The sequence below is a fragment of the Nonomuraea sp. NPDC049607 genome (genome assembly GCF_040675375.1).
Lineage (GTDB): Bacteria > Actinomycetota > Actinomycetes > Streptosporangiales > Streptosporangiaceae > Nonomuraea.
The window spans coordinates 1-55,437 of the sequence record NZ_JBFAOV010000011.1 but is presented as its reverse complement, the minus strand read 5'-3'; the positions used below and the strand labels follow the sequence as shown (position 1 = coordinate 55,437).

The 55,437-nt window shown below is 69.0% G+C and carries 53 protein-coding genes and 2 pseudogenes (1 of these 55 only partly in view); 25 read left to right on the top strand and 30 right to left on the bottom strand.

Annotated features, from left to right (window positions below):
• Both AB0J97_RS22550 and AB0J97_RS22545 read right to left on the bottom strand, forming a co-directional pair.
• Positions 1-937, bottom strand: partial view of an AAA family ATPase gene (locus AB0J97_RS22550; RefSeq protein WP_364091594.1) — the beginning only. Its footprint begins 1,823 nt before the window's first position; 937 of the gene's 2,760 nt are visible here — the first part of the coding sequence; the start codon lies at positions 935-937; the stop codon falls past the left edge of the window.
• Between the two features lie 188 nt (positions 938-1,125).
• The gene (locus tag AB0J97_RS22545) at positions 1,126-1,383 is read right to left on the bottom strand and encodes a hypothetical protein (RefSeq protein ID WP_364091592.1); all 258 of its coding nucleotides are present in this window, start codon (positions 1,381-1,383) and stop codon (positions 1,126-1,128) included.
• Between AB0J97_RS22545 and AB0J97_RS22540 the strand changes: the two genes are divergently transcribed.
• Positions 1,370-1,681, top strand: a complete 312-nt coding sequence (locus AB0J97_RS22540; protein WP_364091590.1) for a hypothetical protein — start codon at positions 1,370-1,372, stop codon at positions 1,679-1,681. The genes AB0J97_RS22545 and AB0J97_RS22540 overlap by 14 nt on opposite strands.
• Before the next feature lie 190 nt (positions 1,682-1,871).
• Positions 1,872-2,258 carry a hypothetical protein gene (locus tag AB0J97_RS22535; RefSeq protein WP_364091589.1) on the top strand — a complete coding sequence of 129 codons (387 nt, stop codon included), beginning with the start codon at positions 1,872-1,874 and terminating at the stop codon, positions 2,256-2,258.
• A 35-nt stretch (positions 2,259-2,293) separates the two neighbouring features.
• On the opposite strand, the gene AB0J97_RS22530 is transcribed toward AB0J97_RS22535, so the two are convergent.
• A complete protein-coding gene (locus AB0J97_RS22530; RefSeq protein WP_364091956.1) occupies positions 2,294-3,550 on the bottom strand; it encodes an FAD-dependent monooxygenase in 1,257 nt (418 codons plus the stop codon).
• A 37-nt stretch (positions 3,551-3,587) separates the two neighbouring features.
• On the opposite strand from AB0J97_RS22530, the gene AB0J97_RS22525 reads away from it, so the two are divergent.
• Together AB0J97_RS22525 and AB0J97_RS22520 are read left to right on the top strand one after the other, a co-directional pair.
• On the top strand, positions 3,588-4,118 hold the full coding sequence (locus tag AB0J97_RS22525; protein WP_364091587.1) for a DUF4158 domain-containing protein: 531 nt from the start codon (positions 3,588-3,590) through the stop codon (positions 4,116-4,118).
• On the top strand, positions 4,088-4,654 hold the full coding sequence (locus tag AB0J97_RS22520; RefSeq protein ID WP_364091585.1) for a hypothetical protein: 567 nt from the start codon (positions 4,088-4,090) through the stop codon (positions 4,652-4,654). Before AB0J97_RS22525 ends, AB0J97_RS22520 begins: the two co-directional genes overlap by 31 nt.
• 754 nt (positions 4,655-5,408) lie before the next feature.
• On the opposite strand, the gene AB0J97_RS22515 is transcribed toward AB0J97_RS22520, so the two are convergent.
• The 3 genes from AB0J97_RS22515 to AB0J97_RS22505 all read right to left on the bottom strand — a co-directional run bounded on the left by AB0J97_RS22515 (position 5,409) and on the right by AB0J97_RS22505 (position 7,280).
• Entirely contained in the window at positions 5,409-6,245 is an 837-nt protein-coding gene (locus AB0J97_RS22515) for a phage minor capsid protein (RefSeq protein WP_364091583.1), read from the bottom strand.
• A gap of 30 nt (positions 6,246-6,275) precedes the next feature.
• The gene (locus AB0J97_RS22510) at positions 6,276-6,782 is read right to left on the bottom strand and encodes a WGR domain-containing protein (protein ID WP_364091581.1); all 507 of its coding nucleotides are present in this window, start codon (positions 6,780-6,782) and stop codon (positions 6,276-6,278) included.
• 78 nt (positions 6,783-6,860) lie between these two features.
• Positions 6,861-7,280 carry a DUF1330 domain-containing protein gene (locus AB0J97_RS22505; RefSeq protein WP_364091579.1) on the bottom strand — a complete coding sequence of 140 codons (420 nt, stop codon included), beginning with the start codon at positions 7,278-7,280 and terminating at the stop codon, positions 6,861-6,863.
• Positions 7,281-7,452: 172 nt separating this feature from the next.
• On the opposite strand from AB0J97_RS22505, the gene AB0J97_RS22500 reads away from it, so the two are divergent.
• Positions 7,453-8,781 carry a serine/threonine-protein kinase gene (locus AB0J97_RS22500; RefSeq protein ID WP_364091577.1) on the top strand — a complete coding sequence of 443 codons (1,329 nt, stop codon included), beginning with the start codon at positions 7,453-7,455 and terminating at the stop codon, positions 8,779-8,781.
• A gap of 56 nt (positions 8,782-8,837) precedes the next feature.
• Here AB0J97_RS22500 and AB0J97_RS22495 read toward each other — a convergent pair whose 3' ends face one another.
• Positions 8,838-9,665 carry a hypothetical protein gene (locus AB0J97_RS22495; RefSeq protein WP_364091575.1) on the bottom strand — a complete coding sequence of 276 codons (828 nt, stop codon included), beginning with the start codon at positions 9,663-9,665 and terminating at the stop codon, positions 8,838-8,840.
• A 315-nt stretch (positions 9,666-9,980) separates the two neighbouring features.
• The gene (locus AB0J97_RS22490; protein WP_364091573.1) at positions 9,981-10,571 is read right to left on the bottom strand and encodes a hypothetical protein; all 591 of its coding nucleotides are present in this window, start codon (positions 10,569-10,571) and stop codon (positions 9,981-9,983) included.
• 391 nt (positions 10,572-10,962) lie between these two features.
• On the opposite strand from AB0J97_RS22490, the gene AB0J97_RS22485 reads away from it, so the two are divergent.
• The 3 genes from AB0J97_RS22485 to AB0J97_RS22475 all read left to right on the top strand — a co-directional run bounded on the left by AB0J97_RS22485 (position 10,963) and on the right by AB0J97_RS22475 (position 11,623).
• A complete protein-coding gene (locus AB0J97_RS22485; protein WP_364091571.1) occupies positions 10,963-11,091 on the top strand; it encodes a hypothetical protein in 129 nt (42 codons plus the stop codon).
• Between the two features lie 35 nt (positions 11,092-11,126).
• Positions 11,127-11,249 (top strand): hypothetical protein, encoded by a 123-nt coding sequence (locus AB0J97_RS22480; protein WP_364091568.1) that lies wholly within the window; start codon positions 11,127-11,129, stop codon positions 11,247-11,249.
• Positions 11,250-11,467: 218 nt separating this feature from the next.
• Positions 11,468-11,623 carry a hypothetical protein gene (locus AB0J97_RS22475; protein WP_364091566.1) on the top strand — a complete coding sequence of 52 codons (156 nt, stop codon included), beginning with the start codon at positions 11,468-11,470 and terminating at the stop codon, positions 11,621-11,623.
• Between the two features lie 96 nt (positions 11,624-11,719).
• Here AB0J97_RS22475 and AB0J97_RS22470 read toward each other — a convergent pair whose 3' ends face one another.
• From AB0J97_RS22470 to AB0J97_RS22440, 7 genes are all read right to left on the bottom strand, one after another.
• Positions 11,720-14,449 carry a S8 family serine peptidase gene (locus AB0J97_RS22470; protein ID WP_364091564.1) on the bottom strand — a complete coding sequence of 910 codons (2,730 nt, stop codon included), beginning with the start codon at positions 14,447-14,449 and terminating at the stop codon, positions 11,720-11,722.
• Between the two features lies 1 nt (position 14,450).
• Positions 14,451-15,641, bottom strand: coding sequence for a hypothetical protein (locus AB0J97_RS22465; RefSeq protein ID WP_364091562.1), 1,191 nt, complete (start codon positions 15,639-15,641; stop codon positions 14,451-14,453).
• A 9-nt stretch (positions 15,642-15,650) separates the two neighbouring features.
• Positions 15,651-16,778 carry a hypothetical protein gene (locus tag AB0J97_RS22460; RefSeq protein ID WP_357708358.1) on the bottom strand — a complete coding sequence of 376 codons (1,128 nt, stop codon included), beginning with the start codon at positions 16,776-16,778 and terminating at the stop codon, positions 15,651-15,653.
• Positions 16,775-19,027, bottom strand: a complete 2,253-nt coding sequence (locus AB0J97_RS22455; protein WP_364091559.1) for a hypothetical protein — start codon at positions 19,025-19,027, stop codon at positions 16,775-16,777. Before AB0J97_RS22455 ends, AB0J97_RS22460 begins: the two co-directional genes overlap by 4 nt.
• Positions 19,024-19,149 carry a hypothetical protein gene (locus AB0J97_RS22450; RefSeq protein WP_357708355.1) on the bottom strand — a complete coding sequence of 42 codons (126 nt, stop codon included), beginning with the start codon at positions 19,147-19,149 and terminating at the stop codon, positions 19,024-19,026. Before AB0J97_RS22450 ends, AB0J97_RS22455 begins: the two co-directional genes overlap by 4 nt.
• A gap of 49 nt (positions 19,150-19,198) precedes the next feature.
• Positions 19,199-22,006: an AAA family ATPase gene (locus AB0J97_RS22445; protein ID WP_364091556.1), complete on the bottom strand. Its 2,808-nt coding sequence runs from the start codon at positions 22,004-22,006 to the stop codon at positions 19,199-19,201.
• 508 nt (positions 22,007-22,514) lie between these two features.
• Positions 22,515-23,180, bottom strand: a complete 666-nt coding sequence (locus AB0J97_RS22440) for a recombinase family protein (protein WP_364091554.1) — start codon at positions 23,178-23,180, stop codon at positions 22,515-22,517.
• A 239-nt stretch (positions 23,181-23,419) separates the two neighbouring features.
• Between AB0J97_RS22440 and AB0J97_RS22435 the strand changes: the two genes are divergently transcribed.
• A complete protein-coding gene (locus AB0J97_RS22435; protein ID WP_364091552.1) occupies positions 23,420-23,791 on the top strand; it encodes a hypothetical protein in 372 nt (123 codons plus the stop codon).
• A 260-nt stretch (positions 23,792-24,051) separates the two neighbouring features.
• Here AB0J97_RS22435 and AB0J97_RS22430 read toward each other — a convergent pair whose 3' ends face one another.
• The gene (locus AB0J97_RS22430; protein WP_364091551.1) at positions 24,052-24,363 is read right to left on the bottom strand and encodes a hypothetical protein; all 312 of its coding nucleotides are present in this window, start codon (positions 24,361-24,363) and stop codon (positions 24,052-24,054) included.
• Between the two features lie 175 nt (positions 24,364-24,538).
• On the opposite strand from AB0J97_RS22430, the gene AB0J97_RS22425 reads away from it, so the two are divergent.
• Positions 24,539-24,913, top strand: coding sequence for a hypothetical protein (locus AB0J97_RS22425; protein ID WP_364091550.1), 375 nt, complete (start codon positions 24,539-24,541; stop codon positions 24,911-24,913).
• 27 nt (positions 24,914-24,940) lie between these two features.
• On the opposite strand, the gene AB0J97_RS22420 is transcribed toward AB0J97_RS22425, so the two are convergent.
• A complete protein-coding gene (locus AB0J97_RS22420) occupies positions 24,941-28,129 on the bottom strand; it encodes a Tn3 family transposase (RefSeq protein WP_364091548.1) in 3,189 nt (1,062 codons plus the stop codon).
• 91 nt (positions 28,130-28,220) lie between these two features.
• Between AB0J97_RS22420 and AB0J97_RS22415 the strand changes: the two genes are divergently transcribed.
• From AB0J97_RS22415 to AB0J97_RS22390, 6 genes are all read left to right on the top strand, one after another.
• Positions 28,221-29,486, top strand: coding sequence for a hypothetical protein (locus AB0J97_RS22415; RefSeq protein ID WP_364091546.1), 1,266 nt, complete (start codon positions 28,221-28,223; stop codon positions 29,484-29,486).
• Between the two features lie 369 nt (positions 29,487-29,855).
• Entirely contained in the window at positions 29,856-30,128 is a 273-nt protein-coding gene (locus AB0J97_RS22410; RefSeq protein WP_364091544.1) for a hypothetical protein, read from the top strand.
• A gap of 207 nt (positions 30,129-30,335) precedes the next feature.
• Positions 30,336-31,214, top strand: a complete 879-nt coding sequence (locus tag AB0J97_RS22405) for a TIGR03619 family F420-dependent LLM class oxidoreductase (protein WP_364091542.1) — start codon at positions 30,336-30,338, stop codon at positions 31,212-31,214.
• 169 nt (positions 31,215-31,383) lie between these two features.
• Positions 31,384-32,217, top strand: a complete 834-nt coding sequence (locus AB0J97_RS22400) for an SDR family NAD(P)-dependent oxidoreductase (protein ID WP_364091540.1) — start codon at positions 31,384-31,386, stop codon at positions 32,215-32,217.
• A 10-nt stretch (positions 32,218-32,227) separates the two neighbouring features.
• On the top strand, positions 32,228-33,547 hold the full coding sequence (locus AB0J97_RS22395; protein ID WP_364091538.1) for an MFS transporter: 1,320 nt from the start codon (positions 32,228-32,230) through the stop codon (positions 33,545-33,547).
• Between the two features lie 127 nt (positions 33,548-33,674).
• The gene (locus AB0J97_RS22390; RefSeq protein ID WP_364091535.1) at positions 33,675-34,289 is read left to right on the top strand and encodes a TetR/AcrR family transcriptional regulator; all 615 of its coding nucleotides are present in this window, start codon (positions 33,675-33,677) and stop codon (positions 34,287-34,289) included.
• 59 nt (positions 34,290-34,348) lie between these two features.
• Here the strand turns inward: AB0J97_RS22390 and AB0J97_RS22385 are convergent, their stop codons facing one another.
• Together AB0J97_RS22385 and AB0J97_RS22380 are read right to left on the bottom strand one after the other, a co-directional pair.
• Complete coding sequence (locus tag AB0J97_RS22385) at positions 34,349-36,511, bottom strand: MMPL family transporter (protein WP_364091533.1); 2,163 nt, start codon at positions 36,509-36,511, stop codon at positions 34,349-34,351.
• A 22-nt stretch (positions 36,512-36,533) separates the two neighbouring features.
• Positions 36,534-37,082, bottom strand: coding sequence for a TetR/AcrR family transcriptional regulator (locus AB0J97_RS22380; RefSeq protein WP_364091531.1), 549 nt, complete (start codon positions 37,080-37,082; stop codon positions 36,534-36,536).
• Between the two features lie 697 nt (positions 37,083-37,779).
• Here AB0J97_RS22380 and AB0J97_RS22375 point away from each other — a divergent pair.
• Entirely contained in the window at positions 37,780-40,389 is a 2,610-nt protein-coding gene (locus tag AB0J97_RS22375; protein WP_364091530.1) for a M12 family metallo-peptidase, read from the top strand.
• A 516-nt stretch (positions 40,390-40,905) separates the two neighbouring features.
• On the opposite strand, the gene AB0J97_RS22370 is transcribed toward AB0J97_RS22375, so the two are convergent.
• Both AB0J97_RS22370 and AB0J97_RS22365 read right to left on the bottom strand, forming a co-directional pair.
• Positions 40,906-41,451 carry an ATP-binding protein gene (locus tag AB0J97_RS22370; RefSeq protein ID WP_364091528.1) on the bottom strand — a complete coding sequence of 182 codons (546 nt, stop codon included), beginning with the start codon at positions 41,449-41,451 and terminating at the stop codon, positions 40,906-40,908.
• Between the two features lie 659 nt (positions 41,452-42,110).
• On the bottom strand, positions 42,111-42,749 hold the full coding sequence (locus AB0J97_RS22365) for a helix-turn-helix domain-containing protein (RefSeq protein ID WP_364091526.1): 639 nt from the start codon (positions 42,747-42,749) through the stop codon (positions 42,111-42,113).
• Between the two features lie 61 nt (positions 42,750-42,810).
• On the opposite strand from AB0J97_RS22365, the gene AB0J97_RS22360 reads away from it, so the two are divergent.
• Together AB0J97_RS22360 and AB0J97_RS22355 are read left to right on the top strand one after the other, a co-directional pair.
• A complete protein-coding gene (locus AB0J97_RS22360; RefSeq protein WP_364091525.1) occupies positions 42,811-43,479 on the top strand; it encodes a class I SAM-dependent methyltransferase in 669 nt (222 codons plus the stop codon).
• A gap of 123 nt (positions 43,480-43,602) precedes the next feature.
• Positions 43,603-43,782: pseudogene (locus tag AB0J97_RS22355) on the top strand (TrmO family methyltransferase); the annotation flags it as partial.
• Positions 43,783-44,099: 317 nt separating this feature from the next.
• Here AB0J97_RS22355 and AB0J97_RS22350 read toward each other — a convergent pair.
• Complete coding sequence (locus AB0J97_RS22350) at positions 44,100-44,336, bottom strand: hypothetical protein (protein WP_364091954.1); 237 nt, start codon at positions 44,334-44,336, stop codon at positions 44,100-44,102.
• Here AB0J97_RS22350 and AB0J97_RS22345 point away from each other — a divergent pair.
• The 3 genes from AB0J97_RS22345 to AB0J97_RS22335 all read left to right on the top strand — a co-directional run bounded on the left by AB0J97_RS22345 (position 44,238) and on the right by AB0J97_RS22335 (position 46,651).
• Entirely contained in the window at positions 44,238-45,323 is a 1,086-nt protein-coding gene (locus tag AB0J97_RS22345; protein ID WP_364091524.1) for an ABC transporter ATP-binding protein, read from the top strand. The genes AB0J97_RS22350 and AB0J97_RS22345 overlap by 99 nt on opposite strands.
• A gap of 99 nt (positions 45,324-45,422) precedes the next feature.
• A complete protein-coding gene (locus AB0J97_RS22340; protein WP_364091952.1) occupies positions 45,423-46,139 on the top strand; it encodes an ABC transporter transmembrane domain-containing protein in 717 nt (238 codons plus the stop codon).
• A complete protein-coding gene (locus AB0J97_RS22335) occupies positions 46,076-46,651 on the top strand; it encodes an ATP-binding cassette domain-containing protein (RefSeq protein ID WP_364091522.1) in 576 nt (191 codons plus the stop codon). The genes AB0J97_RS22340 and AB0J97_RS22335 overlap by 64 nt, the downstream gene beginning before the upstream one ends.
• Positions 46,652-46,855: 204 nt before the next feature.
• Here the strand turns inward: AB0J97_RS22335 and AB0J97_RS22330 are convergent, their stop codons facing one another.
• The 3 genes from AB0J97_RS22330 to AB0J97_RS22320 are packed head-to-tail and all read right to left on the bottom strand — an operon-like array spanning position 46,856 to position 49,805.
• Positions 46,856-48,331, bottom strand: coding sequence for a hypothetical protein (locus tag AB0J97_RS22330; RefSeq protein ID WP_364091520.1), 1,476 nt, complete (start codon positions 48,329-48,331; stop codon positions 46,856-46,858).
• Positions 48,328-48,660, bottom strand: a complete 333-nt coding sequence (locus AB0J97_RS22325; RefSeq protein ID WP_364091517.1) for a helix-turn-helix transcriptional regulator — start codon at positions 48,658-48,660, stop codon at positions 48,328-48,330. Before AB0J97_RS22325 ends, AB0J97_RS22330 begins: the two co-directional genes overlap by 4 nt.
• Entirely contained in the window at positions 48,657-49,805 is a 1,149-nt protein-coding gene (locus tag AB0J97_RS22320; protein WP_364091515.1) for a site-specific integrase, read from the bottom strand. The genes AB0J97_RS22325 and AB0J97_RS22320 overlap by 4 nt, the downstream gene beginning before the upstream one ends.
• A 92-nt stretch (positions 49,806-49,897) precedes the next feature.
• Between AB0J97_RS22320 and AB0J97_RS22315 the strand changes: the two genes are divergently transcribed.
• Entirely contained in the window at positions 49,898-50,254 is a 357-nt protein-coding gene (locus AB0J97_RS22315; protein WP_364091513.1) for a hypothetical protein, read from the top strand.
• Between the two features lie 151 nt (positions 50,255-50,405).
• Here AB0J97_RS22315 and AB0J97_RS22310 read toward each other — a convergent pair whose 3' ends face one another.
• Positions 50,406-51,317, bottom strand: coding sequence for a recombinase family protein (locus tag AB0J97_RS22310; RefSeq protein WP_364091511.1), 912 nt, complete (start codon positions 51,315-51,317; stop codon positions 50,406-50,408).
• On the opposite strand from AB0J97_RS22310, the gene AB0J97_RS22305 reads away from it, so the two are divergent.
• Both AB0J97_RS22305 and AB0J97_RS22300 read left to right on the top strand, forming a co-directional pair.
• Complete coding sequence (locus AB0J97_RS22305) at positions 51,300-51,575, top strand: hypothetical protein (RefSeq protein ID WP_364091509.1); 276 nt, start codon at positions 51,300-51,302, stop codon at positions 51,573-51,575. The genes AB0J97_RS22310 and AB0J97_RS22305 overlap by 18 nt on opposite strands.
• Positions 51,576-51,685: 110 nt before the next feature.
• On the top strand, positions 51,686-52,375 hold the full coding sequence (locus AB0J97_RS22300; RefSeq protein WP_364091507.1) for a hypothetical protein: 690 nt from the start codon (positions 51,686-51,688) through the stop codon (positions 52,373-52,375).
• A 91-nt stretch (positions 52,376-52,466) separates the two neighbouring features.
• Here the strand turns inward: AB0J97_RS22300 and AB0J97_RS22295 are convergent, their stop codons facing one another.
• The 4 genes and pseudogenes from AB0J97_RS22295 to AB0J97_RS22280 form a co-directional block, all read right to left on the bottom strand.
• Complete coding sequence (locus AB0J97_RS22295; RefSeq protein WP_364091505.1) at positions 52,467-52,793, bottom strand: helix-turn-helix transcriptional regulator; 327 nt, start codon at positions 52,791-52,793, stop codon at positions 52,467-52,469.
• A complete protein-coding gene (locus AB0J97_RS22290) occupies positions 52,790-53,836 on the bottom strand; it encodes a tyrosine-type recombinase/integrase (RefSeq protein ID WP_364091504.1) in 1,047 nt (348 codons plus the stop codon). The genes AB0J97_RS22295 and AB0J97_RS22290 overlap by 4 nt, the downstream gene beginning before the upstream one ends.
• Positions 53,837-54,421: 585 nt before the next feature.
• Positions 54,422-54,652, bottom strand: coding sequence for a hypothetical protein (locus tag AB0J97_RS22285; RefSeq protein WP_364091502.1), 231 nt, complete (start codon positions 54,650-54,652; stop codon positions 54,422-54,424).
• 500 nt (positions 54,653-55,152) lie between these two features.
• Positions 55,153-55,437: pseudogene (locus AB0J97_RS22280) on the bottom strand (hypothetical protein); the annotation flags it as partial.

The window sequence follows — 55,437 nt, the reverse complement described above, 5'->3', positions numbered from 1 at the left end:
GTCCTGTGGCATCGTCCACACGGACCAGTTGAGCCCGCTCAGCCGGGGCGAGGTCAGCCAATCCGGTCTCATCCGCTAAAGCCGCTCTGAGAACCCGGACGTCGCCCGTGCCTTCGAATGTGGCCAGCAAGAGCGTTCTGCGGGTCGATTCCGGCAGGTCGGCGAACCGTGCGGCGAACATCGCCTGGAGCCGGTCACTGAGCGGGACCACCTCGGGTTGCGGACCGGCATGGGGCACCGCGCCCAGCAAGGTGGACGGCAACTCCGTCAACGCCAGCGGATTGCCCTGCGCGAGATCGAGCAACCGTTCCCGGATCCGCACCGGCATCTCCGGGAAGTTGACGTCGACCAACTGTCCGGAAGCCGCTCGATCCAGCGGCTGAACGATCATCTCGGTCAACCCGCGCGGATCAAGAAAGCTCACCGTCCCCGTCCTGGCGGAGGCCAACAGGCCAGCACGTACGCCGTCCAGACGGCGCGCGAGGAATCCCAGCACTACGGCGCTGGCCCGGTCGATCCATTGCACATCGTCCACGAGAAGGGCGAGCGACGCCTCAGTGGCAACTGTCCTGACGAGTAGGAGCGCGGCGTTGCAGACCATGAGCGCGTCTGTGGGAGTGCCGACGCCGAACCCGAGCGCCACCAGCAATGCCTCGCGCAGGGCTGGTGGCAGGCGCTCGATGTCGGCGCTGACCGGAAGGAGCAACTGATTCAGGCAGGAGTAGCTGACGTGGGCTTCGAACTCCGACCCGGATGCCCGCAGCACCCGCATATCCGATGTGATGGCCAGCTCGGCTGCGGCGGCCATGAGCGCGGACTTACCCACACCAGGTTCGCCCCACATCAACCACGCGTCGCCACGCTGCCGAGCGCTGTCGAGAAAGCTGGACAACTGTTCAAGCTCGGCGCAGCGACCGAAGAGAGCAGTGCTGGCCACAGATACCTCACGGCGTCGGTCAGTGCATGCCTGAGTCGGATACAGCTGCCGCGAGCATAACCGTCACGTGATCACGCTCAAAGGCCGCTTCCGTCTCTCTCGGAGAGAGGGCAGAATTGGGCAAGAGATTGCGAACATCGAGCACGTCCGCCTCTTGCACCGCTGGTTTCGTGTAAGCATTCAGCAGCTCAAGATCGCGATGGCGTGAGCAGCTCGTCATACGACGGGCGGCGATCCAGGGTCTTCGGCACCCGAAGATCACTCCACCGCGCAGGCGCTACCCGCTGCGCGACCTGGCCGGCGACGCCGCCTACGTCTCCAGCGTCATCGACACCATTCCCGGCCCGGTCATCCTGATCGGCCACTCCTACGGCGGCGCGGCCATCATCAACGCCGCCCGCGGCCATCTCACTGCCGGCCACCATGGTGCTGGTGACGGCGAGCATGTACCTCGTCGGGACCTTCGGCCACGACGACAACTGGACCCATTTCCTGCCAGACATGATCATCGGTGGGGTCGGGCTCGGCTCACTCACAGCAGTCAACCAGGCCGCATCGCTGGCCTTCGCCTCGCAGGAGAACGCTGGCATGTCCAGTGCCACGTTCGGCACCCTGCGGCAGGTCGGCATGGCCACGGGCATCGCCGGGCTCGGTGCGGTGTTCAGCCACGTCGCTCAGAACAAGGCGGAATCCGGGCTCGCGGCGATCCCCGAGAGCGACGAGTCGGCCGCGTCAGCGCGCTGACCGGTCGGAACGCTCAATGCCCAAAGAGCAGGTGGCCGAAGCCCGCCCTCTTGACGTGCGCTGCGGTCAGGTGCCGTTTGGCGGATGCCGCGTGTGCGGTGCCGGACAACAGCGGGCAGGCGAGCGTCGTTGTGGCGCCGTGCCGAAGAGGCTTGCATTCGGTACCCAGGTACAGACCTACCGTCGAGGCATGACGCAAGACATCACCCTTGACCGGGGATGGGCTCCCTCCGCCTGCACCCTGCCCACCGCCGAGCAGCCGCTGCGCGTGGCCGAGTTCGACGCCTTGTTCGCCGACGCGGTGCAGGGCCTGACGCGGCCGGAGAGCACCCGGCTGCGCCTCGATCTCGTCTTCGGCCCAGGCACCGCCGCCCGGACCGCCGAACTGACGGCTCGCGAGAACGGCTGCTGCTCCTTCTTCACCTTCACCCTCACCATCGCCGACGGCGGCCTGACCCTGGACGTGTCGGTGCCGCCCGAGCACGTCGACGTGCTGGACGCGTTGCAGGCCCGCGCGGGCGCCGCAGCCACCCTGCGAGCTCCGGGGGACGATGGTGATGGACCGCATCAGCCGTGAGGACCTCTGCGGCGGCTGCTGACCTTCCTCCCAGCTCAGAGGGTGCTGATCGGCGCCGGGTTCCCGGGGAGCCGCCAGTTGCCGCCGCGGTCCTCCTTCGAAAGGCGTGCGACGAGATCGGGAAGGCGCAGGAAGCAGGCCAGTGCGGTGGCGGCCTCGAAGGCGTCGATCGCACGCTGGGTCATCGGCATGCCCAGGCGCAGGAGACGCGGATTCACCTCGCCCTGGATCTCGTCGACGAAGGGCCGAAGCACGCTGTCGTAGTTCGCCAGTGCGGTCGGCAGGTCGCCCGGATGCCGGTCGATCTCGCCGGCCAGGACATAGGCGCTCACCAGACCACCGGAGACGCCCATGCCGCTGTAAGGGGAGACGCAGTGGGCGGCGTCGCCGGCCAGGACCACGCGGCCCTCGGACCAGGTGCCGGTCCGGACCTGGACGATCTCCTGGGAGTAGAAGAACGGGCTCGTCCGCATGCCGTCGATGAAGCGCTCGGTCTGCCAGCCCGCGTCGCGGAACCTGCTCGCCCAGAACTTCTGCTGACGCTCGACGGGTTCCCGGTGGATCGCCGAGGCTTCCTCGGATTCCTCCCGCATCACGAAGTACACCTGCGTCTCGGTCGGGTTGTGGCTGCGGCGCATGATCTGACGGCCACCCGGGACCATGCAGGTGTCCCGGAGGTTGCCGTCGGACGCGATGCGCGGGACGAACCAGTAGGCCATGTGGATGCCGACCCGCCAGTACGGGTCGCAGCCCGCGGGGAGGATCGCCCGCCGGATGCGCGATCCCTGCCCGTCCGCGCCGACCAGGAGGTCGAACTCGCCGGAGGACCCGTCGGAGAAGTGCGCGACGACCTTCTGTTCGTCCTGGTCGAAGCCGTCCACGCGCACGCCGAAGACGTACTCGGTGTCGTCCTTCGAGGCGTCGTGCAGGATGCGTACCAGGTCGCCGCGCATGATCTCGTACTCGGAGGTGAGGGTCTGCCGGCCCTGGCCGGAGGTGTTGGCCATGATCGTCGCCTTGGTCCTGCCGCGGACGTCGACGAAGGCGACGCCCGCCTCGTCCACCAGCTTGCCGCGGACGGCGTCAAGAAGCCCCATCCGTTCGACGGCCTCGATGCCCTGTCCCCGGAGGTCGACCTGCGCCCCGGCGGCCCGCAGCACCGGGAAACGTTCGACGACGGTCCCCCTGTGGCCGCCCCGTGTGAGCCAGAAGGCCGGCGCCTGGCCCGCTATCCCGCCGCCGGCGACGAGGACCCGCAGGGGGGGTACGGCCGGAGTACGCCAGAAACACACCGCGGGCTGGCAACTGATCGTTAGGGTGAGTGCCGTCATGTTGGTGGTGGTCTGGGGGTTGTGGGTGACCTCGATAAACCGGACCGCATATCCGCGATTTCCGCGGGTGGTCACGGCGCGGGATCTGGCGGAGAACTTCACGCCGGTTGATGCCGAGGTGGCCTGGGCGCGCGGCCGCACGCAGGATGAGCATCATCTGCTGATGCTGGTGGTGTGGCTGAAGTCCCATCAACGGCTGGGGTACTTCCCGAAGATCGGCGAGGTGCCGACGGCCGTGGCCGGGCATGTGCGTGAAGCGCTGGGGCTGGCGGAGGAGGTGAAGTTGCGGCAGGCGGCTGCGATGACGGCCAGCCGGCGCAGCGAGTTCGATCGGCTGAAGGACGTAGCCAAGGCGGCGTCGTTGGGCAAGTTCAAGGAGCGCCTGGCTCTGCTGGGTGCCATCGACGCGCTGGGGCCGACCGGGACGTGGCTGCAGAGCGTGCCGCCGGGCAAGGTCGCCCATTTCGCGGGGAAGCGCGGGTCACCGACGCGGCCGACATGCGCAAGGTGGGCGAGGACAAGCGGCTGACGCTGCTGGCGAGCTTCGTCCACACGGTGGCCATCGGGATCCGCGATGACGTGGCGACCATGTTCTGCAAGCGTATGGCGGCCATCCACAAGAAAGGGCGCGATCAGCTGGAAGCGCTGCGCGAAGCTCATCGGGCCGAGTCTGAACGCCTGCTCGGGGTGTTCGGTGACGTACTGTCGGCCGTTCGCGACGCCCTGGTCCTGGAAGAGAGCAGCACGCCGGAGGGCGGCCAGATCTCACCGCAGCAGCCAAAGGGGACGGCGCACGGGGCGGGGCCCGAGGTCGCCGAACGGGCCGGGCACCTGGTGCTGAAGACGCTGGAGCGGGCCGGCGGCGTGGAGGCGCTGACCGGGGCCCATGAGGCGATCTCGGCGCATCACAGCAACAACTATCTGCCATTGCTGGAGCAGTACTACCAGAGGGCTGCTGGTCGGGCTGCGTGGCCTCGGCCGAGTCGGGAGCGCCGCCCTGTTGCGGCTCGCCCTGCGGCTGACCTTCGCCCCTTCCCTCTCCCTCGGGCGCTCCTCCGGCGATGAGCCGGATCGGCTGGCCGTTCTTGCGGTAGCCGATGATCGCGCCAGGCGTCGTCGGCAACATCGAGTGATCGAACATCGCAGGCCCTCCCGGAGCCGGACATGAGAAAGGGCCCGCGCCAGGCGGACCCGGAATAATTCGATCCTGCTAGAGGTGGCATGACACAGCGCCGCATCAAGCAGGCGAGGCCAAATTGGCAGCAAGCCGCGTAAATCGCCAGGTCGAACAGCACATCAGCCCTGGTCGCTTGCTTGTCCATGATGTCAAGTCGCCGTTTATGGGGACATTGGTTCGGGACACACCTGGAGAATTCACTCATCGGGTGTGGTGTATTCGGGGACTGACACACACGGGGACTTCCTCGTTTAATGAAGAACTGTCAGCAACTTTCTCTTGGAAAGGCAGGCCGGCGTGCGCATACCAACGCGAGCGCTCAAGCTCGCCCTCGCGGCAGCAACTATCGCCGCCCCCATCGCGCTCGTCGCCCCAACTCCAGCCTTGGCCGGGGAGCTTCCCTGGTGTACGGCCGGAGTAGACGGCGGCAGACGAGGAATGCTCAATTGCAGTGGAGCAGCCGGGCATGTCCGGCTGATCACACACTGTTCCTGGGCGCTCTGGGCCGACAGCGGGTGGCTGTGGAAGAACGAGGGTTCGTTCCACTACGAGAACGAATGCCTTGGCCACGCAGATGCGGCAGAGTGGTCAGCTTCTCCGTGATCACGGCATGGGTGCAGGGCCAGCGCCCGCACATGATCGCTAGATCCGCTCGCGATCACCTCTCCGAGGCATGCCAGCGTCGTGGCTGAGCTGAGTCAGCCGATTTTCCAGAGCGGCAACACGAGCACCGGCCTTGCGCCGGTGCTCCGTGTCGAGCGCTACCGCCGCCTGCCGTTTCGCGCCACGCAGCTCGGACTCCAGGCGGCGCATCTTCTGGGCCGCCTGGTAGTCGCCGCGGTGCCGGATCGGCGGCGGCGGCCCGGTCGCGCCCGGCAGGTAGCCGCTGAGCGTGTGCCCGCAGCCGGGATGCAGCAGGCCGGCGGCGCGGGCCTGGGCGACGGTGCCCTCCACGAGCACGTCCACCATGTCGTCGGACACGGCGGACTCAACCTGCCGGAAGCCGATCGGCCCGTCCTGCGACAGGATCTTCCCCTCCCAGAGGGCGCACCGCGGGCACGTGAACGGCAGCCGAGACACGATCACGAGGTCGATGCCGTTCTCGGCGAGCGTGGCCAGGTGGCCGTCCGTCGCGGCCTGCGCCATCGCGGCCCGCACCGCCGCTTCGGCGTACGCGGTCACCGAGCAGACGCGGCCGGAGGAGTCGGTGAACCCGGTGATGCCCCGGCGGGCCATCTTGTCCAGCGCGCGGGCCTGCGCCTCGCGGCGGGAGATCGCGCCGGTGAGCGCCTGCGCGGCCACCTCGTTGACGATCTGCCTGAAGATGAACTCCGGCACCGACCGCATGCCCGGCTGGGTGGAGGCGACCAGCCGCGTGGCGCGGCGGGCGATCTCTATGACGCCCTGCCCCTGCGGGATGCCCTTGCGGGAGCCGAGCCGTTCCGATCTTTGGTGGCGCGTTCCGCGCCGCGCCGCCACGCCGCGTTGCCCCCGGTCGTCACCAGCCGTTCAGACAAGCGTTCCAGCCGACCGGCCCGCGGGCAGCGACGCAGCCGTCGCCCCCGCCGATGCGAGCGCCGGATCCGGGCACGTCGCCACCATGTCGGCGAGCATCTTCCCGCGTTTGTCCAGCTCGGCGGCCAGCTTCTCCGGCGCGCTCGCATCCGGCCGCTTCACCGAGACCTTCGCTCCGCCCCGCCGGGGATGGAGAGCGCGCAACCAGGTGGGCGGCAACGTCAGCCGGTCCTCGTCCTCGACGCCGCCGGCGGCCGCGGGCGAAGCCTCCTGCGGTAAGGGGGCCGTTTCGTCCTCCGTGTAGCCCTTGCGTAACTTCTCCGCCACCAGCTTGTCCGCGGCAGCCGTGGCGGCGGCGGCCGAGCCGAACCACTTGACCTGCGTCTGACCGGCCGCGCCCATCCGTCCATACCGGATGTGCAGCTCCACGCCGTCCTGGCGCACCTCCCAGAACTTGGCCGAAGCCCCGCCGACGAACGCCAGCGTGCGCTCCACGCTCATGCCGATACCTCCCCCCTGCCTGCTCTTGATCGACAGCGGCGAGTATGGCGAGAACGACCGACAAAGTCGCGCGGAAGGTCAGACGGGGAGGCCCTCGGCGGCGGTGGTCTCGCGCTCGGCACGCAGGCCATGGTCGTTCCCGACGACCTGTTCGGACAGGGCCGCCGTCTCCCGTACGGCGGTGACGGCCGCCGTGGGGAGGTAGTCGTCGGGCAGACCGTCGACCATGATGATGTCGCCCTCGATGTGCCGCGAGCGCAGCGGCGCGATCTCCCGGTACGCGGGAGAGTCCCACCATGCCCGTGCCTCGGCGATGCCCGGGAACCCCAGCATCACGACATGGCCGGGCCAGGTGCCTTCCTTCACCTCGTGCTGGGTGGCATGGACGAGGTAGCGGCCGCCGTACGGCTCGAAGGTGGTGGGGAGCCGTTCCATGTACTCGGCGATCTCCGGATGCGGGGCCGCCTCCTGCAGGTGGGCGATGACGTAGGCGGGCATGGTGTCCTCCTGGTGCAGCCGTGTTCGGTGCTGCCGATCCTGACACGCACCTCGTAGGCTGGGCGATTACCTGACAGGTAGGCGATCAGGTGAAACAAACGGGCATGCACCGATGACGGTGGCTTGTACGCTGATCATCTGTTCGGGCCAGGGCGATGGCAGGAGACGGGGCATGACTTCGAGGCTGGCCGGTTACGTGGTCGGCGGGCGCTACCGGCTTGCGGACGAACTGGGGTCCGGTGGTTTCGGACGGGTCTGGCGGGCTCGCGACGAGACCCTCGACGTGGACGTCGCGATCAAGGAACTGCGGCTGCCGCCCTGGATTCCGGAAACCGAACGGGCCGAGCGGCTGGCGCGCGCCACACGCGAGGCACGCAACGCCGCCCGGTTGCGCCAGCACGACGGCATCGTCGCGATCCACGACGTCGTCATCGAGGACGGCCTTCCCTGGATCGTCATGGAACTGATCGAGGGTTGCTCGCTGAGCGAGTACGTCGAGGAGCACGGACCTCTTCCGCTGGACAGGGCCGTCGAAGTCGCCGCGGCACTGCTGACGTCGATCGGCGCGGCACACCGGGAAGGCGTCGTGCACCGCGACATCAAACCGGCCAACGTGATGCTCGCCGAGAACGGAAAGGTCCTGCTCACGGACTTCGGGACAGCGATCCACCACACCGATTCCGCACTGACCGCCACCGGGATGTTCATCGGCTCGGCGGAGTACATGGCGCCCGAGCGGTTGCGCGGCAGTGACGGCCTTCCCGCCGGGGATCTGTTCTCCCTCGGTGTGACCCTCTACCAGGCGGTGGAGGGCGTCTCACCGTTCCGCCGCGACACCCAGGAAGCGACCTTGGCCGCGGTACTGCTGGACGAGGCCCCGGCACCGCAACGCACCGGACCGCTCACGCGGCTCATCACCCGGCTGCTGGACAAGGACCCGGGCCGCAGGCCGACGGTCGACGAGGCGCTGGCCATGGCAGGTGCGCGGTCCGCGACCATGGTCCACGTGCGGCGCGACACCAAGATCCTCCCGGTCCGGACGAGGGAGGGGGGACGCTCAGGCGTCGCCGCGCTGATCGTGGCCATGACAGCGGTGGTGGGCCTGACGGCGCTCGGCGTCGCAGGACTCCCCGATGCCGGCGGCACGTGGGAGCACTTCGAGCGCTTCAGGGACGACACCGCACTGATCGTCGCCGTTGCCGATGTCGTCATCACCGGCTTGCTGTGCGCCAGTCTCGCGCGGTTCCTGCCGAAGAACGCCGGCAGGACCGTGACCGCTGTCGCCGGTGCCGCCGGGCTCGTCTTCGGCTGTGGCGCGACCGCTTTCGCCTTCCACGGCGCCGGCGAAACCCTCCGGAACATGATGGAGTTGCCCGGACGAGATGCCGCGACGATGTCGCTGACCCTGATCAGCATCGTCGTCCTCGTCGCTGCGGGGGCGGCCTGGACCTCGCAGCGCACCGATCGACGCGGAGGGATCAGAGGTCGAACACGATCCTGATCGCCCGCACTGCCGTACATCACGCCGTCGCGCCACTCGCCCGCATGGGCACTCGCTCAGTTGTCGAAGGCCCATGCCGCGGCGGCGATCGGCTGGAGCCCCACGGCCAGCTCGTCGAGCTCGTCCGCGCTGAGCACGTCGTACGCGGGGGCGGCCAGGTCGTCGGTGAGCGCCTCGATCCGCTGCTTGGTCTCCCGGCCGGCGGGGGTGAATCCGCCGGCGGCGTCCACGAGGCCGCGGTCGCGCAGCCCGTCGACCACGGCGGCCAGCTGAGCCTTGGGCAGGTGGTGGACGCGGCCGAACTCCTCCGCCCTCATCTCGAGGGAGAGGGCCATGAGGACGTGGGCCTCGGTGCCGCCGATGCCGTGGGCGAGAAGGGCGGCGTTGTGGCCGTCCCCTCGGTGTTCCCGCAGCAGCGTCGCCACGTGCCAGAGCCTGGCCACCGGCTCTTCGGGCACGTCGAGCGCGTGCAGCCCGGCGTACAGTGGCCGGCCCTCGGTCGGCGCGCTGAACGCTGCTCGGATGGCGAGGTCGGTGGCCCGCACCAGACCGGGCGAATCGGCCAGCTCCCCGATCATCTGCCGTAGGGCGGCGGCGCTGCCCCGTTCGCGCAGGGTGATCGCCTCCTGCGGGGTGATCTTTCCCCACACCCACGGGATGTGGCGTGCCACCTCGCCGTCGGCGAAGTTGTAGAAGACCGCGTGCACGACCTCGGACGGTGCCGTCCCCAGGGGCGCGGCCCGGCCCGCGAAGTATCCGTCCCAGTAGTTGCGCATGCCGACGGCCAGGAACGCCTCGTTCGCCACCTCGGAGAAGGTCGCGGTGGCGATCGGCTCGACGAGCTCGGCCATGTAGCGGATCTTGGCCTGTGGGTGCTGCTGCATCGGTCGGCATCTCTCTTCGTCGTGACGGCTGGTCGTGACAGCGCCCTTGTGGGGCGGCCGTTCACCTTGGCTACGAACGCCGCGGCCCAGATACGACAACCCCGGTCGAAAATTTTTGGGTCGATTCTGCCAGGCAGCGTCGGGATGCCACCCAAACTCGGTCACCGCTCGGTCATGGCGGTCATCCGTCCACGCATGGAGCCCACGTCCGCGGGCATCCAGGGATCTCCCGTCCTGGCGAGAGGGCTCCGCACGGAGAGGAGCCCCCGGCCCTCTCACAGTTCATGGGGACCGGGGGCTCGCGGGGGTGCCTGTTCAGGCGGTGGGGGTCTGCTTCACGTAGCTGACCTCGACGTTCAGGTAGGTCGCGACGCCGTAGTCATGGCCGCGGATGGCCAGGAGGTTGCAGCGCTCCAGGTGTCTGACGGGTATGACGACGTTGATCGCGCCCGCGGCGCAGCCGCCGCTCCTGACGGTCTGAACGAGGCGGCCGTTGAAGTAGACCCGCGCGTCGTTGTCGATCGTTCCTTGGATGCGGACCTGCTGTGCGTCGCGCGGGATGTGCACCCAATGGCGTACCAGGATGTCGGTGTTCACCGCCCAGGACGTCTTGACGTTGGTGGAGTTGTTCCAGGCGCAGGTGCCGTTGGTGGTGCCGAAGCCTTCTTGTCCGCTCGCCCAGTCACTGTCATCGAAATTCGGATCGTAGAAACGCGGGGCATTGGTCCCGGGCGGCACCTGGAGGTATTTCCAGTCGGTGCTGTTGTAGCCGAGTACGGTGACGACATTCTGTCGCATTCCGGTCAGGGAGGCTGACGCCGATGCCGGAGCGGGCAGGGCCACGGTGGCCAGCAGCGAGCCGACCGCGAGGCCGGCGGGAAGGAAACGCAGCAGTTTTTTGAACATGGCGATCTTCCTCCGTCGATTGTTCGAAATGTCGATCCTGTGGCCACCGAAAAGGACATGTCTATCCATGTCGCAATTCTGCCGCCTTACATCCCGGCCGGAATGGGTAAATCGAATCATAATCTCATCACGCGCGGACACGTTAGGCAATGGCCAAGAAAGGCCGACGAGAATGGGCGGGCGCAATTATGAGCAAAGAGGAAATTTTCCGATATGCCGATTATGAGTGCCGTCCTCTCGACCGGAGCCGAGAAACATCGACACAGCCGCCACCAAGGCGCTCTGGTACGAATCGCGCGTTCGCGCTACTGGCGAACAAGTCCGGGGCGACGCGGCTCGGCTTCGGTACGGTTCGGTCGAGCCGGGGATCCCCGCGGCGGGCAAGGAGTGGGTGGACAACCGGTTCAAGACCTACCAGCCGGAGGAGCTGGTGCGCTTCGCGATGTCCAGGCCGGCGCGGTTCGACCCGGGAAAGGGCTGGAGCTACTCCAACACCACTACACACTGGCCCAGCTGCTGATCGAGAAGGTCACCGGCCACTCGATCGCCGAGGAGATGAAGCGGCGGATCCTGCGGCCGCTCAAGCTGCGAGGCACCGTGGTGCCGGATCCACGGATCTCCCCCACCCGCACGCCCACGGCTCCTACCGCTACCAGGACGCCGGCCAGTGGAAGGTGATCGACGTCACCCGCCAGAACCCCTCCATGACGGCCGGCGCCGGTGACATGATCTCGACCACCGGCGTTCAACTCGTAATCATGTACGTGATACTGGGCTGATTTCACGTACATGAGCGATCACGTCCGCGCGGCGACCAGAAGAACCGTCCGCCGGGACGGTGCGCGACTCCGGCACGTTATCCGGTACATCGTCGCCGAGGTCGCGCGGCGGCCGGCATGAGCGCCGCGCCGAAGATCACCGCCCTGCGCGGTGAAGGCGTCAGCCTCGCCGTGGCCGCCGACGCTTTTCTCGCCACGCCGCGCACGGTCAACCCCGACACCCACCGCGCCTACGCCTCGGCCATCGACCGCGTCGCCGCCGCGGCTGGCTGACGGACGACGCCGGGCAGGCCCCCAGCACGGAGACCCTTGGAACGGGTGGCGCAGACGTGCCGCGCCCCCGGCAGAGGGCTGCCGGGGGCGCGGGGATCAGGATGACGCGAGCTTCACATCGAGCCCGGTGATCCGGTCGACGGCGACGGCGGCGGTGGCGGTCGTGGCGGCGTAGCCGCTCTTGGTGACCGTCACCTCCTGATCGCCGGTCTGGGCGGAGAACAGCCAGTAGGCGCCAAAGGCGTCGGTGGTGGCCGTGCGCCCGTCGGAGGCGACCGCCGCCCCCTGCACGGGCTTGCCGGTGGCGGCATCGGTGACCGTGCCGGTCACCAGGCCGCCATTGACCTTCTGGCAGGTGCGGTCACCGACGTAGACGTCGTCGATCGCCCACCAGCCCGAGCGGTTGCCCCGGTAGTGGAAGCGGACCTGGGCCTTGGTCTTGCCCGCCGCCTGCGGCATCGCCACCACCTGCGCGGCCGGGCCGGAAGCGCCGGGGAAGCCCTTACGGGTCCACACCGTCGTCCAGGTACGCCCGCCGTCCAGGCTGAGGTCGGCCCAGGCGATGGCGTTCACGCCGGGCTTGAGGTCGCCCGCGAACTCCAGCACCGGGCTGGTGTGCTTGGCCAGGTTCAGCACCGGGCTGGTCAGGTAGGTGTCCTGGACATGCCCCTTGCCGGAGTGGTCGGAGTCGACGATGGCGAACCTGCCGCTCCCGCCGGTCCGGTTCTCCCGGGCGCCGGGGTTGTCGAAGACCCAGCCCGGCTGGTGGTCGAATCCGGGGAAGCCGGGATCGACATTGGTGACCTGCCACCCGGTGGGCTTGCCCGAGCTGAACGGCTCGGGCGTGCCGGCCCTGCTCGCCAGGTAGCCGGGGGCCACGCACGCGAGGGCGGCGGGCAGGGCGGCGTCCACGGTCTGGTTCTCCGCCCCCAGACTGACCTTCCTGCTGACCGGGTCGTAGCCGGGTACGCCCGGGGTGATGCGCAGCGTGTAGTCGGTGGCGGGCAGCAGGGACAGGGAGTAGTGGCCGGTGATCGCGTCGGCGGTGGCGTCCCACGTGTGGCCCTTGCCGTCGTCGGCGGTCACCTTGGCGCCCAGCGGCCAGCCGTGGCCGGAGCCGTCGGTGAGCGTGCCGGACAGGGTCTTGCGCTGGGTCGGGGGGAGCGGGACGTCCTGCTTGATCGAGCCGTCCTTGGTCACCTTGATCGCCACGGTGGCGTCCTGGTAGCCGTAGGCGCTCACCTTGAGCTGGTAGTCACCGGCCAGCAGCTTGAAGGTGTACGTGCCGTCCTCTCCGGAGGTGGACTGGCGGTTGAGCTGCCCGTTCAGCGACACGGTCGCGTCCTTGAGCGGCTCGCCGGTGGCGGCGTCGGTGACGGTGCCCGAAAGCGTGCCCAGGCCCTGGGCGCCCGCCTGCACCAGCGCCAGCGCGTCCAGGCGGCCCTCGCCGTAGACGTTGTTGTTGGCCGCGTCGCCGCCGCACTGTGGGTCGGCGGTGTCGATGGCGGTCAGGTCCAGCAGCGTGCGGGTGCCCTCGATGTCGCGGGCCAGCGACGGGTTGGCCGACCAGAGCAGGGCCACCGCGCCCGACGCGTGCGGCGTGGCCATCGAGGTGCCCGACATCAAGAGGTAGCCTCCGCCCTTGACGGAGGAGCGGACGTCCACGCCGGGAGCCGAGATGTCGGGCTTGATCTGCCCGTCCTGGCCGTCTCCCCGGCTGGAGAAGTCGGCGATCTTGTTGTTCCTGTCGTAGGCACCCACGGAGTAGTTGATCGTGCGGCTGCCCGGGGTGCCCGAGGTCCGGCACTCGGCCCCTTCGTTGCCGTTGGCCCACATGCCGAAGATGCCGGACGCCGCCCAGGCCTCCTGGATCTCCTCGAACATCGGCTCGTTGGAGGGCAGGTCGCTGCCCCAGGAGTTGTTGACGATGTGCGGGCGCTTGGCCGGGTCGGGGTTCTGCCCGGCCGCGTCGGTGGGCGCCAGCATCCACTGGCTGGCCCGCATCAGGTCCAGGTCGCTGCAGCCGCCGGCCTGGCAGCCGCTGGCGGCGATCCACTTGGCCTTGGGCGCGACGCCGATCTGGTTGCCCTTGCCGTCGTCGCCCACCATGGTGCCCATGGTGTGCGAGCCGTGGTTGTGGCCGTCGCACGGGCCGGGCTCGTCGCAGTTCCCGGCCGCGTCGTACCAGTTGTAGTCGTGGGTGAAGGTGCCGTCGCCGTTGTTGCCCCGGTAGGAGCCGATCAGCGCCGGGTGGGTGTACTCCACGCCGGTGTCGACGTTGGCCACGACGATGTCCTCGCCGCGCACGCCGTACTGCTGCCACACCTGGTCGGCCTTGATGTTGGCGATGCCCCACTCCACGGCGGCGGCCGTCGCGGCGGCGCCCTTGGTCTCCACCGGCAGGGCCACCGGGTAGGTTCTGGGCGCCCGGACCTCGCTCACCCCGTCCATCTTCGCCAGCTTTTCGGCCAGCTTCAGGGGCACGTCGCGGACGTACACGGCGTTGGCCGCCCAGAACGTCTCGCTCTTGCGGCCCTCGGCCTTCAGCAGCTTGCGCAGCGGGGCCTGCGAGCGGTCGGCCGTGTCGCGCAGGGCGCGCACGACCTGCTCGCCGCGCGCGGTGCGGGTCCTGGCCCGCTCGGCGCTCTTGGTGTCGGCCTTGTCGGACAGCAGCACCCACAGGTCGGTGCGGTCCTTGGCGGCGTAGGCCGCGAGCACTTCCCCGCCCAGCGGACGCGGATCAGCCGGCGCGGCCGCCGCCGCCGCGGCGGGGGCCAGGAGGGAGGCGGCCATGAGCGCGCCCACCGCTAAAGTGATGATTTTCATGTCAGCGTCCTTCGCAGCTCAGGTGCGCGACGAGTGGCTGTGACGTGGTCTCCCAGCCAGTGCCGTTGAGAATCTGACCGCTCGCCCAGACGTCCTTGGGCCCGGAGCCGGTCAGCGCGGTGTAGATGTACGCCGAGCCGGGCGCCTGGACGCCCTCGGGCCGCACGTCCGTCCAGGACTTGCCGTCCCAGTGCTGCAGCGGGGGCTGCGACGAGCCGTCGGCCGGCGACGTCGCGGTGATCCACACGTCGTTGGGGCCCGCGGCGTAGACAGAGAAGGGCGAGGTCCAGGCCGCCGACGGCGTGGGCGCGGCACTCCAGGACTTGCCGTCCCAGTGCAGCGCCACGGGGGCGAAGGTGCCCGGCTTCCGCTCGTAGCCGACCGCCCAGACGTCGTCGGCGGCACGAGCGCTGACGGAGACGAGCTCGGCGAGCAGCCCGGGCACGCCGGGCATTTCCCTCCACGCCTTCCCGTCGTAGTGCAGGATCAGCGACTCGATCTGCGCGGGGTCGGTGTACTGCCTGCCGACCGCCCAGACGTCGTCACGGGACCGCGCGTGCACAGCGCGCAGGGTCGCGTTCGCCCGGGTCATCGCCGGGTGGTCGACGTTCTTCCAGACTCTGCCGTTCCACTGCTGGATGGCGGCGCCGGCGGAGTCCGCGCTCTGTGTGGTGTACTCACCGACGGTCCAGGCGACCGAGGGCGAGACCGAGTCGATGGACTGAAGATTGGGCCTGGTCGCGGTGGGGTCGGGGGAGATCGCGGTGGGCACGAAGGTCCACCGCCCGCCGTCCAGGCGCGCGAAGACCGGGACACCGCTGCCGAAGGTGTCGCCGTAGCGGAACTGGTAGCGCGCCCACCCGCTGGACGTCGAGTCGAAGGTCGTCTCCCAGGCGCCGCCAGGGGCCATGGCCGCGTGCGGGATCTGCTTGGGCAGGAGCTTGACCGACCTGCCGTCCGAGGTCAGGGTGGCGGAGGTGCGGTCACCCTCGGTGGTGAACACCGCCTGCTTGGATGAGACGGACGACGCGTGGGCCACCGAGACGCCGCCGTCGGGGATGGCGGGCACGTCGAGCAACTTCCAGGTGGGGGTGCAGGCGGCGGCCGAGGCCGCCGTCGCCGCGCCGGTCGTGAGCGCGGTGGTCAATGCCGTCGCCGCCAGGGCGACCGCGGTTCTGCGTATGCTGCGCACGAATGCTCCTCAGAAGGCGCCGATGCCGTTGGGTACGCCCATGCCGGTGGGCCCGTCGTGTCCCCGCCTGGCGGTGCACAGCGGCGAGCCGCCGCAGGCCCCGTTGGCGCCGGTGGTGATGTCGAACAGGTACTGGCCGGAGCCGTAGAGCTTCTGGCCGGGCACGATCTCCTGGCCGTTGTCGCCCAGCGCGTACACGCCGCCGATCAGCGCGACGCTGATCGGGGTGCCGCTGACGCCGATCCAGCCGCCCCAAGAGGTGCTCTCGTAGAGCTGCACGGGCGAGCGGGCATCGCCCACCGCGGCCACGTCGGCGACCGTGCGCTTGGCGCCGCACTGCCCCTTCGGCTGCCAGGCCGGGCGCGCCTCGTACACCGAGCAGCCCGAGCCGGACCCCGAGGAGGCCATCTCGCTCCAGCCGCGCGCGTTGCCCGGGTCACGCCACAGGGTGGTCGCGCCCACCGCGATCACCGATCCGTAGGCGGCCGGGACCATCTGCCTGCCCACGCCGTTGCCGAACCCGCTGCCGCCGCCCGCGACGATCGGGACACCGGGGTGGTCGTAGTGCGCCGCGTCGGCCCGCTGGCCGGCGTACTCGTAGAAGCCGGTCATCACCGAGACCGCGTCGGCGCCCTGGACGACCGCCTGGTCGACCGCGGCGCCTATGCTGGCCGGCGTCTCGTCGTCGGCCTCGACCAGCAGCAGCTTGCAATTGGGGCAGGCGGCCGAGCCCAGGTCGAGCCCGGCCGCGGTGTGCAGCGCGTAGCCGTTGTGGGTCGGTGGCCTGGTGGTGCCGCCGCGCTGGTCCACGTGACGGAAGCAGGGGAACATCTCATCGCACAGCGGCAGGTCGTTGCCCTTGCGATACTCGTTCAGGTCGCGCTCGGCGCTGGGATGGCCGTACGGGACCACGACCGCGAGGGTCTGGCCGCCGCCCAGCCAGGACGAGGGCAGCTTGTAGGCGTCCTGCAGGTCGGCCGCCTTGAGCCCGTCGCTGACGTTCGCGTCGGACTTGGAGGTGACCTTCAGCAGGCAGTCGGGGGTGGAGCAGTCGCCGGCGGCCTGAGCCGACGCCGGAACCAGCAGGGTCAGGCCGAGCACGATCGCGGGGAGCAGCCGGGAGATGATCACGGTCACTGGTCCTTCGGTGCGAGCCGGTAGGCGCGGAGGTTGGTCTGCTCGACGGCGTTGCCGTCGCGGTCCACGGCCTTGATCCGCAGGGCGGCGTACCCGTCGCTGCCGGGGCTGGTGAGGGTCGTGGTGAAGCGGCCGTCGCGTCCCCGGTTCGCGGTCTGGGGCTCCGACCACGTCGTGCCGCCGTCGTAGGAGACGGAGACGGTGGCGTTCACCCTGCCGGGGTCGTCCTGGTACTGCTGGTGCCGCACCGTGAAGGCCACCTCGAACGGCTCGCCGGCGGGGGTGGCGTTGTCGATGTCCAGCGGCAGGTCGGGCCGTACGAACAGAAGGGGCAGGAACGAGCAGCGGCGGGTGGGGTCGGGCGCGCACATCGCCTGGTCGGGCAGATCGGCCGACCGGTCGCGGTTCGTGGTGCGGAAGGTCCAGTCGGTGGTGCTGGTCGCGTCCTCCACACCAGGGTTGTCGCCGGTCACCTTCAGCCGGTATTCGGCGGGCTGCGGCAGCAGCGGCAGGTCCAGCAGCTGCGTGAGGCGTGTGCCGTCGCCCCGGGTCGCCGAGGTGAAGGCGAGCGCGCCGTCGCGGTAGAACTCCACCTTCGCGAGTCCGTCGAGGGCCGAGCGGTAGTGGCCGGCGGTGGAGTCGGCGTACGGGTTGAGGTACAGCAGGCCCAGATCGCCCTGCCGGCAGGCCACGCACACCTGCTGCAGCGCGCTGGTGACGTTCGTGTCAGGGGTGTTCTGGATCCCGATCAGGGCCTCCTGCACGTACGGTGCACTGCTGGAGGGCACCTGCGGTCCCTTGTTCCAGGTCTCGGTGAGGTGCTGGCCCGGCCGGATCAGCCGGCGCTCCCCCAACAGGCGCAGCCCCAGGTCCGGTCGCAGGATGGGCTCCCAGGAGACCTTGCCGGGGGCGTTGCTGTACCAGTAGTCGGTGCGCTTGCCGCCGTACAGGGGGCTGGTGACGCCGAAGGTGGTCTGCGTCCACGGCAGGTAGACCGTGCTCAGGAGCTCTGGGTGCTGGGAGGTGGCTCCCGGAGTGTTGTGGATCGTGGAGTCCACGGTCGTCAGGTCCGAGCGCCTGACCGTGCGGGTGAGTGAGGCCGGCACGCCGCCGGGCTCGTGGAAGGCCACCTTGTACGTGGGATCGGCCCCGGTGGGACCGCCGATCGAGGTCATGGCCAGGAAGTCCAGGCTGCCCTTGGTCACGCGCCTGGTCGGCGTGGCGTACAGGGTGTGGACCCCGAAGTCCCCTCCGGAGACCAGGCGCATGAGGAACAGCGCCGTGACCGAGTTGCCGAAGGGCGGGTTGCCGACCTGGTCGCCCTGGACGGTGGTGCGGTTGTAGGTGATGAGGTCGTACTGCGTGTCGGCGGTCTCGGGCACGCCCTCGATCGTCGTCTCGTACGGCACGGCCTTGCGCGCGTCCAGCGTGAGCGACATGTCCTCGGTGACGGAGAACTCCGGCTCGATCACCAGGGCGCCGGTGGAGCCCATGTCCAGGACCGGTCCGGTCAGGACGCTGGCCTCGATGCTGTAGTGGCCCGCCGGCACGCTGAAGACGGCCTGGGAGGTGCCCTCCACGCCGTCGCCCACCTGGAACAGCGTGAACGTCGGGTCGTCCAGGCTGTGGATGGAGCCGAGCATGACGCCGGGCTTGCCGGTGCGGTCGATGGAGTCGACGGTGACCGTGTGGTACTCGGGATAGTCGGCCGGCGCCGCCATCGGATCGGCGGGCAGGGCCGGGGCGCCTTCGGGCTGGGCCAGCGTGATGCGGCCGGTGCCCGGCTTCTGCCCGGCCTTCCACTTGCCGGCCAGCTCCTGGCCGAAGCCTTCGGCGTCCTTCTTGGCCAGGGTCCTGGACTGCGGGCCGAGCGTGGCCACGCCGCCCGACTCGACCTTGACCGGCAGGGCGTCGGCGTGCGCGTCGTCCAGCCCGGCGCGCACCAGGTAACTGACGTTGAACAGGCGGACGTCCAGCGTGCTGCCCAGGAAGGGGGCGGCCTCGGCGGGGATGACGTACTCGTCGCCGTTCAGGGTGAGCTGGGCGAACACGCCGTTACCCGGGTCGATGACGGTGGCGCTGCCGGTGAGGTCCACCTGCACCTTGTCACCGGTCACCAGCGTGACCGTGCCGCCGGGCCCGGTCGCGGCCTTCGGCGGGGGTTCTGTCGTGGCCTCGGCGGTGCCGAGCCCGGTGACCAGCGTGAGCGCGAGGCAGGCCGCGCCCAGCCGGGAGGTTAACTTGTTCATGCCTTGACCCAGCCGTCCTTGTCGTCTTCGCTTGCGCCTTCTTCAGGCGCGATCTCCGCGCCTTCGTCCTCGGTGAGCTCGTCCTCGACGGGCTCGTCCTCGGCCTCGTGTACGTCGGACATGCGAAGAGCGTGACGAACAGGACATTCAGCTAGCTATGCGGGAGATCCCTCATTCCGCCGTGGCGGCGTCCCCCATAAGGGCCAGCTCGATCCGCGAGCGCAGGTTCAGCTTGCGCAGGACGGCGCTGAGATGCCGCTCCACCGTCTTGGCCGACAGGAAAAGCTCCTGCGCGATCTCCTTGTTGGTCAGCCCGGAGGCGGCCAGCCGCGCGACGTCCCGCTCGCGGGGTGACAGGGCGTCGCCGTAGCCGCGGGTGCCGCCCCGGTGCCTGGCGGGCAGCGACAGGCCGCGCTCGCGCGCCAGGCGAGCCGCGCGGTCCAGGTCCCAGCGGGCGCCGAGCGCCTCGTAGGTCTCGATGGCCCGCCTGAGCTGCTCATCGGTCCCGGCCTGCTCCCTGGCCTGGGCCGCCTCGTACGGGCATTGGATGGCCTCGTAGAGCTCGGCCGCGGCGGTGAGGTGACCGCCGGAGGGGTCGAGGACGCCGCGGGCGTGACGCAGGGCGGCGGGAGCAAGCGGCGCGTGCAGGCCCGCCATCGCCCGTTCGGAGCGGTTCACCAGGTCCGCGGCCTCCGCGGCACGCCCGGCCGCCACCATCGCCTCGGCCAGGGCGGGCACGGTCCGCACCTCCGAGGGCCCCAGGCCGCGCTCGAACCACGACTCGATCAGCGGCAGGACCTCCGCCACCGCCCGGTCCGGCTCGCCGCGCGCGACGGCCTGGCGCAGCAGCGCGGTGATCAGCAGCGTCGTCTCGTCCATGGTGCCCGGGACCTCGGTCATCACCTGGCGGATGCCGAACTCGGCGCCGGCCGCGTCGGTGCGGGCCAGCGCCAGGCAGGCGGTCACGGTCGCCGCCGCGTACCTGTCCTTGGGCCGCTCGCTGAGCCGCTCGGCCAGCATGGCCGTCTCGGTGGTCAGCCCCTCCCAGGAACCCGCGCAGTAGTCGGCCACCGCCAGCGCGGAACGGCACCGGTCGATCATGTCCCCGCCGCTCACCTCGGCCAGGGGGGCCGCGCCCTCCAGGGCCACCCGTAGTATCGTCTGCGCCTGGACGTGGTCACCGACGAAGGCCAGCGCCGAGCCGATCGAGTAGTAGGCGTTGACCTTCGCTCGGTGCCAGGACCGGTGCCCGAGGCTCCCGCGCACCTCCTCGATCAGCTCGGCCCAGCGCGGGTCGCCCACCAGCACCATACTGCTGGTGATCTTGCCGAGCACGAAGATCTGCAGGGGCGCGTTCTTGACCGCGGGCAGGACGGCCAGCGTCCTGTCCATCCAGTGCCGGTCGGCGGTTCTGGCGTCCCGCCCCATGCTCAGGACGGTCATTATCCGCACCGCCAGCTCGGGCTGGGCCTCGATGTCCAGGTCCGCCACGGCCGCGGTCAGCGCCTCGAACCAGGGGCCGGGCTCCTGTCCTGTCGCATCCTTCAGATAGAGCAACAGCAGGGTCAGCTCGGCGCGCAGCACCGGCGAGGGGCCCTGGTCCAATGCCAGGGCCAGCAGGTCGATGACGTCGGGAATGTGCAGCAGCCCCTCGGCCGCCCAGCCGAGCTTGACCGTCAGCCGCCCGCGGTGCTCCGCCTCCAGCGGAGCGTGCCGCAGGACCGCCTCCAGGATCCTGACCACCTCGGCGTCGTCGCCCAGCCGCAGCGCCTGGTCGGCGGCTCGTTCGGCGGCCTCCACCCAGGCCGCCATGTGCCCGGCGCGCCGGTGGTGGTGGGCCAGTTGCCCCAGCGGCACCGACGGCATCGCCTCCACCGCGGCGGCGGCCCTGGCGTGCAGGTCGCGCCGCCTGGCCGCCGGAATGTCCTCGTACACCGCCTGCGCCGCCAGCACGTGCCGGAACGCCGCCGTCTCACCGCGCGCGGTCAGCAGGCCGTGCTCCACTGCCTCGTCCAGCCCGTCCAGCGCGCTCTCATACGGCAGGCGGGCGGTGGCCGCCAGCACCTCGACCGGCATCGGCTCCTGCAGCACCGAGGCCGCCCTGACCACCGCCTCGGCCTGCGGCGACAGGCGGCCCACCCGCTCCAGCACCGGGTCGCGCACGCCCGCCGGCACGTCGAGCCTGGCGATGGTCCTGCGCGCCCACTCCCCGCCCCGGTGCATGAGCGTCCCGCGCTGGCGCAGCAGCGCCACCAGCTCCTGCACCGCCAGCGGGACGCCGGAGGCCCGCTCGCACAGGTGCTCGGCGAAGTCGAGCGAGATCTCCTCGGTGTCCAAGATCGCCGCCGCCAGCGCCCTGGTCTGCGCCACGTCCATGGGCGCCAGCCGTACGCGGGCGTGGGCGACGGCGCGCGGCAGGCGGGCCGTCACCGCACGCAGGTCGGCGGAGGCCTCATCGCCGCGGTAGGTCAGGACCACGGCCAGGTCCCGGGGCGGGTCGGACAGCAGGTAGCCGAGGAACTCCACGGTATGCTCGTCGGCCCAGTGCAAGTCCTCCACGACCAGCACGGCCTGGCCCAGCGCGCGCAGGAGCTCACTCAGGCCGCGGAACACCCGGTGGCGCTCGCCCGCGCGGTCGTCCAGGGGCTCGGGGGGCTCCGGCAGGCGTTCGGCCAGCTCAGGCAGGAGCGGGCGCAGCGCGCCCGCGACCGCTGACAGCCCGGTCAGGTCATCGGGCACCTCGCGCAGCGCCTCGACGATCGGGCCGAGGGGGAACGGCTCCCTGATCCTGGCGCAGCCGCCGGTCAGGATGCGGAGACCGGTCCGGGACAGCTCGGCCACCAGGCGGGTCTTGCCGATGCCCGCCTCGCCCTCGACCACGGCGACCGCTGGGGTGTTGGAGACGGTCTCGGTCAGCTGGGCCAGCTCACCGGCGCGGCCGACGAGTGTCGGCGAGATCATCAGCCGCTCATGGATCACGTCTGTTCCCTGCTCGACCCAATGCCTAGATCACACAAATACCACAAAATCCCCTTTCCGGCCCGTCCCTTTCTCGGACTTCTGCTCGACGACGGACGGCTTCCGGCGGACGAGGCCGAGGACGAAGCGGATGGCCGCGTCCCTTCCCGGGCCGCATCCTAGGTCGGCGACGCGTCCTCCGGCGGGCAGCGCGGCAGCGAAGCGCGCTCGAAAGGCGCGGAACGCGGCGTCGGGATTCTCGGAGCGGGAGGCGAAGAAAGGGGCGATTCGGTCGTACGTAGCGGTGGTCCGGGCGGTGACCTCGTCCCGGCGGCCAGGCCGAGTATCGCCCGGGTGTTCATCTGGCCGTGCGGAACGCGAAGAGCCACGCAGCCTGGGAGGGGGTGCGGTGTTGCGCGCGTCCGGGTATGTCCTGCACCAATGACATGCCTTCTGGGGGTGGGAACTGAATACGTGAGAAAGGGGCCATGACCCGATCTTGAAAGCATAAACGTGCTGCTCAGATGGCCTACGCGATCGAGGCTCGTTCGGCGTCGTGAGCCTTGAACGCGTTGTAGAGCGCGCGGCGGGAGACCGTCCGTTCCTCGCCGCTCGCGGTCTTATACGTCAGCCTTTTGGCGATGCTGGTGACGGACTCGCCATCGGCCCGGCGACCGAGCGCGACGCGCATCATGTCCTTGGAGATCACCGCCGGGCGGCCACCGTGCCGACCTTCGGCGGCGGCCAGGGTGAGCCCGTCGCGGGTCCGTTCGATCATCATCTCGCGTTCGATCTGGGCGAAACCGGCGAGAACGGCGAAGAAGATCTGTCCCATGCCGCGGGGGTCGTAGATGCCGGCGAGCGGCCCGGAAAGGATCTCCAACTTGGCCCCGAGGTCTTGCAGGGACCAGGCGGTCTCCATAATCTCCCGCATGTCGCGGCCTATGCGGTCCAGCCTGCTCACCACCAGTGTGTCGCCGGGGCGAAGTCGAGAACGCACGTCCTCCCACTGTGGGCGGGGGCTGCCTGCCTTGCCGGACTTCTTCTCGGCGAAGACGTTGGCCGCGGCGACGCCGGCCTCGTTCAGCGCGGCTAGCTGGACCTCCAGGGTCTGGCCTCGGGTGGACACGCGGGCGTATCCGAAGCGGCCGTGGTCGATCGGGCGGGCGTCGGACTTCGCAGGGCGCCTCGTCATAGCCCGAGTGTGCATCAAACCCGTGCATCAAATCAACGACGCGAGCACCTTTGATGCACGCGTTGATGCACAGCCGGGCTGGGTCGAATCGGGCATCCGGTAGGGCCTGGCCGATCGTGCATCTAACGATCGTTAGATTCCATCGCGGGCCTCGGACACGGGAGCTCGCAGTGCGGAACGTCCGCGCAAGCGTCGTATTCGGATGGCCGTTCGATTCCTGCTCGGGCAGGATTCCTCCTGTGCAACATGCTCTCCTCGGGCTGGCCGAGAACACGGCGCTACCGCCCGAACTGATCGATCAGCTCATCGCGACTGCGGACGCGGACGTCGCCGAGGCCGTGGCCTGCCGGTCGGATCTCAGCCGCGTGCAGGTAGCCGCGCTGTCACGCTTCGAGGGAGCCGCCATACGACTCGCCCACGAAGGGCGGCTCGCGGCCGACGACGTCGATCCGGTAGCCCAGCCACGTGTCGCACTCGCCCTCCTCGAAGAACGTTCCGGCAGGCCGGAGTGGGCGAGACTTCTCACTGCCGATCCTCTGGTGGAGACGCAGGAGAAGCTGGCGGCCTGCCCCGGCCTGCCCCGGCCTGCCCCGGCCTGCCACACGATGTGATGCAGACACTCGGCTCCGACCCCGATGTCCGGGTGGTCGCTGAGCTCGCGCTGTGGGCACCCGCGGACATCGCTGGCGAGCTTGCGGCGCATTCGCATGCCGATGTTCGTCGTTCGGTGGCGGCCAACGAAGCGACGCCGGCAACTGTACTGGCGTCGTTGCTGACCGGTGACAGGCTGCCGTCGGCGCGGTCCTGCGTGGTCTGTGATCGAGAACCGGTCCCGTTCGTTCACGATCCGAGCTGCGAACGATCTGCCTGCTCACTGCCGCCGGGCGCTTCCTGCGATGGCTCCCATGAGTCGGCTGCGCAGGAGATTCAGCAGATGGCGCTTCGGAACCCGGCTGCCCCGGTCGACGCCGTTGTGGGCTTCGTCAGCCATCCTTCGACTCTGATGCGCGTCGAGTTGGCGGCCCGCACCGATCTGCCCGCACAGGTGTACGCGCAGCTTGCCGAGGATCCCATCCCGTGGGTGCGCGCAACGCTCGCGGACAACCCCTCGATCAGCGAGAACCTGATCCGCACCCTGGCCACCGATCGCGGCCACGACGTCCAGCGTCGACTTGCCCACCATCCCGAGCTGCCGCTCGACGTTCTGTCCGATGTCGCAGGCAACACCCGGATCGGCCCGGTACTCCTGCCGCGCATCGCATCTGCCTCTGGGGCCGAAGTCACGGCACTGGCCGCGTCAGCGATCCCGGCGGTACGCATGCTGCTCGCCCAGCGGCGCGACCTGTCACCCGAGATCCGTGACGCGCTCGCCGACGATCCCGGGCCTGTCCGAGGCGCAGCTCCGTGCGATGGTCACGCGCCACGGTGCGCGGGTGCTGGCGAAAGTGGCCGTCAACCCGGACGCCACGGCCCAGTTGCTGGAGGACCTTGCTCAGCACCGGCCGCCGGTGCAGAAGGCGTTCCGCGAGATCGCTCGGCATCCCAGCGCCACGGCCGTGGCGCTGCTGGCCTGCCTCGACGATCGCCAGGCCAGACCCTTGGCCGCCCGCCACCCCGCCTTGCCGCTCTCGGCGATCGTCGAACTACTCCACGACGAAGACTGGCAGGTAGTAGAGGCCGCGGCCGCTAACCCGTCGTTGCCGCTCGCCGCGATGCGAGAGCTTATTCCCTGATCCAGATGGTCTGTGCGGGCGTGCGGCTCAGCTCACGCGGAACAGGACACGGGACTCCAGGTCCAAGCGGGTGGCCGGGGCCTGGGCGGGCGGTGTGAGATCGACGACCCAGCTGCCGAAGCGGCGTATCGTCCGAGTGACGTATGGGGAGATCGTGGCCAGGTCGTCGGTGTCGACCGGATAACCCTCACCGGCCAGGGCGTTGGCGGCGTCGGTGATGTCCAGGGCGGTGGAGTAGGTCGCGCAGTTGGCGACCAGTTCGTTGAACTTCACCACCCGCTCCTGGTATTCGGGGTCGTTGTGGCCGATCAGACGCCCGCCGATCATCAGGAACTGGGAGAAGTTGTGGAACGCTTCGGTCCGGTTGGTGACCGCCGCGATCTGATCCCGCAGTCCGGGTTCGGACAGGTACCGCAGCAGCGTGATCGTCCGGATGACCCGCCCCAGCTCGCGCAGCGCCTTGTAGAGCCGGTTTCGCCGGGAGTGGTTGCCCAGGCGACGCAGCAGCGTCACAGAGGACAGTCGGCCCTCCCGGATCGAGATGCCCGCCCGTAGCAGGTCCGGCCAGTGCTTCTCGATCAGCTCCCAGTCGATGATGTTGTCGCCGAACAGCGAGTCGATGTGCTTGTACATCGTGCTAGCCGTGGGCCGGTAGAAACTCAGGTCGTGCCAGTTCCGGATCCTGGGGAGCAGGTCGAACCCGAGCAGAGCCGCGAGCCCGAAAACGGGCAAGCTCTGGCCCTGGGTATCTGCGTGGACCTGGTCGGGCTGTATGTCCGAGTCGTTGGCCAGCAGGGAGTCCAGCAGATACACCGCCTCCCACACCCCGCAGGGGATGAAGTGGGAGAACAGCGCGATGTAGGTGTCGGAGACCAGGCGGAACGCAATGCCTCCGAACCCGCCGTACCTGATCGAGGTCTCGGCGAGGATGTTGTTCTCCCACGTCTCGATCTGCGAGCCGTCGGCCGCGGCCACCGATCCGTCGCCCCACATCCGCGCCACGTCCAGGGCCGCGAAAGCGTTGATGACGTCGCCGGAGGCGCGGTGGATCCGGTCGCCGTCGGCGTGCTTGTTGCCGGCCGTGTAGATCTCGTGTGCTGACACGCCGCGCATGTGGCGGGCGACCTCGGTCGGGCCGAGGTTCCCGCCGTAGGCGAAGGCCGTGACGACGTACCGGCCCAGTTTGTCGCTGCGGATCTTCGGGTCGGATCCGGAGGCCGGGCCGAAGTGCCGGTGCCAGCCGGTCAGGTGCGCGGTGCGGGCCAGGATGTCCAGCAGGCTGCGATCGGGCAGCCGGTCCAGCACCGCGCCCTCCAGCGCGATCGCCGAGGACCGCCGCTCGGCGCCTTTGCGCCGGGCCAGTACCGGACGTCCGCCCTCCAGGCGCAGGTCGGTGTTCGCCGGGTAGCCGGAGTCCACTGTTGCGGCCATCTTGGTGAGCTTCTTCTTGTAGAAGGCGACCAGCGCTTTGGCGTCGGTGGGGATGCCTGCCTGGGCGCAGAAGTCCGCGACCTCGTCCCGGCACTCCTCCCAGGTCATCATCTGGGCGTGCAGGTTGGCGTAGGAGTCGGAGCCGGCCACGGCGATGTCGCCGCTGCGCAGCTCGGCGGCCAGGTAGGAGAACACGCAGACCTCCAGGTGCCGGCGGGCGAGCATCCCGGGCCGACGCTTGTCCCGCAGGGTTTTGCGCCACATGTCCGAGGCGAACGTCGTGATGTCGATGGACACCTCGGTCTTGTCCTTGCCGCGGCCCAGGACGACGGTCTCCTCGATCCAGTCCCCGCGGCGGGCGCGCACGGCGCGCACGAACTCCAGTGCGTCCAGCACCGAACGGTCCTCGCTGGTCGCCTCGAACGCGACGGAGTCGACAAGGGTGAACAGGGCCGCACGGTGGGACTTGTAGTACTGCTCCAGCAGCGGCAGGTAGTTGTTGCCGTGGTAGGCGGCCACCGCCTGGTGCGCGGCCGCCAGGCGCTCCAGGCCGCCGGCGGACTCCAGCGCCTTGAGCACCAGCCGACCGGTTCGTGCTGCGAGCTCGTCCGCGCCGCTGACGTCGGGCGACGCACCTTCCTCACCGAGGCCATCATCAACGACAGCCGGCTCGTCATCCTCTGCGTCGTCGGCGACCTCCTCGCCGTCCTCGGCCCGTGCGTCTTCCGTATCGGGGTCGGCGGATTCTGGGTCCGGCTCCGGCGGCGGCCCGGTCGGGGCGGCCGCGTCTTTGGCGGCCGCAAGGACCTCGCCGAAGACCTCCAGCAGCCGCTCGGACTCGGCGCGGTGCTGCTCGCGCAGCTCCTCCAGCCGGTCCTTGCCCTTGCGATGGATGATCGCCAACCGCTTACAGAACATGTCGGTGACCTCGTCCCGCGCCGCCGCACGCAGCACGTGGATCAGGCTGGCCAGCAGGGTCAGGCGCTTGGCCTCGCCGATCCTGACGAAGTCCTCGACCGTAGTGGTCCTGGCCTCCCCGGCGAAATGCCCGACCTTCCCCGGCGGGATCCCGTCCAGCCACCTCTCGGTGGGGCCGAAGGAGTCCAGCCACTGCGTGTGCTCCAGGCGCTGCTTGAACTTCGTCAGGCTCGCCGCCTTCGGCGGATCCTTCAGCTTGTCGAAGCCGCTGCGCCTGGTCGCCGGATCCACCACCATCAAAGCGTGCAGTCCCGAACGCCGGGCCGGATCGATCCGGCCCGCCGCGGTGTCGAAGAAGCCCCGGTTGACCTGGGCCCGGATGGTCTTCGTCGACAGGTCCAGCGTGGTGTAGCCGGGAAGCTCACAGCCCTTCTTCACCAGCACGTCCAACGCCACGTTGATCAGGTCAGCCGGGTTGTCCTTAGTCTGGGCGGCCTGCTCGATCGCCTCCTCGGCGATGCCCCGCGCCTGTGCGGAGTTGTACTTCACCCCCAGCCGCTTGCGAACCAGATCGCGCTGACGCTTCGCCGTGCGCACGGCATCCACTTCGGCAGCGACGCTGGCCGGGAGGTTCAGCACGTCGCGGACGTGTTCGACAACGGCGTCCGGCACGTCCTCCAGCTTTGGGAAGTAGCCCAGGCGTCGGTAGCTCTTGAGCCACACCATCAGGGCCAGCAGATGCGCGTCGGTCGAGGACTTGTCCCGCGCCCACTCGATCTCGTCGTCCGACGGGGTGAACGCGTCGGCCAGATCACGCGACGCCATCCGCTTGAACGTCGGGTAGGCGGTGCGATCGATCGACGTCACACGCACCTCGAAGATACGACCGACAGGACCCCGGGCATCATAGCCATGGCCGCTATTCGCTCGCTCAGCGCCTCCACCACGGGGATACTGCATGTCGATGATCGAATATGACAGTCCGGCCTCGTTCCGCGGTCAGCTCCAACGGGGACGCGGTGCCGCAGTGCATCGCACGTCGATCGCCCCCGGCGCCGCCGACGCGGTGTATGAGTGCGTGATTACGGACACGCGCTGGGACCGACAAGTTGATCAACGCGACAGCTACCTCGCCGGTCTCATCGCTCGGCTCGACCTGCCACTAGCACCGATCCAACAGCACCTGCTCACGTATGACGGCGAGGACACCGAACCGGTTGAGATTGCCTTGCAGGTCCTTGCCCTGCTTCCGATGGTCGGTCGACTCGACGCGGCGGCCGTGCTGCGCGGGTACGCGGTCGACGGGCCGCATTGGTCCACGGCACTGGAGGCGATCGGCGACAGCGGGGCGATGAAGCTTCCCGCCATCTGGGACGGGCTCGCTGACGACATCATCGCCAACCGCGACGATGCCCAGCTTGCACAGGCGATCTGGTGCGACACGGAGCCGTGGACGACGTTCGCACAGTCCCAGCCACGGGTCCGGCGAATCATCGACGAGCTCAAGGCCTCCCGTTCACCCGGACCGGCCAGGCGCGACACACGACCCGAAATCGTCACCATCGACAACGAAGACCTGATCGGGCTTGTCGCTGCCGGCGGCTCCGAGCGGCGGCGGGCGCTGGAGGAACTGGGTAGGCGCGGCGATCGCATCGTCTTCGACTTCGCCGAAGACCCCGGCCTACGCAACGCGGCCGGGTGGCTGCCGGGTATCCCACAGGCGCTCCGCCACCTTGGGCCAGACGCGCTGCCACGCGCCCGCACGTGGATCGGCAGCGGCGACGACACACTCGTCGCGTTCGGGGAGCGTGTGGTGGCAGAGGTCGGTGACCGGGGCGATGCGCCGGTGTTGCTGGCCGCGTTGCACCGCACAGTCGTCGCTGGGGAATGGTGCGCTGCCGAGGTTCCAGCACGAGGTCTGGGCCGTTTGGGGATCCATGAAGCCGCGAGCGAGCTCATGGCCGCGTGGGAAGGCACGGTTCATTCACTTGCCCGGGAAGCGTTCCTGGAGGGGCTTCGGGGATGTGCGCCGCATGAAGCCGAAGCCGTCATGGTCGAGGGACTTGACGATTGCGAGCCAACGGTTCAGCAGCGCGTGTGTGAGGCAGCGCCAGATACGGCCGCAGTCCGCTCGCGTCTGCGGGAGTTGACTGCCGATCCCCTGGCACCTGAGGTTCATGAGGCCGCGAACACGAAACTGCAGGTCCTGACCATCAGTCCCTGAGGGGATCCCCGTAGCAAACGGCGAAAATCCAACGGATATGGGTCTGAGCTGCGGTTATTGAGGTCTCCGGGGCGGTTGTTGATCTCCTCGACTACGGTTCGTCATGGTTCACGTGTTCTGTGACGTACGGGGTGGTTGATGTCGACGCGGTTCCTGTCTGATGAGCAGATGGAGCGGCTGCGGTCGTTCCCGGACATCGGGCGTGAGAAGTTGATCAAGTACTTCACGTTGACGTCGCGTGAGCACGCGTTCTTGGGGTGCTTTTAAGAAACGCCTCACCAGCCCCGATGGGCGAGAAGGCGCAGATCGGCGGCTTGCATCTGAGAGTCATGGCAGTCCCTGTGAGCCGATGCCTCTACGGAAAGCATCTTGGCTGACCTGCGGAGACGTTGCCATTTGGGGCTGGTGACGCGTTTCTTAACAGCCCCCTATGAGTGGCTGTCGGATGAGGAGATTGCTGCGCTGCTCGGCTTGGCCCGGCATGCCCGCGAAGTCTTCCTGATCCAGCTGCTGGCCGAGACCGGCATGCGGATCGGTGAGGCCCTCGGCCTGCGGCAGGGAGGACATGCAACCGGCTGCCACATTCCCGAGTGCTGGGCTGCCGGCATGAAGGGCCGCACGTCCACGTCCGGCGGCGGCTGAACGCCAACGGCGCGTTCGCCAAGGCGCGGCAGCCGCAGGTGATTCCGGTGGAGCGCGACACGATCGAGGCGTATTCACGCTACCAGTACGAGCGGGACGAGGTTGGTGAGGCGGCCGAGTGTGACCTGGTGTTCGTGAACCTGTTCCACGCCCCGCTGGGCGAGGGCCGCTTCTCAAGTGGAACAGGTTCTATTACGCTCCACTTCTATGCGGTTCACCTATGCCGAGTCCATGACCGACCCGTCGTACTACGTCCCGCTGGCCCAGGCGGCCGAGGCGGCGGGATACGCGAGCGTCAGCGTGGCGGACTCGATCGTCCATCCGAAGGAGTCCGACGCGAGCTACCCGTACGCCCTGGGCGGCGACCGGGAGTTCCTGGAGGACAAGAGCTTCATCGAGACGTTCGTCCTGGCCGCGGCCATGGGAGCGGCGACCTCGACGATCCGGTTCACGACGTTTGTGCTCAAGCTGCCGATTCGCCCGCCGGTGCTGGTCGCCAAACAGGCGAGTTCGATCGCCTGCCTGACCGGCAACCGGCTGGGCCTCGGCGTGGGGCTCAGCCCATGGCCCGAGGACTTCGCGGCGATGGGGGTGCCGTGGTCGCGGCGCGGCAGGCGGATGGACGAGGCCATCGCGGTAGTCCGTGGCCTGACCAGCGGCGACTACTTCGAGCACCATGGCGAGTTCTACGACCTGCCGCCGGTGAAGATGTCCCCGGCGCCCAGCGAGCCGATTCCGATCCTGGTCGGCGGGCACAGCGAGGCGGCACTGCGCCGGGCCGCCCGGTTCGGCGACGGATGGATGCACGGCGGCGGCGACGCCGACGAGCTGGACGCGCTGCTGGCCAGGCTGGCCGCCCTGCGGGCCGAGGAGGGAACGGCCGACCGGCCTTTCGAGATACACGCGATCTCCTCCGACGCCTACAGCGCGGACGGGGTCAAGCGGCTGGCCGACAAGGGGATCACCGATCTGATCGTCGGTTTCCGGTGGCCGTACGTGAAGGGTCCCGACACCGAGCCGCTGGCCAGGAAGATCGAGAAGCTGGAGCGCTTCGCCGAGTCCGTGATCTCCAGGATCAACCCCTAGCGGCAAACGAGAACAGGTTGTAGACACGCGGCCGGGCGGCTTGAGAGCGGCGTCCATCACGGACGAGTATCGAGGCGATCACGCGGCATTCTCGGAGCTAGCAAACCGACTGATCAGTCAGTAGGCTCGCCGACGAAATCCATGGCGGCTTCGAGCAAGGGATACCGCGATGCCTGGATCTGATCAACTCGCCGGCCGTACGGCGGTCATCACCGGTGGGGCCAGCGGCATCGGGGCCGCGCTCTCGGCCGAACTCGGCGCGCGCGGGATGTCGGTCGTCGTGGCCGACATAGACGGCGCCGACGCCCGGCGCCTCGCCCGCGAACTGGGCGAGAGCGGGATTCCCGCGCTCGGCATTCGCGTCGACGTCTCCGACCCCGAGTCGGTCGACGCCCTCGTGCAGGCCAGTTACGCCGAGTTCGGCTCCGTCGAGGTGCTCTGCAACAACGCGGGAGTGCTCGCCTTCGGCACGGTCGCCGAATCGTCGCTCGGTGACTGGCGCTGGCTCTCGTCGGTGAACATCGAGGGCATGCTCAACTGCCTGCGTGCCTTCCTGCCGAGGATGCGCGAGCGGACCGGGTGGCGCCACGTCATGAACACCGCGTCGACCCATGCCTTCCTGCCCGACCCGCAGGGCACGTCCCTCTACAGCGCCACAAAACACGCCATCGTCGGCCTCTCACTCGGGCTGCGGGCCGAACTCGAGCCCGACGGCATCGGCGTCACGATTCTGTGCCCAGGTCAGGTGGCGACCCGCATCCTGGACTCCCAGCGCAACCGGCCCGACGTGTTCGGCCCCCCGGCGGCCGAGTTGTTCGGAACGGGCACCGTCCCGATGGCCATCGAACCCGGTGAGGTCGCGCGCGACGCCGTCGAAGGCATGCTGCGCGGCGCCCCCTTCGTCTTCTCGCTTCCCGCGCACGACCATGACCGGTTCCGGTCCCAGGTCGAGGAGCTGTGGCGGCTCGCGGGCGATGCCCTGAACGACAGCGTCGAGCCGTAGGAACATCACGATGGACGAGCGGCTCCCGCACCAGTCCCCGCCGCAGACTCCCGCGGCCGGCGTCTCTTCGACCGCGCCCGTGCCTCCTGAGTCGTCCGGACCCGGCGATCGGCACCGGGAGGACCGCGGTCTGCGGCGGCTGTTCGTCACCGTGCCGTTCGTCAGCGCCGCCGCACCGCTCGGCTACGCCGTCTCGGCCTACTTCCTGGCGCTTCAGGTGCAGGCCATCGACAACGCGGCCAAGGTCGAGAACCTGACCATCGTCAACACCATGAGCGCGCTCGCCGCGATGATCATCCAGCCGCTCGTCGGCGTCCTGTCCGACCGCACCCGTACACGCTTCGGCGCACGCGCGCCGTGGATGCTGGCCGGAGCCCTCATCGGCGCCGTCGGGCTGATCACCGCGGGACTATCGACGACCGTGGCCCAGCTGGTCGTGGTCATGATGGCGGTACAACTCGGCTTCAACGCCTTCCAGGGTCCGCTCGCGGCGATCCTGCCCGACCGCGTGCCCTCCCGGCTGCGCGGACGGTACTCGACGCTCACCGGGCTCGGCGCGATCGCCGCGGCGATCGCGGGCCCGGTTTTCGCTTCCGCCTTCGCCACCCGCATCCCCGTCGGCTACGCCGGCTTCGCGGGCGTCATCCTGCTGATCGTCGTGGTGTTCATCGTATTCAATCCCGACACCGACAACCGCGGTGTGGCACGGCCGGCGTTCTCCGTCCCGGCGTTCCTCAAGGCGTTCTGGGTCAACCCCCTGCACCATCCCGATTTCTTCTGGGCGTTCCTGGGCCGCGTGCTCATCTTCGGCGGCTACTACATGGTGCACACCTTCAACATCTACATCGCCCAGGAGTACATCGGCCTGAGCCTCACCGAGGCCGCGCGGCTGGTTCCCCTGATCGGACTGATGGGCCTGCCCGGGTTCATCCTCGCCATCGCGGTGTCCGGGCTCCTGTCGGACCGTGTGGGCCGGCGCAAGCCGCTCGTCCTGGTCGGCGGGCTCATCATCGCCGCATCGGCGCTGTTCCCGCTGATCTCGCCGAGCGTGGCCGGTCTGATGATCTCGACGGTCGTCCTGACCATCGGCTTCGGCGTCTTCATCTCGGTGGATCAGGCCCTCGTCTCGGAGGTCCTGCCCAGTGAGGACGACCACGCCAAGGATCTGGGCGTGATCAACATCGCCGCGACCCTGCCGAACACGATCGCGCCCGTCGCCGCCGGCGGCATCGTCACGATCTTCGGAGGGTACGCGGCGTTGTATCCCGTGGTGGCGATCGTCGCGGGCGCGGGCGCTCTGGCGGTTCTTCCGATCAAGAGAGTGCGCTGACGGGGCAAGGCGCCCTCCCGAGCGGCCGGCCACGCGGGTGAACGGTAAGCTGGCGCGGAAGAAATTGGGCCTTGCGCAACCACGTCCGCCTGCGTCGAGCGAGGCACCCGGACGACAGGAACGACGGATGGCGAAGACGCATGACGCCGAGCGAGCCGGTGCCGCCCGGCGCGCCAAGATCGTGAGCGCCGCCCTCACGCTGTTCGCGGTACAGGGCTACCGGGGGACCTCCCTCGCGGCCATCGCCAAGCAGGCCGGGATCACCCAGTCCGGCCTGCTGCATCACTTCCCAACCAAGGAAGCTCTGCTGGCCGAGGTGCTCGCCGAACGCGACCGGCAGACCTTCGACGCGGTCGAGGTCGGCCGCGAGTACGAGGGGTCGGCCATGGTCCGCGCCCTGGAGATCGTGTACGACATGGTCACGCGGAGCCGGCAGAACCGCGAGCTCACCCGCATGGGGCATCTCGGCACTTTCGGCTCGAACGATATCCCGGAGATCGCGCTGGAATGGGCGCGGGAGCGCGTCCGCACGTTCCGCGCCCATCTGGCCGCCGTGGTCAAGGAAGGCGTCGCGGCCGGCCACGTACGCGCGGATGCCGACCCCACCGCGGTGGCGTCGCTCATCATCGGCACCATCACCGGCCTTGAGGAGCAGTGGCTGCTCGACGAGTCCTTCGACATGGTCGCGGCGATGGGCGCGTTCACCCGGATCCTGCGCCGTGACCTGATCATCGAGGGCTAGCGCCGCCCTGGCCCGAACCGTGGGCGAAGCCCGTGCGGCCTCGCCCACTTGATCGGGTGTCAGACCTTGACGGCGTTCCTGGAGTCGTCACGCTGCCGGTCGGCCTCGTTCCCGCGCAGGCTCTCGCCTTCGATGTCGAGATTCGGCAGGACCCGGTCGATGGGCCGGGGCAGCCACCAGGCCGCACGGCCGAGCAGCGACATCGCGGCGGGCACCAGGGTCAGGCGGACGACGAACGCGTCGACGAGCACCCCGACGGCCAGCGCGAAACCAATGGACTTGATGATCGGATCGTCCATGAACACGAAACCGCCGAACACGGCCGCCATGATCAGCGCGGCGGCGGTGACGACGCGGGCGTTGTGGCCCAGGCCGTTGACGGTGGCCTGCTGCGGGCTGTCGCCGTGAACGAAGTCCTCACGCATGCGGGAGACGAGGAAGACCTCGTAATCCATGGCCAGCCCGAACAAGATCCCGATGAGCAGGATCGGCAGGAAGCTCACCAGCGGCCCGGGAACGTCGACGCCGAACAGGTCGGCCAGGTGTCCCTGCTGGAAGATGGCCACGGTGATGCCGAACGTGGCGCCGACGGTGAGCAGGAAGCCCAGCGCCGCCTTGAGCGGCACCAGCACCGAGCGGAAGACCAGCATCAGCAGCAGGATCGACAGCCCGACGACGAGCAGCAGGTAGACGGGCATCGCCTCGGCGAGTTTCGCCGACACGTCGATGCCGATGGCGGTGGCACCGGTCAGGGCGATGGTGGCGCCCTGGACGGCGGCCACGCGCTCCCGGATGGAGTGCACAGTCCGCTCTGTGGCCGCGTCGGTCGGACCGGCCTTAGGGATGATGGTCATCAGTACGGTGGTGCCCTGCTGGTTGGGTTGCGGTGGGGAGACGTGGAGCACACCGTCTGCGGTCTCGATCAGCCGGGTGGCCTGCTCGGCGGCCGTGCCGGTGGCCTGGGCGTCGTCGCCGGAGACGACGGCGATCAGCCGGCCGTTGAAGCCGGGCCCGAATCCCTCGCTGATCAGGTCGTGGGCCTCGCGGGCCGCCGAGCCGGAAGCCGCGGTGCCGGCGTCGGGCAGTGCCAGGCGCATGTCCTGGGCGGGCAGGGCCAGCGCGCCCAGCCCCACAACCCCGGCCAGCAGAATCGGGACGCGCAGCCGGGTGACGAACCGGCCCCAGCCGTACCCGAAGCCCTCGCGCCCGTGGCCGGGCCTCCGCCCGCCACGCTGCCCGCGAGGCAGGACGCGGGCGCCGGCGAAGCCGAGCATCGCGGGGAGCAGGGTGAGGGCGACCAGCACGGCCAGGGTGATGGTGCCCGCCGCGGCCAGGCCCATGACGCTCAGGAAGGGGATGCCGACCACGGCGAGGCCGGCCAGGGCGATGACGACGGTGGCGCCGGCGAAGACCACGGCGGAACCCGCGGTGCCGATCGCACGCCCGGCGGCCTCCTCCGCCTCCATGCCCTCGGCGAGGTATTGCCGGTAGCGGAAGGTGATGAACAGCGAGTAGTCGATGCCCACGGCCAGCCCCAGCATCAACGCCAGGATGGGCGCGGTGCCGGTCAGCTCCAGCACCCCGCTGAGGGCGAACAGCCCGGCCATCCCGGCCGCGACGCCGATCAGCGCGTTCAGCAGCGTCATGCCGGCGGCCACCAGGGAGCCGAAGGTGATGAGGAGGACCACCGCGGCGACCAGGACACCGAGCGCCTCAGTGGAGCCGATCTCCCCTCCGGCCTTCATGATCTCGCCGCCGTGCTCCGCCCGGAGCCCCCGCGCGGAGGCGCCGACCTGCTCGTACGCCGTGCGCTGCGCCGCGCTGACCTCGTCGGCCGGGGTGTCGAACTGGACCTGGACCAACGCGTAGCGGCCGTCCGGAGTGACCGAACCGACCGTGAAGGGATCGATGGCGGCGATCACACCGGGGACTCCACCGGCCTCCCGCACGACGGCCGCGACCGCGGCCTTGTCCAGTTCCCGTCCTTCGGGCGCGGCGAGGACGATGGTTCCGGTCACGCCACCGGCCTGCGGGAACTGCACCCGCAGGGAGTCGAGCGCCCGCTGGGACTCCGTGCCGGGGATCGAGAAGTTGTCAGTGGTGGGACCCATGAAGGCGGCGGCCGCCCCGCTCAGCAAGGCGAGCAGAAGCAGCCAGACGGCCAGCACACGCCCTCGGCGGCGGAAGGAGAACCGGCCGAGCCGATACAGCACAGAAGCCATGAAGGATGTCTTTCCTCGAAGTTCAACGGGGGTCGCGGCCGAGCGTGCGCAGGGCGCCGTCGACCAGCTCGGCACGCAGGTCCTCGTCCGGTACCGGCACGTCACTGGCGCAGGTCACCGATACCGCGCCGATGACCATGTAGGCGGTGACCAAGCCCCGGGACTCGGTCGAGCCGTCCACCATCGCGGCCATCAGCCGCCCCACGACGGCGGGCACGGCACCCAGAGCCGGATGGCCGGCCAGCACGGGAATGTCCTGGAACAGGACCTTGACCTCGCGCCGGAACCGCATGGCCAGATCGACGAAGCCGGTGACGGCCGCCTCCACCGCTTGGTCTCCCTCCAGTCCGGAAAGCCGGGCGTCCAGCTCTCCCAGCCCTTCACCGGCGGGGGTCAGCAACTCGGCGAGGATCGCCTCCTTGCTGACGAAGTAGTAGAGCAAGGACGCCTTCGAACAGCCGACCACCTGAGCGATGTCGTGCAGCGAGGTGCCCTTGTATCCACGCGTGGCGAACAGACTCAACGCCGAGTCCAGGATGTGGCCGCGCAGGGCGGAAGCGGGACGTGCCATGCCCTTCACCATAACTGTCCGATCGGTCAGCTCTGACCGATCGGACAGGATTCGACTGTGGCCTTCCTCACGACGCGACATGGGTGGTTTATCGTCGGTGACTCTTGGTAGTCAGCTATGTCAGGTGTGCCGCCTCGCTACTACCGGTCTGGGCGGGCCCGGCCGGCGCATGCAGTTCCTGGAAGGCTGGGGCCGGGGCGGGAAGGGACAGCGCCGTACAGCCCATGAGTCAGTTGCGGGATGCCGCGACACCGATGGTGGCCGGATGAGGCCACACGAGGGCGGTGTTTACGGCTGTCTTGTTCCGAGGCTGGTGGGACCGGGGCGACAGGGCCGATGATCTCCCCTCTTGGTGGCCAGGTCGAAGGTCGGGTGCCCGGCGTCTTGGACCTGCGGCTTCGCGCCGAGGCAGAGGAACAGGCGCTGGCGCTGCCGATCGTGGCGCGACGGGACGCCAGGGCGAGGGCGAGGGGTAAGAGGGGATCCGTAATAGAAAGGTGAGTCCTGCTCCGGTTGTTTCGGTCCAACCTGACAAATTGTGATCCTCTCTTGATCATTGTGGGCGTCAATGCGCTCTTTTAGCGTCATCGGCGTGGGCCCGCAGGGCCTGACCGGGAGGCGAACGATGGCGTTTATGCGGGCCAAGACCACAGGATTCACCGGGATCATCCCAACACGGGAAGCCCCGTGGAGGGCGATGTTCCTGCGGGGCGAGCGGGTCGCGCAGATCAGCGAGACGGCGCTGGTGTGGGAGGGTCCGCTGACAGACATCCACCAGGGGGCGCTGAGGCTGCCCGAGCCGTACGCCAGCTGCACCGAGGCTGCGCTCGACCTGCACGTGCCTCACACCAGCACGCGGATGGTGTTCATCGCCGGCGAGCGGTGCCTGGACTGGGAATGGGGCGTCGGGCAGAAGTTCGAGGGGCTGGTCACCGATCTGCCGGGCTTCGGGCCCCACCTCCCGGCCGAATACCGCAGCGACGTGGACGCCGTGATGCAGGTGGCGGGCAATCCGTGGAAGACCCTCCTGATCAAGGGCGAGCGGTGCGCGCTGCTCGTCTGGGGGCGGGGCGTCGAGTACGAAGGGCCTCTGATCGGACGAGGTGAGGCGGGGTGGAAGCTGCTCCCCGCGCACATGCGCGGCGACTTCGACGACGCCCTGATGCTCTACGCCGGAGGCAACAACCGGACCGTGTTCATCAAGGGCGACCAGGCGATGGACTTCCACTGGATCGACGGCCCCACGAAGATCGGCACGTGGGCACAGGTCCTGCCGGGGCTCGGCGCCCTACCCGCCGCCTACCGAACACCCCGGCTGCCCGCCGCCGGCCGCTTCTCCGGCACCGCCGACGGCGAGCGGATCGATCTGCGCATCGACCTGACGGGCGCGCTGCCGGTGATCTCCGGGGACACGTTCGACGTGGCTGACGACGCCTACGTCAACTCCTTCGTCCTGCAGGGCAACCAGGCCGTCACGCTGCCCGCCACCGTCTCCGGCACCGCGACCTTCGCCAACCCCACCCAGATGCCCAAGATCTCGGTACAGGTGGACAAGCTCGCTCCCGGCGGCACCGCCGTCCTGACCCGCAGCACGGCCGACGAGACCGGTTCCACCACCACCTACACCTGCACGTACGTCTCCCGGTTCCTGCGCACCATCGACTGGGAGGTCGACGCCATGGCCGGCACCAAACCGGCCGCCCAGTACGCCACCACCACCCACCCCCGCCCGACCGGCCTGGCCAAGAAGATCATCACCGTCCAGTCGGCCTTCGCCGAGGCCGGGATCGAACTACGCACGGCCGGCACCGTCGTCAACGAGATCGGCGTCCAGGAGGCGGGCGCGGACCTGAGGTGGTCCAACGCCGAGCTACACGCCGCGATGGAAAGCAACTTCAGCGGCCACCGCAACACCGAGCAGTGGAAGCTGTGGAGCTTCATCGCCACCCGCCACGTCGACGACGACGGCACCCAGGGCGTCATGTTCGACCGCGAAGGATCCCCACGCCAAGGGATGGCCATGTTCCACACCGAGATGGTCAGGCAGCAGGTGGCCGGAACACGCACGGAACTCCACACCTGGGTGCATGAGCTCGGCCACGCCTTCAACCTGGTGCACAGCTGGCAGAAGAACATCGCCAAGCCGCCGCAGCCGCTCGGGCCGCGGAACGGCTACGGCGACCTGTCGTGGATGAACTACGAGGCCAATTACCAGGGTCCGAACGGAGAGGCGGGCGAGGACGCCTTCTGGGCGGCCTTCACCCACCAGTTCACCGCCAACGAACTGCGGCATCTGCGCCACGGCTTCTACCGCAACGTCGTCATGGGCGGTCTGGGCTTGGAGGCCGGTGTCGGTGGCGCCTACCGTCTCCCGTTGAAGGAGTTCGCCCTGCCCCCGGCCAGCCGGTCCGGGCTGCGGCTGGAGCTGTACGGCCGCGAGTCCTTCTCCCACGGCGAGCCCGTCGTCACCGAGATCAAGCTGTCCCTGGACGGCAGCACCGGCCAGGCCGACGCCTTCCCCAACCTCAGCCCCCGCGGCGAGAACCTGACCATCCTGGTCACCGACCCGGCCGGAGACATCCACCCCTTCCGACCCATCGCCCGCCACTGCGGCAACCCCGACCGCCGCGTCACCCTCGACGCCGCCACCCCCGCCCTCTACGACAGCGCCTACATCGGCTACGGCGCCGACGGCCTCACCTTCCCCACACCCGGCACCTACCGGCTGCGCGCCCTGTGCAGGGTCCCCGACGGCTCCACCGTCGTCTCAGCAGAGCGCACCATCCAGATCAGCCCCCCGCACAACGAACAGGACCGGCAGGCCGGCGACCTGCTGATGGGCTCCCAGCAGGGCACCCTGCTGGCCCTGCTCGGCTCCGACGCCCCGCAGCTGGCCGAAGGCAACGCCGCCCTGGATGAGCTCATCACCACCCACCCCGACCACCCGCTGGCCGTCTACGCGCACATGGTCAAAGGCACCAACGCCGGACGCCATTTCCAGACCCTCGGCAAGAACGGCATCACCGTCCGGCCCGCCGACACCGCCACCAGCATCGAACAGCTCGGCGCGGTCGTGGAGACCACCCTCGACACCGGCACCGACGCCGGAGTCGACAACATCACCCTCAACGAAGCCATGCGCCGCCTGGCCCGCGCGCACGCCCGCGCCGGCGACCTCAAACAGGCCGACACCGTCCTGGACCAGCTCGTGGACACCTTCCGCGACAAGGACGTCCCGCCGCCGGTCCTGGCCACCATCGCCGAACAAGCAGAAACCACCCGCACCCAACTCCACGACCAGGCCTGACACCCGGCCGCGACCATCCGCGCCGCCCGCCTGAGCGCTACCGCCGATGGTGGCGCTCAGGCGGGCGGCCGTGTCGGAACCTGCTACCGGCGAACGCGTCGCGCCGGCGCAAGTTGCACAGCCCGGGCCGGGGCCGACACAGAAGGGAAAAACGGGTCCGCGTGGCTGAGTCTCCCGCCGACGGGGTCACGCCCTCAAGAACCCGTGAACCTGCATGCCTGACATGACTGACAGGCCTTCAACCGGATGACCAGCAGGTTCGCTTGATAAGCCTAGATAAACTGTTAGTTCAGCAGGAGACACGGTGCATCAGGCGTCGGACGCGAACCTGTGAGGGCCGTTGAACCCCGACCTGCTCAAGTGAACCCCGACCTGCTCAAGCGTGATCATCGCAGGTCGGGGATACCCGTTGGATTTTCCGCCATTGCTACCGGGACCCCCTGAGCTTCTCACCCGCGCAGCATTACCTGACCAGAAACCGGCGTCGACCTGCGGGGAAGCACTACCAAGATCGGGTCATGGCCCCTTTCTCACGTATTCAGTTCCCAGCCCTTCTGCGTAGAGCTGACCGGTGCTGGCATGCTTGGCCATGAGTGCCGCGTAGCGGGAGACCTCGGCTGCAGGCACGGCATTCCTCCGTTCCTGGTTCTGCTCCAGCAGGACCTTCTCGGGCTGGATGAAGCGTAGTGCGGTGACCGGCATCTGAAGCCGGTCGGCCATGGCGAGCAGTCTGGCGCGCGCGTGAGGGAGCACGTTGGTTGACTCGGCGATCGCGGTGCGGCCGGCCGCAAGTCGCGCAGTGACTCGGCGATCTCGCTCCTGGAAGATCTGGGGGTCGGCTGATTCACGGTCAACAGAAGTGTTGCGGTAGTGCTCGGCGATGGCGTCGCTGGACACGACGGCCTCAGGATCGATCTTGTCTTGGTCGATCAGCGCCTGAATGAAAGAGCTCTTGCCCGAGGCCGGCGGCCCGACCAGCAGCACGAGCCCGACAGGGATCCAGACCTGTTCAGGCTGTCTGCCGGCGCCGGCGCCGTTGCGGATCTCACCCCCGAAGGCCATGGTCAAACAATAGACCTGCGCCCTGCGTCGTGACTTCATGGTTCATCGGCCAGGCCCTTGGCGTCATCGGCAGCCTCTCGCCGGGCGGATCACGGGGAGAGCAGCGGACCGGCACGTCCCTCAGCGCCGACGGTGCAGCGAAGTGACGGTCGGTCCGGGCAGCTCCAACTGCGCCCTCAGCTCCTGGTTCTTTGGGGTGAGCTGCTGGACGGCCCGGACGGCCCCATCTGAACACCGCCACCAACCCCCGCTGCCCGCCGGCTCTTTCCCGGCCGCCGAGCCGACCAACCCGCCAACCCCGGGACCCTTCGCGAACATCTACGTCTCGCTGGATTCCTCACCGGTACCGCACGCCCAGCAGCACTACGCCAACTCGTCCTCCAGGCGCCCGCAGCGGTCATTGCCAGGGCCCTCGGCTTCCACGACAAGACCACCACCCGAGTGGCCGCTGACGCAGGCTGCACCTGGAACCGCTACGCCCCCAATGACCACTCACAGTGAACGCCCTCAGCGTGACTGGCTCGAATACAGACCACTTGATCAACGACTTCTACCCGTCTCGAAGGCCGGCCAGGTTGTCCGACCTGGCCCGCAGGAGGCCGGCCAGGTGGTTGGCCACCAGCGTTGCAGGCCGGCGGACCATCGTGACGTCCGTCCGCTCAGCCCGGGTCGGCACAGAGTTGGGAGGTCAAGGCGGTGCGGGCCCACTCTTCCCACGTGTCCGGTGACCAGTCGCGGTCGCGGACGAAGATCAGGTAGAGCTGCGGGCTGAGCAGGCCGAACAGCAGGTCCGCCGCCATCTCGACGGAGAGGCCGGGACGGGCGTCGGGCTTGCGGGCCAGGGCTTCGGCCGCTGCGTACTGGACGGTGTAACGCGGGTCGGGGCCGTCCGGCCACTGTGCGGCGATCTCGGGGTCGGTGGCCGCGGCAGCCGCGATCAGCGGCATGATCGGGGCGACCCGGCCCAGGATCTCGCGGGTGCCGTGGACGTGCGCGCGCAATTGCTCGGCTGCGGTGGGCTCGGCGCACGCGGCGCGAAACCACTCACGATCCATGGTGGCGACCGGCTCGCTGTCCCCGGCGATGGATGTGTCGACGACGTCCTTGAACAGCGTGCGCTTGTTGCGGAAGACGAAATAGACCGTCTGGACGGCCACGCCCGCCCGGTCCGCGACCTCCTGCAGGTTCGTCGCCCCGTAACCCTGCGCGACAAACAGCTCGCGAGCCGCCTCGACGATCTTCTCACGGGTGCGGCGTGAGCGCTCGGCTCGCTTGTCCGGCCGTTTGACTTGGTCCATATTGCGAGTATATCTCTAGATTATGTCACTAGAGTTCAGCTCTAGATTCTTGGAGGAGACGATGGACCAGCTCAACGCCGCCCAGACGCCGGAACCGGACCTGGCCCCAACGCGGCGAGACCACGAGGAGGAGTCCGTTCGCCGCGCGCTGGAGGGCTTCTACCGCGCCGGCAAGGCGCCGTGGGACACCGGCGTGACGCCGCCCGAATTGGTCGCCCTGGTGGAGGGGCACGAGGCGCTGCCGCCCGGCCGCGTCCTCGAACTCGGCTGCGGTACGGGGACCAACGCCATCTACCTCGCGCGGCACGGCTGGGATGTGGCGGCCGTCGACCTGATCGACCGCGCCGTCGACCAGGCCAGGGAGAAGGCTGCGCAGGCGGGAGTGGCGGTACGGCTGCTGCACGGAGACGCCACCCGCCTCGACGAGTTGGACGTGCCGGGCCCCTTCGACCTGTTCTTCGACCTGAGCTGTTATTGCGGGGTCCCGCTGCACCGCCGCGACGCCTACGTCGCCGGGCTCACCGACCGCGCCGCTCCCGGAGCACGGTTGCTGATGTTCGGGTACGGCCCCGAGCCGCTCGGCAGTCCGATGCCCGAGGTCAAGTCGTGGGCGGCGGGCGTCACAGCCGACGAGCTCCTCGCCAGGTTCGCCGGCTGGGAACTACTCGACGTCACGCCGGGCACCAACTCGGTGCCGACCTTCTGGTTCACGCTGCGCCGCGACGCCTGACCATCTCCGGCCGCGGGTTTCTACAGGTCTGTGGCAGATCTCACGCCGCCCGAGCAAGTCGAGCTCGGGCGGCGTAGTGGTCGACACGCCGGGTGCCTGCCCTGAGCGCCGCGTCCCAACCGTCTTGGTGTCTCCCGCTGCCGACTCCTCGCCGTGGACGGCCTGAACGTGCACGTCGCCGATCTGGACGCGCTGTCAGGCACCCCCATCCTGGATATCAAGCCGTACCTGATCGAGTTCGCTCCCCGCCATCCGGTCACCCAACCGGCCTGGGCCACCGAGCTCATGAGCTCCTACTACTGAGGTTCCGGCCGGCGGGCGCTCGCCGGCCGGCCAGTGATCAACCTGGTCGCACGTGGACGACACTCACCGCCCGTGTCTGCGACCAGGCCGAGCGCCGCTGCATCGTCCAATGAAGAGAGCTACTGATATGAACGTAGTTCGGCGTGGATGCGCCCGCTCGGCATGGATGCTCCATGGCGGAGGCCGTCACGTCTTGGACGCGGTCTTCCAGCGGCGGGACACAGCGTCAGCCCGCTTGTGGCCCATCTCATCGATCTCCAGCAGCCGCCTCGCCGTCATAGATCCGCAGCCGAGGTTGGTCCTCTCGTGCGGAGCGGTCACGCCACACGCGCCCGATCGGCAGCACCGGGCCGGTCGGAAGTTCCGTGGTCGGGCCATGCGACGTCGTCAACCGCCAGGAATGGTTCGCGGACCACGGTCGCGGGAGTCACTCCGGCGAACGCCATGACGTCCCGATGCAGGTGAGACTGGTCGGCATAGCCGCCGTCCGCCGCGACCGCGGCCGCGTCGTGCCCCGCGGCCAGGCGATGAGCGGCATGGTCGAAGCGGACCAGCCTCGCGGCCTGCTTGGGTGGCAGGCCGATTTGTACGTGGAACCGGCCAGGACGCGCGAGCAGAAGGCCTACGACGCGGCCGTGGGACGGATCGCCAGTTCCGTCGTCGAGTTCGTGCAAGGCATCTCGGTGGTCAAGGCGTTCGGCGGAGGCGAGCGCGCCCACCGCACGTTCCTGACGGCCACCGACGACTTCGTCAGCATCTTCTCCCGCTGGGTGCGCGGCATGTCCGTGGTCGCCGCCGGGATGCAGCTGGCGCTGTCGCCGCCGTTCGTGCTGCTGGTCGTGCTGGTCGGCGGCACGGCACTGATCACCTCCGGCGGCCTGGCGCCGACGGATCTGCCGCCGTTCCTGCTGCTCGGGCTGGGGCTGACCGCTCCGGTGGCGGCGCTCGGCCACGGCTTCGACGACCTGCAGGCCGCCGGCCGTGCGGTCGGCCGGATCAAAGACGTGCTCGCGGTCCGGCCACTGCCCGAGCCCGCCCACCCGCGTGCGCCGCAGGGGCACCGGGTGGAACTGCGTGACGTCCGCTTCGCCTACGAGGTCGATGATGGGGCCGGCCACGAGGCGCTGCGCGGCATCGATCTGGTGCTGGAGCCGGGGACGATCACCGCGGTCGTCGGGCCGTCGGGAAGCGGGAAGTCGACGCTGGTCCAGCTGTTGCCGCGGTTCTTCGACCCCACCCACGGCTCGGTCCTTCTCGGCGGCGTCGATCTGCGCGAGATCGGCAGCCGGGAGCTGCACCGGCAGGTGTCCTTCGTCTTCCAGGACGTCCGTCTGCTGCGCGTCTCGGTCGCCGACAACATCGCGCTGGCGGTGCCGCGGGCCGGCCGCGACGACGTGATCCGCGCCGCCCGGCTGGCCGGCATCCACGACCGCATCCTCCGGCTGCCGCGCGGGTACGACACGGTGCTCGGTGAAGAGACCAAGCTGTCCAGAGGCGAGGCGCAGCGGATCTCGATCGCCCGCGCGCTGCCGACCTGCTGACACGACGCGGAAAGGTCGCCGCGTTCTGGCGATCCCACCGATCCACCGAGATCGAAACCCACGATGGCGTGCTGCGAGGAGACGAGCCCCGTGATCCGAATGCTGCTGCGCGTACTCGGAGACGAGTACGCCGCGGCGATGCGCCGCACCGTGGTCCTGATGACGATCACGGCTGTGGTCGAAGGTTTGTCCTACGCACTGCTGGTCCCGGTGCTGCGGGCGCTGCTCGGCAGCACGCCCGCGGACGCCGTGCCCTGGCTGGTCGCGTTCGGGTCCGCGGTCGCCCTCTACGCCGTGCTGCGCTACATCAGCGACTTGTCCGGCATGCGGGTCGGGACCACCATGTTGCGCGGCACGTATCACCGGCTCGGCGAGCACCTGGCCCGCCTCCCCCTCGGCTGGTACAACGCCGCTCGCATCGGCGAGGTGTCCGCCCTGGCCGGCCGCGGCCTCCTGCAAGCCATGGGCGTGGCCGCGCATCTGCTGGCACCGTTCATCGCCGCCCTGGTCACGCCCCTGACCATCGTGGCCGTGATGACCGCCTTCACCTGGCGGATGGGGCTGGCCGCACCCGTCGTGGCGGCGATCCAGGCCTGGACGGCACGCGCGACGGCCACCGCCGACGCCGACCGTCACGAACGCGACCAGGAGGCCGGCGGGCGTGTGATCGAAGAGGGACAGCGGCTCGCGGTCGTCGGGCCGTCCGGTGCGGGCAAAGCACACTGCTGCAACTGCTGGCGCGCTTCTACGACGTGGACGCCGGCGCGGTGCGCGTGGGAGGCGTGGACGTGCGCCAGATCAGCACCGAGACGTTGATGGCCCGGATCGCCATCGTCTTCCAGGAGGTGTACCTCTTCGACGGCAGGATCGAGGAGAACGTGCGCCTGGGCCGTCCCGACGCGGGCGTCGCCGAGGTGCGGGCGGCGGCGACCGCGGCGCGGCTGGACGAAGTGATCGAGCGACTGCCCGGCGGATGGGCGGCGAACGTCGGCGAGGGCGGCGCGCTGCTGTCAGGTGGTGAGCGCCAGCGTGTCTCGATCGCGCGGGCGCTGCTGAAGAACGCGCCCATCGTGCTGCTGGACGAGGTGACCTCGGCGCTGGACCCGGTCAACGAGGCGGCCGTCCACGAGGGCGTCCAGCGCCTGATGGCGGGCCGGACGGTGGTGATGGTGGCGCATCGGATGCGGACCGTCCGGCGCGCCGACCGCATCGTCTTTCTGGACGGCGGCCGGATCGTGGAGGAAGGCAGCCACGACGAACTGCTCGACCGTGGCGGCCGTTACGCCGGCTTCTGGAACATCTCCATGGCTCCCGCCGCGCGGGAATGAGCCCGCCGGGCCCGTGTTCCGGCCTTGGTGCCTCGGTACGGCCGTCATGGTGACGGCCGCCGGTCTTCGACTGCGCGGGAGCATTTGTCCAAGACCGTCAGCCGGCCGCCCGTGCACAGTCTCCGCATGAGTGAATTCGGGGTCGAGACTGGTAGGAGTCGTTGATCAAGTGGTCTGTATTCGGACCAGTCGGGCTGAGGGCGTTCACTGTGAGTGGTCGTTCGGGGCGTAGCGGTTCCAGGTGCCGCCTGCGTTAGCGGCGACTCGGGTGGTGGTCTTGTCATGGAAGCCGAGGGCCCTGGCAATGACCGGTGCGGGGGCTTGGAGGACGAGTTGGCGCAGTGCTGCTGGTCGTGCGGTGCCGGTGAGGAATCCAGCGAGGCGTAGATGTTCGCGGAGCGTGCCGGGGTTGGTGGGTTGGTCAGCTCGGCGGCCGGGGAAGAGCCAGCGGGCGCGGGGGTTGGTGGCGGTGTTCAGATGGGGCCGTTCGTCGGCCAGTTGGAGCAGAAGGCCTGCGAAGGGCTCGGGGACCGGTGTGGGCGGGTCTCCGAGTCGAATGTGGAGTTCGCCGTCGAGCGCGATGAGGTCGTCGAGGGTGAGGCGAACGATCCGTGTGATCGGCTGAGCGAAGAGGAGCATAAGGCAGGCCGAGACCCGGGTGGGGAGGGCCAGTCTCTCGTCGCTGAGCGCGCGTCGGAGAAGTTCCAGGCGGCGGCGCTGAGACAGGGGCGGAGCCTTAGCGGTGGCCGGAGTCGGGATCCGGAGCTTGGGCATGCGACCATCGCTGACGGCCCAGCGTAGGAAAACCCGCAAGGTGTTGTGTTGGTGCTGGGGGTGCGTGGCGTGCCAGGCGTCGAGGAGGCCCTGCGTGCAGGACCCGAGATGGTGAGCGGAGTCATCGAGCCAGGTCAGAAAGCCGTGGGCGGCCTTGAACTGTTCGCCGGCGGAACTACGGGAGCCTGGGGTCAGAGGACTGGCCGCAGCGCGGGCGCGCATGCGCGGCAGTTGATGCCAGGTGGCGAAGGCGCGCAGGATCCGCAGGTGGGGGTCGTCGGCGAGTTCGGCGTAGCAGTGGGTGAGCCAGGTCTCGTGGTGAAGGATCTGCTTGTCGACCAAGGGCAGGGCCCCGCTGGCCATGAGCAGGTCGCGCAGGTGGGCGACGGTCCTCCAGTTCGGAAGCGGGTGGAGGGCTTCGTGAGTGAGGGGAAGGGTGCCGTCCGCGAGATCGCTGACGAGGTCCCGGATGTAGGGGCGCCGCAACCACATCCAGGTGGACTTGGGGTTGGGCGAGGCGATCAGCCGATCGGCGAGTGGGCGCAAGGCTGGGCTGATGGAGCCGGTGCCGTCGTCGAAGACGGTGTGGACCAGGTCGGTCAGGGTGCATCTGGTGCAGAGACGACCTGTATAGAGCTGGCCTTCGTGTCCGCAGCGGGAGCAGGAGAACGAGCGGGTGATGCCGGCGCAATCCCGGCAGATCGCCTCGCCGTTATCGCTGCGGCCGGGCAGGAGACGGTCGGTCCCGCAGGCGGGGCAGGTGCCGTGGGTGTTTTCGGCCTTGTGCAGGCAGGTCCGGCAGATCGGTCCGTCGGACCAATTTGCGGCTTTGGCGGCGCGGCGGCCGCAGCGGGCGCAGTCGCGCAGATGCCAGCGTTCGTAGTGCTCTGGGGAGAGGGGGCTCATTGGTCGGGGCGGATCCGGGCGCGCTTGGGCCTGATCGGCGCGATCTGGGCTGCCGGGCCGGTGTCGCCGGTGGCGGTGCGGCGGGGTGCGGCGTTTTCGGCTTTGGTGGCGATGAGGTCGGCGGGGGTGCAGTCGAAGATGTCGCAGAGCGCGGCGAGAACCGGCAGGGAGAGCCGTTCGGGGATGTGGGTGACCAGCCGCCAGATCTGGACCGAGGACAGGGTGATGCCGCGGTCGGCGAGAGGCTGGGCGAGGTCGGTGGCGTTGAACATGCCATGCGCGGCCATGGTCTCGCGGAGCCGCCACTGGTAGCTGACCTGGCGTTTCATCGGTTCTTCCTTCCGGTGCCCAGAGCGGCGTTCAGGGTTGATTCCATCGCCTGACGCAGGGTGCGGGTGCGGAAGTCGGAGGAGACGCAGGTATAGATCGAGGTGGTGGAGGCGTGCTCGTGGCCGACTTGCTCCTGGACGAACCGGGGGTCCCAGCCGTCCTCGATGAGGTGGGTGACGTAGGAGCGGCGGAAGGAGTGGAAGTCCAGGCCTGGGTCGAGGCCGAGCGCGTCGCGGTAGGTGGCCAAGCGGGTGTTGATCTGGGAGAAACCGATCCGCGGGCTGCGCTCTGAAGGCCAGAACGCCGGCGAGACGGCCGCCTGGGCGAACCCAGGCCGGACTTCGGTGACCCACTGGTCGAGGATGTCGACGATCCAGTCCATCCCGCCGACACCGTCGCGCGGGCCAACCGTCAGGACACTGCGGCGCTTGGGCGGTGAACCCTTCATCGCCTTGCCCCAGCGGACGTAGCAGACGCCGAAGTCTCCGAAGACTGGCGCGTGCGGGTTGGGGCCGAAGTCGACCAGGTCCAGCATCCGATCCTCACGGCGGCGCAGCCCGTAGGCATAGGCGGTCTTGAACAGTGTCGCGTCGCGGAATGCCGGCAGCCAGCCCTTGCGACCCGCGCCACTGACCCGGTGGACCTGGTCGTCGGCGTAGTCGAAGAACGCCTGGAGCTCATCGCGGGTGAACGCCCGCTTGGCCGGATCGGCCTCGTTGTCCTGGAGGTGAACCGCGGTGTTCCATTCGTGGCAGACCTGGATCGGATGCGACCCGAAGCGCCGCTCGCACTCCGCCGCCCACCCATAGGCCGGATCGGTGAGGAACGCGCAGAACGACCGGACCGCCTCGGCGTAGTTCCGCAGCGTCGACTGCCTTAGATGCCGGATCGCCCGCAGGTCGCCCAGCCACTCGTCCACCATCTGTGGCATCCACTGCCACGGGTACGCGTCAGCGTGGCGGGAGAACGCCTTCACCGCGTTCTCGCGGCCCTCGATCGTGGAGAACGCCAGATTCCGGGCCATCTGCTGATTCCGCCAGCCCGCCAGCATCGCCTCGGCCACCTGTTCCTCCGGTCGAAGCAACACCGTTCCACCGACCAGATGCAGGCCCGCAGCGCCCGGCGCCATCACGTCCCGGCTCACTCTCCGCCACCCTCCAACCGATTACATCAAACGAAGGGATCTTTCATCAGAAGTAATCGACTTGGCAAGCCTGCAGGTGAAAGCATGATCCGATGACCAAGAGCCTGGCCGATATGAGTGAGCGTGAGTACTTCGCGAACGTCAGACGCCGGCTACCGATGTATGTGATCGGTGGCCGACTTGATCGACTGGAAGCGTTCCTCGACGGCTACGACCAGCACGCCCTGCGCCATGGCGGCCCAGGCCTGCGCGACTGGACGGACTGGCTCATCGCCAAGCGCGGCCAAACCTGCAATCACGGCTGGTCAGGACATGTTCGCCACATCGCCCTTCCTGACGGTTGGGATCACTGGGACCTACCCCAAGAACAAGAACGACTCGTCATCGACGTACTCTTCGACCTGCTCGACGAATACCTCGTCGAACGTGAGGCGGGCTTGGCTCGCTGACCGACCCTCCGGCTCTGCCGCGCACCTCGCGTGTCGAACGATCTGAGAACTCATCAGATGCAATAGCGATCAGTTGGAACCCAGGAACAGCCGTTGGCGCTGAGAATGATCTTGAGTGAAGCATGACGTCCAGCTTTGGCGTGTGATCGCTCTACCTAGAGGTCTCTGGCCTGTGGATGATGCGGTGGATGGTGGAGCGTCCGACGCTGTATTCGGTGGCCAGGTCGGCCAGGGACACCTCGCCCTCGGCGTATCGCCGGCGGATGGAACGCCGGGCGGGTTCAGGCAGTTTGGGTTGCTTGCCCTTTAGCTTGCCGTTCTTCTTGGCCAGGGCCATGCCCTCGCGGGTGCGCATGTGCCCGAGGTTGGCCTCGAACTCGGCGACCATGGCGAGGGTCTGCAGGAACAGCCGCCCGAACGGGTCGTTCCAGTCGTAGACGGATGCGCCCAGGCCGAACAGGACGCCGCGGCCGGACAGATCGGTGAGGATCTGGTTGGCCTCGGCCATGTTACGGGCGAACCGGTCGAACTTGGTCACGGTGAAGACGCTGCCGTCCCACACGGCGGCGAGGGCCTGGTCCAGGCCGGCGCGGTTGCGGCGGGTGGTGCCGGAGAAGCCGCGGTCGATGTAGATGCGGTCTTCGGGGACGCCGAGGGTCAGGAGTTGCTCGGTCTGGATCACGACGTCTTGCTCGTCGGTCGAGCAGCGGGCGTAGCCGACGCGGGTTCCGGTCACGTGCTCAAGTGTTCCGGATAGGCCCGGCGCTCGGGTCGCCGTCACCAGGGGCAAAGTAGCTCTGCGTAGTCGGGTCTTGGCGAAGTAGATGGTGCTCACGGGGCCCGTTCCGTGGGCGCTCATCTGGTTGATGAGCAGGTGCGGGTTGGCGGTGCTGGGCCAGCGGGTTCGGCGGAACTCCAGCCATTCGAGCAGGATCTGGTGGGTGAAGTCGTCGATCGGTCGGGTGCGTCCGGCGACGGTGAGCCGTCGGTTGCCCAGGTCGAGGTCCTCCAACAGGAGGGCTCGGATCGCGCCGGGGCGGGCGGCGTGGACGGCGGCGAGCATGAGGGCGAGCCGGGCCGCCGGGGTGGTGGCCGCCTGAACGGCGTGGTCGACGTCGTCCGGGGAGAGTGGCTGCGCGAGCCGGTAGGGTTGCTGGCCGACCTTGATGCCGCGGGTGGGGTTGCGGAAGATCTTCCGGTCTTCCTGCAGAAGGCGAACAGCGAGCGCAGCGAGATCAACGATTGGATTCGACGGGAGCCGGTCAGGTCGTCGAGGGCGGCCAGGACGTCCTCTCGGGTGACCTCGCGCAAGTGGTCATAGCGCTGTGACCAGGCCAGGAGGGCGGGCTGGACGTTGTTCATGTGCGTCCAGACGGTGTCCGGCTTGCGTGCGGCGGTGCGAGGGCCTCCCTGGTGCAAGGTTCGTAGCCAGTGCTCGGTCTCGGCGCGGATGCCGTCGGCCAGGCCGTCGAGTTTGCGCTCCAGCCAGGCTTCGAAGGAGGGGCGCCGGTCGTCGATGAGCACGCCCATCTCGGTCAGGACCTCGGCCACTCGTTCGACGCTGATGTCCAGGGCCCGGACGGCGGGGAACAGCTCGGAGTAGCAAATGATGTCGCCAGCGGTGTGCTGGGACAGTACGACGGTCAAGGCCCGCCGGACGTTGTCGTGCATGCCTCGGCGCCAGCCGTGGGTCTCTCCGAGCTGGTGGGCGACATAGATCGCCCACCTCAGCCAGGGGTTACCGGGGTCGGCGTCGGTGGCGGCGTCGAAGCGGGTGAAGTCGCGGCCTGCCTCGAGCAGTCGGAGTTGGATCCAGCGGATCGGCGGGCGCCGCGCGGGTTCAGGGGGTGGCTTGCGAGGCGCGCCTCGCCGATCGTGGACGCGGGGCGGGGTCGTCGAGGCGCCTCGGTTGTTGACCACGCCGGCGAAGAACAGCTGGTGGAAGGTGCCGATCTGGTCCAGGAAACGAGAGGCGATGGCTCTTCCGCTCGCAGGGCCGGCCGCGTGAGCTTCGGCCCGGGCCTGGTTCCAGCACAAGCGGCAGTGACGGTTGCGCAGCAGGGCCGACCGGCCGCACCTGGCGCAGGGCTGCTCGTCACCGCGGTGCTTGTTGCGCCATAAGGTGCAGGCGGCGCAGCGTCGCCCGTTCAAGATGCCCCAGGCCATGCAGTCGATGCAGCTGGCCGAGCTGCGTCCGGCGGAGTAAGGCATCTCACTCAGGCGGCAGCGAGCGGCCGTCACGCTGGCGTGGTGTCACCATCGGCGCGTTCGAGGCCGCGGCCGCCGCCGGGGCTGCCTGCTGGTCATCGGGCTTGCGCACCTTGTCCGGCTCGGGGATCAGGAGTTCCTCGACGCCGCAGTTCAGCACCGTGCAGATGACGTTGAGGTCGTCCAGCTTGATGCTGGCCGGCTCGCCCGACCACAGACTGGACATCTTCCCGGCGCTGATCTTCAGGCCGTGCTCGGCGAGCATCCGCTGCAGCTGGCTGGCCTTCCAGATGCCGCGGTTGGCCGCCGTCAGCCGCAGATTCCACTTCATCGCCGTAGTCCTTCCAGCCGGGTGGCCGCGCGCTGCTGGCCCGCTGCCCAGGCGTCTTCGATGTGAGTGCCGGTGACGTGCACGTATTTCATCGTGGTGGCGATCCAGGCATGGCCGAGCAGCTGCTGAATGGCGATCAGGTCCATGCCCTGCTGATAGAGCTGGGAGGCGCAGAAGTGCCGCAGCACGTGCGGGGTGAGCACGTCGGCCCATTCCGGCAGATGCGCGGCGGCGGCCCTCGCGAGCGCGGCCCGGAGCGTCTCGTCACCGACGCGGGCGACTGATCCGTCGGTGTTCTTGCGCTCCGACAGCAGCAGCGCCACGCCGGGCCGGGTGTGGTCGTCGCCGAACTGGCCCCACACGTCTTCGACGAACCAGCGCAGCGTCGCCGCGGCGTTGTTGATCAGCGGAACCATCCGCTCGCGTGGTCCGGACCCGCGGGCGCCCTTGCCGTGACGGACGTGCAGTTTGCCGAAGCGGCCCAGGTCCCACTTGATGTCGGCCAGGTCCAGCTTGCACGCCTCGTTCACGCGCAGCCCGACCTCGGACATCAGGCGGCAGGCGGTGTAGTTGCGGGCGGTCGGGGCGAACTTCCGGCAGCTCGTCAGCTCCTGCCGCCACCCGGCGAACAACCGGCTCACCTGCTCGACGGTGGGCGGGATACGCAGCTTGCCCAGCGGACCGCCGCGCGGTCGGTTCATCTCATCGATCGGGCATTCGACCACGCGGCCGGTCATCTGGTGGAGCTCGACCTTGTGACGAAGTTCCAGGAACAGGAAGAACGTCTTGATCGCCTGGGCACGGGCCAGTCGGGTGCCCTTCGCAGTGGAGCGCAGCACCTTGCCGAAGTACGCGTCGGCGTCGGCGGGCTCCATCTCCCACAGCGGCCGGCCGAACCAGGCCCGTGCCTGCTCCAGGTGCACCACGTCGGAGGAGATCGTGCCGTCCGACAGCCCCGCCGCCGCCCGGGCCAGCACGAACCCGGCCAGCACGTCGGTCTCCAGCGCCTCCAGGTCCTCGGCGATGGCCGGAGCCCGAGCCACCCGAAGATCCTTCACCACAGCCAGCGTCAACTCCGGCCACCTCGCCTTCACTTTCACAGCAAGACGAACGACCAGGACGATAGACCTTCAGAATCCCCGAAATCTCATCAACTCGCGAAGAAGCCGGAGCGCCAGCAGATATACCCAGGTCCAGGGGCTAGAGAGGCTGAAGAACCACGAGGAACTCAAGGGTTATTAGTTACCTGAGAAGGCGGGGCAGCGCTGCGACAGGGGCGCCTATGGCGCAGGCCCGTGGGCGTGGGTCAGCCCACGGTGAGGTCGCCGTGGTAGCCGATGCTCTTGGCGCCGCCGAAAGGGGCCGCCGACGGTGCACTTGAGGCTGCCGCGGAACAGGTCGGCGTGCAGGTGGGCGGAGAACTTCTCGCCGTCGAGGGGGCCGCCGAGGACCTGGCCGGACAGGGTCACCTCGCTGGCGATGTTGCTTTCGAAGTTGAGGTCGAGGTCGCTGCGGGCCCTCCTGGCGTCGTTCAGGGTCCAGTCCAGGGTGCCGGTGCCATGGCCGGTGCCGCCGCCGCCGAGTTCGCAGGTGAGCCAGACGCCGCTGAAGTTCGCGGTGAGCTTGGCCTAGTTGATGCCGAGGCTGGTGGAGTCGCGGCAGGAGCCGTTGGCGCCGCGGATCTCGATGTCCTGCTTGAGTGGGACGATCTGCACGCCCGGCTTGAAGTACATGGTGCCGGAGGTGTCGCAGGTGACGCTTCCGGCGGCGTGGGCGGGCGAGGCGAGGGAGGTGAGGCCGGCGGCGGTGATCAGAGCGGCCAGCAGGGCGGTGATGCGGGGGCGATGGGACTGCGGCAAGGGAACTCCTCTGGGGGCTGTCCGGATGCGCGTGCGCTGGGGCGCTCACGCACCCGGGGGGTGTCCCTCTCATCGTTGCAGTTGCAGAAAGTAGTCATAAGAATGCGTTGGGTTGCGGAAAGTGACGTAATCCTCGCCATGTCGCCAGTGCCACAGACGTGTCACAGGCGGGCGTGTGATCGACTGGCCTGCTTCTGAGAGGCGGGCTCATTCCTGCCCTTGTAGGCGTCCTCTTCCCGAGCGTGGCCCCAGCCCCAAGGTGGTGGGGTTGTTGCAGGCCACTGGGGTGCCAGATGGCGCGGCGACTGATTTTCGGCGCCGAATGGGTGGGGCCGGGATGCAGCCGAATCTCCGTAGAACGCACCCCCGTTGCGCTGACCTGCGGCTAGGTCATCCCGGGGACCGGACAGAATCGAGGTTCTGAGTGGTCAAGGGCTACCTGGCGGCTGGGCCCACACTCGGGAGAAGGACGCCGGAGAGGGCTCCCCTCCCCGGAGACGTCAGCGGCCGCTCACTGACAGCCTGGCCTCCTGACTGTTCGTCCGGACGGCCCGCGGCGTCCGGGCCGCGCTCAGCCACAGGACGGTGAACACGGCGCAGGCCAGCGTCACCGCACCCGCCACGAGGAAGGCGCTGCCCAGGCCGGATTCGAAGGAGGCTCCGCCGGTCTCCCGCGTGTGGACGATCGCTCCGAGCACCGCCACGCCGAGCACCGCGCCGATCTGCCGGGTGGTGCTGCTGACGCCCGAGGCCAGGCCGCCCTCCTGCGGGCTGACCGCCTGGAT

What these genes read in the sequence shown, in the direction of transcription:
- AB0J97_RS22315 (WP_364091513.1), top strand. Translation starts at nt 49,898, where the DNA reads ATGACCAAGAGCCTGGCCGATATGAGTGAGCGTGAGTACTTCGCGAAC.
- AB0J97_RS22440 (WP_364091554.1), bottom strand. Translation starts at nt 23,180, where the DNA reads ATGACGAGGCGCCCTGCGAAGTCCGACGCCCGCCCGATCGACCACGGC.
- AB0J97_RS22295 (WP_364091505.1), bottom strand. Translation starts at nt 52,793, where the DNA reads ATGAAGTGGAATCTGCGGCTGACGGCGGCCAACCGCGGCATCTGGAAG.
- AB0J97_RS22480 (WP_364091568.1), top strand. Translation starts at nt 11,127, where the DNA reads ATGAAGCGGCGGATCCTGCGGCCGCTCAAGCTGCGAGGCACCGTGGTG.
- AB0J97_RS22365 (WP_364091526.1), bottom strand. Translation starts at nt 42,749, where the DNA reads ATGGACCAAGTCAAACGGCCGGACAAGCGAGCCGAGCGCTCACGCCGC.
- AB0J97_RS22455 (WP_364091559.1), bottom strand. Translation starts at nt 19,027, where the DNA reads ATGAACAAGTTAACCTCCCGGCTGGGCGCGGCCTGCCTCGCGCTCACG.
- AB0J97_RS22535 (WP_364091589.1), top strand. Translation starts at nt 1,872, where the DNA reads ATGACGCAAGACATCACCCTTGACCGGGGATGGGCTCCCTCCGCCTGC.
- AB0J97_RS22345 (WP_364091524.1), top strand. Translation starts at nt 44,238, where the DNA reads ATGCAGGTGAGACTGGTCGGCATAGCCGCCGTCCGCCGCGACCGCGGC.
- AB0J97_RS22520 (WP_364091585.1), top strand. Translation starts at nt 4,088, where the DNA reads ATGCGCAAGGTGGGCGAGGACAAGCGGCTGACGCTGCTGGCGAGCTTC.
- AB0J97_RS22325 (WP_364091517.1), bottom strand. Translation starts at nt 48,660, where the DNA reads ATGAAACGCCAGGTCAGCTACCAGTGGCGGCTCCGCGAGACCATGGCC.
- AB0J97_RS22510 (WP_364091581.1), bottom strand. Translation starts at nt 6,782, where the DNA reads ATGAGCGTGGAGCGCACGCTGGCGTTCGTCGGCGGGGCTTCGGCCAAG.
- AB0J97_RS22430 (WP_364091551.1), bottom strand. Translation starts at nt 24,363, where the DNA reads ATGGTGGGCAAGTCGACGCTGGACGTCGTGGCCGCGATCGGTGGCCAG.
- AB0J97_RS22395 (WP_364091538.1), top strand. Translation starts at nt 32,228, where the DNA reads ATGGACGAGCGGCTCCCGCACCAGTCCCCGCCGCAGACTCCCGCGGCC.
- AB0J97_RS22525 (WP_364091587.1), top strand. Translation starts at nt 3,588, where the DNA reads ATGTTGGTGGTGGTCTGGGGGTTGTGGGTGACCTCGATAAACCGGACC.
- AB0J97_RS22360 (WP_364091525.1), top strand. Translation starts at nt 42,811, where the DNA reads ATGGACCAGCTCAACGCCGCCCAGACGCCGGAACCGGACCTGGCCCCA.
- AB0J97_RS22500 (WP_364091577.1), top strand. Translation starts at nt 7,453, where the DNA reads ATGACTTCGAGGCTGGCCGGTTACGTGGTCGGCGGGCGCTACCGGCTT.
- AB0J97_RS22545 (WP_364091592.1), bottom strand. Translation starts at nt 1,383, where the DNA reads ATGCTCGCCGTCACCAGCACCATGGTGGCCGGCAGTGAGATGGCCGCG.
- AB0J97_RS22405 (WP_364091542.1), top strand. Translation starts at nt 30,336, where the DNA reads ATGCGGTTCACCTATGCCGAGTCCATGACCGACCCGTCGTACTACGTC.
- AB0J97_RS22370 (WP_364091528.1), bottom strand. Translation starts at nt 41,451, where the DNA reads ATGGCCTTCGGGGGTGAGATCCGCAACGGCGCCGGCGCCGGCAGACAG.
- AB0J97_RS22385 (WP_364091533.1), bottom strand. Translation starts at nt 36,511, where the DNA reads ATGGCTTCTGTGCTGTATCGGCTCGGCCGGTTCTCCTTCCGCCGCCGA.
- AB0J97_RS22490 (WP_364091573.1), bottom strand. Translation starts at nt 10,571, where the DNA reads ATGTTCAAAAAACTGCTGCGTTTCCTTCCCGCCGGCCTCGCGGTCGGC.
- AB0J97_RS22340 (WP_364091952.1), top strand. Translation starts at nt 45,423, where the DNA reads ATGCTGCTGCGCGTACTCGGAGACGAGTACGCCGCGGCGATGCGCCGC.
- AB0J97_RS22415 (WP_364091546.1), top strand. Translation starts at nt 28,221, where the DNA reads ATGTCGATGATCGAATATGACAGTCCGGCCTCGTTCCGCGGTCAGCTC.
- AB0J97_RS22390 (WP_364091535.1), top strand. Translation starts at nt 33,675, where the DNA reads ATGGCGAAGACGCATGACGCCGAGCGAGCCGGTGCCGCCCGGCGCGCC.
- AB0J97_RS22505 (WP_364091579.1), bottom strand. Translation starts at nt 7,280, where the DNA reads ATGCCCGCCTACGTCATCGCCCACCTGCAGGAGGCGGCCCCGCATCCG.
- AB0J97_RS22375 (WP_364091530.1), top strand. Translation starts at nt 37,780, where the DNA reads ATGTTCCTGCGGGGCGAGCGGGTCGCGCAGATCAGCGAGACGGCGCTG.
- AB0J97_RS22450 (WP_357708355.1), bottom strand. Translation starts at nt 19,149, where the DNA reads ATGTCCGACGTACACGAGGCCGAGGACGAGCCCGTCGAGGACGAGCTC.
- AB0J97_RS22475 (WP_364091566.1), top strand. Translation starts at nt 11,468, where the DNA reads ATGAGCGCCGCGCCGAAGATCACCGCCCTGCGCGGTGAAGGCGTCAGC.
- AB0J97_RS22330 (WP_364091520.1), bottom strand. Translation starts at nt 48,331, where the DNA reads ATGAGCCCCCTCTCCCCAGAGCACTACGAACGCTGGCATCTGCGCGAC.
- AB0J97_RS22470 (WP_364091564.1), bottom strand. Translation starts at nt 14,449, where the DNA reads ATGAAAATCATCACTTTAGCGGTGGGCGCGCTCATGGCCGCCTCCCTC.
- AB0J97_RS22310 (WP_364091511.1), bottom strand. Translation starts at nt 51,317, where the DNA reads ATGCTCGCCGCCGTCCACGCCGCCCGCCCCGGCGCGATCCGAGCCCTC.
- AB0J97_RS22380 (WP_364091531.1), bottom strand. Translation starts at nt 37,082, where the DNA reads ATGGCACGTCCCGCTTCCGCCCTGCGCGGCCACATCCTGGACTCGGCG.
- AB0J97_RS22400 (WP_364091540.1), top strand. Translation starts at nt 31,384, where the DNA reads ATGCCTGGATCTGATCAACTCGCCGGCCGTACGGCGGTCATCACCGGT.
- AB0J97_RS22495 (WP_364091575.1), bottom strand. Translation starts at nt 9,665, where the DNA reads ATGCAGCAGCACCCACAGGCCAAGATCCGCTACATGGCCGAGCTCGTC.